The sequence below is a fragment of the Apilactobacillus micheneri genome, from assembly GCF_002993975.1.
Classification (GTDB): Bacteria; Bacillota; Bacilli; order Lactobacillales; family Lactobacillaceae; genus Apilactobacillus; species Apilactobacillus micheneri.
Map to the genome: position 1 here is coordinate 57,672 of NZ_POSO01000001.1, position 57,671 is coordinate 115,342.

56 protein-coding genes, 8 tRNA genes, 1 pseudogene and 1 riboswitch (2 of these 66 cut by a window edge) are annotated in these 57,671 nt (G+C 33.8%); of the genes and pseudogenes, 7 read left to right on the top strand and 58 right to left on the bottom strand.

Annotated features, from left to right (window positions below; all coding sequences use genetic code 11):
* The 17 genes from rplE to rpsL form a co-directional block, all read right to left on the bottom strand.
* Positions 1-15, bottom strand: partial view of a 50S ribosomal protein L5 gene (gene rplE, locus C7N41_RS00325; protein WP_105956368.1) — the 5' end (the start) only. It extends 528 nt beyond the left edge of the window; 15 of the gene's 543 nt are visible here — the first part of the coding sequence; its start codon is at positions 13-15; the stop codon falls past the left edge of the window.
* A 27-nt stretch (positions 16-42) separates the two neighbouring features.
* Positions 43-351 (bottom strand): 50S ribosomal protein L24, encoded by a 309-nt coding sequence (gene rplX, locus C7N41_RS00330; RefSeq protein ID WP_105956369.1) that lies wholly within the window; start codon positions 349-351, stop codon positions 43-45.
* 32 nt (positions 352-383) lie between these two features.
* Positions 384-752 (bottom strand): 50S ribosomal protein L14, encoded by a 369-nt coding sequence (gene rplN / locus C7N41_RS00335; protein ID WP_105963772.1) that lies wholly within the window; start codon positions 750-752, stop codon positions 384-386.
* A 60-nt stretch (positions 753-812) separates the two neighbouring features.
* Positions 813-1,079 carry a 30S ribosomal protein S17 gene (gene rpsQ, locus C7N41_RS00340; RefSeq protein WP_105963773.1) on the bottom strand — a complete coding sequence of 89 codons (267 nt, stop codon included), beginning with the start codon at positions 1,077-1,079 and terminating at the stop codon, positions 813-815.
* Between the two features lie 20 nt (positions 1,080-1,099).
* Positions 1,100-1,294: a 50S ribosomal protein L29 gene (gene rpmC / locus C7N41_RS00345; RefSeq protein ID WP_105956372.1), complete on the bottom strand. Its 195-nt coding sequence runs from the start codon at positions 1,292-1,294 to the stop codon at positions 1,100-1,102.
* The gene (rplP, locus tag C7N41_RS00350) at positions 1,284-1,718 is read right to left on the bottom strand and encodes a 50S ribosomal protein L16 (RefSeq protein WP_105963774.1); all 435 of its coding nucleotides are present in this window, start codon (positions 1,716-1,718) and stop codon (positions 1,284-1,286) included. The genes rpmC and rplP overlap by 11 nt, the downstream gene beginning before the upstream one ends.
* A gap of 2 nt (positions 1,719-1,720) precedes the next feature.
* Positions 1,721-2,392: a 30S ribosomal protein S3 gene (gene rpsC / locus C7N41_RS00355; protein WP_105963775.1), complete on the bottom strand. Its 672-nt coding sequence runs from the start codon at positions 2,390-2,392 to the stop codon at positions 1,721-1,723.
* 13 nt (positions 2,393-2,405) lie between these two features.
* Positions 2,406-2,753, bottom strand: a complete 348-nt coding sequence (gene rplV, locus C7N41_RS00360; RefSeq protein WP_105956375.1) for a 50S ribosomal protein L22 — start codon at positions 2,751-2,753, stop codon at positions 2,406-2,408.
* Positions 2,754-2,769: 16 nt separating this feature from the next.
* Positions 2,770-3,048: a 30S ribosomal protein S19 gene (gene rpsS / locus C7N41_RS00365; RefSeq protein ID WP_105963776.1), complete on the bottom strand. Its 279-nt coding sequence runs from the start codon at positions 3,046-3,048 to the stop codon at positions 2,770-2,772.
* Between the two features lie 63 nt (positions 3,049-3,111).
* Entirely contained in the window at positions 3,112-3,951 is an 840-nt protein-coding gene (rplB, locus tag C7N41_RS00370; RefSeq protein WP_105963777.1) for a 50S ribosomal protein L2, read from the bottom strand.
* Positions 3,952-3,976: 25 nt separating this feature from the next.
* A complete protein-coding gene (gene rplW, locus C7N41_RS00375; protein ID WP_105963778.1) occupies positions 3,977-4,264 on the bottom strand; it encodes a 50S ribosomal protein L23 in 288 nt (95 codons plus the stop codon).
* A complete protein-coding gene (gene rplD, locus C7N41_RS00380) occupies positions 4,264-4,887 on the bottom strand; it encodes a 50S ribosomal protein L4 (RefSeq protein WP_105963779.1) in 624 nt (207 codons plus the stop codon). Before rplD ends, rplW begins: the two co-directional genes overlap by 1 nt.
* Before the next feature lie 17 nt (positions 4,888-4,904).
* Positions 4,905-5,540, bottom strand: coding sequence for a 50S ribosomal protein L3 (gene rplC, locus C7N41_RS00385; RefSeq protein WP_105956380.1), 636 nt, complete (start codon positions 5,538-5,540; stop codon positions 4,905-4,907).
* 31 nt (positions 5,541-5,571) lie between these two features.
* A complete protein-coding gene (gene rpsJ, locus C7N41_RS00390; RefSeq protein ID WP_105956381.1) occupies positions 5,572-5,880 on the bottom strand; it encodes a 30S ribosomal protein S10 in 309 nt (102 codons plus the stop codon).
* A gap of 291 nt (positions 5,881-6,171) precedes the next feature.
* Positions 6,172-8,265: an elongation factor G gene (gene fusA, locus C7N41_RS00395; protein ID WP_105963780.1), complete on the bottom strand. Its 2,094-nt coding sequence runs from the start codon at positions 8,263-8,265 to the stop codon at positions 6,172-6,174.
* Positions 8,266-8,358: 93 nt separating this feature from the next.
* Positions 8,359-8,829 (bottom strand): 30S ribosomal protein S7, encoded by a 471-nt coding sequence (rpsG, locus tag C7N41_RS00400; protein ID WP_105956383.1) that lies wholly within the window; start codon positions 8,827-8,829, stop codon positions 8,359-8,361.
* Positions 8,830-8,866: 37 nt separating this feature from the next.
* Positions 8,867-9,280: a 30S ribosomal protein S12 gene (rpsL, locus tag C7N41_RS00405; protein WP_105956384.1), complete on the bottom strand. Its 414-nt coding sequence runs from the start codon at positions 9,278-9,280 to the stop codon at positions 8,867-8,869.
* 212 nt (positions 9,281-9,492) lie between these two features.
* Between rpsL and C7N41_RS07925 the strand changes: the two genes are divergently transcribed.
* A complete protein-coding gene (locus C7N41_RS07925) occupies positions 9,493-10,140 on the top strand; it encodes a prepilin peptidase (RefSeq protein ID WP_105963781.1) in 648 nt (215 codons plus the stop codon).
* A gap of 34 nt (positions 10,141-10,174) precedes the next feature.
* Here the strand turns inward: C7N41_RS07925 and rpoC are convergent, their stop codons facing one another.
* The 16 genes from rpoC to C7N41_RS00490 form a co-directional block, all read right to left on the bottom strand.
* On the bottom strand, positions 10,175-13,834 hold the full coding sequence (gene rpoC, locus C7N41_RS00415; protein ID WP_105963782.1) for a DNA-directed RNA polymerase subunit beta': 3,660 nt from the start codon (positions 13,832-13,834) through the stop codon (positions 10,175-10,177).
* 17 nt (positions 13,835-13,851) lie between these two features.
* On the bottom strand, positions 13,852-17,448 hold the full coding sequence (gene rpoB, locus C7N41_RS00420; protein ID WP_167390219.1) for a DNA-directed RNA polymerase subunit beta: 3,597 nt from the start codon (positions 17,446-17,448) through the stop codon (positions 13,852-13,854).
* Positions 17,449-17,711: 263 nt separating this feature from the next.
* Positions 17,712-20,228, bottom strand: a complete 2,517-nt coding sequence (locus C7N41_RS00425; protein WP_105963784.1) for an ATP-dependent Clp protease ATP-binding subunit — start codon at positions 20,226-20,228, stop codon at positions 17,712-17,714.
* Positions 20,229-20,244: 16 nt separating this feature from the next.
* The gene (locus C7N41_RS00430) at positions 20,245-20,712 is read right to left on the bottom strand and encodes a CtsR family transcriptional regulator (protein ID WP_105963785.1); all 468 of its coding nucleotides are present in this window, start codon (positions 20,710-20,712) and stop codon (positions 20,245-20,247) included.
* Positions 20,713-20,888: 176 nt separating this feature from the next.
* A tRNA-Pro gene (locus tag C7N41_RS00435) sits at positions 20,889-20,962 on the bottom strand.
* Between the two features lie 13 nt (positions 20,963-20,975).
* Positions 20,976-21,049: transfer RNA gene (locus C7N41_RS00440), tRNA-Arg, on the bottom strand.
* A 23-nt stretch (positions 21,050-21,072) separates the two neighbouring features.
* Positions 21,073-21,158 (bottom strand) — tRNA-Leu (locus tag C7N41_RS00445).
* 20 nt (positions 21,159-21,178) lie between these two features.
* Positions 21,179-21,249, bottom strand: a tRNA-OTHER gene (locus C7N41_RS00450).
* Between the two features lie 3 nt (positions 21,250-21,252).
* Positions 21,253-21,326: transfer RNA gene (locus tag C7N41_RS00455), tRNA-Thr, on the bottom strand.
* An 18-nt stretch (positions 21,327-21,344) separates the two neighbouring features.
* Positions 21,345-21,428, bottom strand: a tRNA-Leu gene (locus tag C7N41_RS00460).
* A gap of 21 nt (positions 21,429-21,449) precedes the next feature.
* Positions 21,450-21,521: transfer RNA gene (locus C7N41_RS00465), tRNA-Lys, on the bottom strand.
* 2 nt (positions 21,522-21,523) lie between these two features.
* Positions 21,524-21,596, bottom strand: a tRNA-Val gene (locus tag C7N41_RS00470).
* Positions 21,597-21,814: 218 nt separating this feature from the next.
* Positions 21,815-23,098 carry a serine--tRNA ligase gene (serS, locus tag C7N41_RS00475; protein ID WP_105963786.1) on the bottom strand — a complete coding sequence of 428 codons (1,284 nt, stop codon included), beginning with the start codon at positions 23,096-23,098 and terminating at the stop codon, positions 21,815-21,817.
* A 278-nt stretch (positions 23,099-23,376) separates the two neighbouring features.
* Positions 23,377-24,018: a deoxynucleoside kinase gene (locus C7N41_RS00480; RefSeq protein ID WP_105963787.1), complete on the bottom strand. Its 642-nt coding sequence runs from the start codon at positions 24,016-24,018 to the stop codon at positions 23,377-23,379.
* A gap of 121 nt (positions 24,019-24,139) precedes the next feature.
* Entirely contained in the window at positions 24,140-25,597 is a 1,458-nt protein-coding gene (locus C7N41_RS00485; RefSeq protein ID WP_105963788.1) for an amino acid permease, read from the bottom strand.
* Between the two features lie 110 nt (positions 25,598-25,707).
* Positions 25,708-25,884: riboswitch (Lysine riboswitch) on the bottom strand.
* A 41-nt stretch (positions 25,885-25,925) separates the two neighbouring features.
* Positions 25,926-26,417, bottom strand: coding sequence for a GNAT family N-acetyltransferase (locus tag C7N41_RS00490; protein WP_105963789.1), 492 nt, complete (start codon positions 26,415-26,417; stop codon positions 25,926-25,928).
* 62 nt (positions 26,418-26,479) lie between these two features.
* Here C7N41_RS00490 and C7N41_RS00495 point away from each other — a divergent pair, with 62 nt between their 5' ends.
* Positions 26,480-27,283 (top strand): alpha/beta hydrolase, encoded by an 804-nt coding sequence (locus tag C7N41_RS00495; RefSeq protein ID WP_105963790.1) that lies wholly within the window; start codon positions 26,480-26,482, stop codon positions 27,281-27,283.
* 36 nt (positions 27,284-27,319) lie between these two features.
* Here the strand turns inward: C7N41_RS00495 and C7N41_RS00500 are convergent, their stop codons facing one another.
* A complete protein-coding gene (locus C7N41_RS00500) occupies positions 27,320-27,988 on the bottom strand; it encodes a phosphatase PAP2 family protein (RefSeq protein ID WP_105963791.1) in 669 nt (222 codons plus the stop codon).
* 157 nt (positions 27,989-28,145) lie between these two features.
* Between C7N41_RS00500 and C7N41_RS00505 the strand changes: the two genes are divergently transcribed.
* Both C7N41_RS00505 and C7N41_RS00510 read left to right on the top strand, forming a co-directional pair.
* Positions 28,146-28,979 carry a sulfite exporter TauE/SafE family protein gene (locus C7N41_RS00505; RefSeq protein WP_105963792.1) on the top strand — a complete coding sequence of 278 codons (834 nt, stop codon included), beginning with the start codon at positions 28,146-28,148 and terminating at the stop codon, positions 28,977-28,979.
* A gap of 11 nt (positions 28,980-28,990) precedes the next feature.
* The gene (locus C7N41_RS00510) at positions 28,991-29,362 is read left to right on the top strand and encodes a DUF1634 domain-containing protein (protein WP_105963793.1); all 372 of its coding nucleotides are present in this window, start codon (positions 28,991-28,993) and stop codon (positions 29,360-29,362) included.
* A 19-nt stretch (positions 29,363-29,381) separates the two neighbouring features.
* On the opposite strand, the gene C7N41_RS00515 is transcribed toward C7N41_RS00510, so the two are convergent.
* The 3 genes from C7N41_RS00515 to C7N41_RS00525 all read right to left on the bottom strand — a co-directional run bounded on the left by C7N41_RS00515 (position 29,382) and on the right by C7N41_RS00525 (position 31,375).
* The gene (locus C7N41_RS00515) at positions 29,382-29,843 is read right to left on the bottom strand and encodes a threonine/serine exporter family protein (protein WP_105963794.1); all 462 of its coding nucleotides are present in this window, start codon (positions 29,841-29,843) and stop codon (positions 29,382-29,384) included.
* Between the two features lie 9 nt (positions 29,844-29,852).
* On the bottom strand, positions 29,853-30,617 hold the full coding sequence (locus tag C7N41_RS00520; protein WP_318530549.1) for a threonine/serine exporter family protein: 765 nt from the start codon (positions 30,615-30,617) through the stop codon (positions 29,853-29,855).
* Positions 30,618-30,715: 98 nt separating this feature from the next.
* On the bottom strand, positions 30,716-31,375 hold the full coding sequence (locus tag C7N41_RS00525) for a metal-dependent transcriptional regulator (RefSeq protein ID WP_105963796.1): 660 nt from the start codon (positions 31,373-31,375) through the stop codon (positions 30,716-30,718).
* A gap of 162 nt (positions 31,376-31,537) precedes the next feature.
* Between C7N41_RS00525 and C7N41_RS00530 the strand changes: the two genes are divergently transcribed.
* Positions 31,538-31,882 (top strand): hypothetical protein, encoded by a 345-nt coding sequence (locus C7N41_RS00530; RefSeq protein ID WP_105963797.1) that lies wholly within the window; start codon positions 31,538-31,540, stop codon positions 31,880-31,882.
* A 45-nt stretch (positions 31,883-31,927) separates the two neighbouring features.
* Here C7N41_RS00530 and C7N41_RS00535 read toward each other — a convergent pair whose 3' ends face one another.
* The 5 genes from C7N41_RS00535 to C7N41_RS00555 all read right to left on the bottom strand — a co-directional run bounded on the left by C7N41_RS00535 (position 31,928) and on the right by C7N41_RS00555 (position 35,672).
* A complete protein-coding gene (locus C7N41_RS00535; protein WP_105963798.1) occupies positions 31,928-32,839 on the bottom strand; it encodes a cation diffusion facilitator family transporter in 912 nt (303 codons plus the stop codon).
* A gap of 92 nt (positions 32,840-32,931) precedes the next feature.
* Positions 32,932-33,468, bottom strand: a complete 537-nt coding sequence (locus C7N41_RS00540; protein WP_105963799.1) for a GNAT family N-acetyltransferase — start codon at positions 33,466-33,468, stop codon at positions 32,932-32,934.
* A 135-nt stretch (positions 33,469-33,603) separates the two neighbouring features.
* Positions 33,604-34,002: a hypothetical protein gene (locus C7N41_RS00545; protein ID WP_105963800.1), complete on the bottom strand. Its 399-nt coding sequence runs from the start codon at positions 34,000-34,002 to the stop codon at positions 33,604-33,606.
* Positions 34,003-34,014: 12 nt separating this feature from the next.
* Positions 34,015-34,779, bottom strand: coding sequence for a DUF1003 domain-containing protein (locus tag C7N41_RS00550; RefSeq protein WP_105963801.1), 765 nt, complete (start codon positions 34,777-34,779; stop codon positions 34,015-34,017).
* Between the two features lie 14 nt (positions 34,780-34,793).
* Entirely contained in the window at positions 34,794-35,672 is an 879-nt protein-coding gene (locus C7N41_RS00555) for an RluA family pseudouridine synthase (protein ID WP_318530550.1), read from the bottom strand.
* A gap of 89 nt (positions 35,673-35,761) precedes the next feature.
* On the opposite strand from C7N41_RS00555, the gene C7N41_RS00560 reads away from it, so the two are divergent.
* Entirely contained in the window at positions 35,762-36,397 is a 636-nt protein-coding gene (locus tag C7N41_RS00560; RefSeq protein WP_105963802.1) for a carbonic anhydrase family protein, read from the top strand.
* A 40-nt stretch (positions 36,398-36,437) separates the two neighbouring features.
* On the opposite strand, the gene C7N41_RS00565 is transcribed toward C7N41_RS00560, so the two are convergent.
* The 10 genes and pseudogenes from C7N41_RS00565 to helD all read right to left on the bottom strand — a co-directional run bounded on the left by C7N41_RS00565 (position 36,438) and on the right by helD (position 49,761).
* The gene (locus tag C7N41_RS00565; RefSeq protein WP_404799004.1) at positions 36,438-38,966 is read right to left on the bottom strand and encodes an ATP-binding cassette domain-containing protein; all 2,529 of its coding nucleotides are present in this window, start codon (positions 38,964-38,966) and stop codon (positions 36,438-36,440) included.
* Between the two features lie 61 nt (positions 38,967-39,027).
* A complete protein-coding gene (locus tag C7N41_RS00570) occupies positions 39,028-39,417 on the bottom strand; it encodes a hypothetical protein (protein WP_140936083.1) in 390 nt (129 codons plus the stop codon).
* A 27-nt stretch (positions 39,418-39,444) separates the two neighbouring features.
* On the bottom strand, positions 39,445-39,867 hold the full coding sequence (locus C7N41_RS00575; protein WP_105963805.1) for a hypothetical protein: 423 nt from the start codon (positions 39,865-39,867) through the stop codon (positions 39,445-39,447).
* Between the two features lie 499 nt (positions 39,868-40,366).
* Entirely contained in the window at positions 40,367-41,761 is a 1,395-nt protein-coding gene (locus tag C7N41_RS00580; protein ID WP_105963806.1) for a flavocytochrome c, read from the bottom strand.
* A 72-nt stretch (positions 41,762-41,833) separates the two neighbouring features.
* Positions 41,834-42,457, bottom strand: a complete 624-nt coding sequence (locus C7N41_RS00585; RefSeq protein WP_263852000.1) for a YoaK family protein — start codon at positions 42,455-42,457, stop codon at positions 41,834-41,836.
* Positions 42,458-42,568: 111 nt separating this feature from the next.
* Positions 42,569-43,498 (bottom strand): hypothetical protein, encoded by a 930-nt coding sequence (locus C7N41_RS00590; protein ID WP_105963808.1) that lies wholly within the window; start codon positions 43,496-43,498, stop codon positions 42,569-42,571.
* Between the two features lie 335 nt (positions 43,499-43,833).
* Positions 43,834-44,673 (bottom strand): annotated as a pseudogene (locus tag C7N41_RS07755) (DNA/RNA non-specific endonuclease); the annotation flags it as partial.
* 117 nt (positions 44,674-44,790) lie between these two features.
* The gene (guaA, locus tag C7N41_RS00600) at positions 44,791-46,338 is read right to left on the bottom strand and encodes a glutamine-hydrolyzing GMP synthase (RefSeq protein WP_105964069.1); all 1,548 of its coding nucleotides are present in this window, start codon (positions 46,336-46,338) and stop codon (positions 44,791-44,793) included.
* An 80-nt stretch (positions 46,339-46,418) separates the two neighbouring features.
* The gene (coaA, locus tag C7N41_RS00605) at positions 46,419-47,342 is read right to left on the bottom strand and encodes a type I pantothenate kinase (RefSeq protein WP_105963809.1); all 924 of its coding nucleotides are present in this window, start codon (positions 47,340-47,342) and stop codon (positions 46,419-46,421) included.
* A gap of 118 nt (positions 47,343-47,460) precedes the next feature.
* Positions 47,461-49,761: an RNA polymerase recycling motor HelD gene (helD, locus tag C7N41_RS00610; RefSeq protein WP_105963810.1), complete on the bottom strand. Its 2,301-nt coding sequence runs from the start codon at positions 49,759-49,761 to the stop codon at positions 47,461-47,463.
* Positions 49,762-49,916: 155 nt separating this feature from the next.
* Between helD and C7N41_RS00615 the strand changes: the two genes are divergently transcribed.
* Complete coding sequence (locus tag C7N41_RS00615; RefSeq protein ID WP_105963811.1) at positions 49,917-50,579, top strand: histidine phosphatase family protein; 663 nt, start codon at positions 49,917-49,919, stop codon at positions 50,577-50,579.
* A 55-nt stretch (positions 50,580-50,634) separates the two neighbouring features.
* Here C7N41_RS00615 and C7N41_RS00620 read toward each other — a convergent pair whose 3' ends face one another.
* The 6 genes from C7N41_RS00620 to C7N41_RS00645 all read right to left on the bottom strand — a co-directional run.
* Positions 50,635-51,576 (bottom strand): ABC transporter ATP-binding protein, encoded by a 942-nt coding sequence (locus C7N41_RS00620; RefSeq protein ID WP_105963812.1) that lies wholly within the window; start codon positions 51,574-51,576, stop codon positions 50,635-50,637.
* Positions 51,577-51,594: 18 nt separating this feature from the next.
* Positions 51,595-52,641, bottom strand: coding sequence for an ABC transporter ATP-binding protein (locus C7N41_RS00625; protein ID WP_105963813.1), 1,047 nt, complete (start codon positions 52,639-52,641; stop codon positions 51,595-51,597).
* Between the two features lie 10 nt (positions 52,642-52,651).
* Positions 52,652-53,671, bottom strand: a complete 1,020-nt coding sequence (locus C7N41_RS00630) for an ABC transporter permease (protein WP_105963814.1) — start codon at positions 53,669-53,671, stop codon at positions 52,652-52,654.
* A 4-nt stretch (positions 53,672-53,675) separates the two neighbouring features.
* Positions 53,676-54,605 (bottom strand): oligopeptide ABC transporter permease, encoded by a 930-nt coding sequence (gene opp3b / locus C7N41_RS00635; RefSeq protein WP_105963815.1) that lies wholly within the window; start codon positions 54,603-54,605, stop codon positions 53,676-53,678.
* Between the two features lie 149 nt (positions 54,606-54,754).
* Complete coding sequence (locus tag C7N41_RS00640; RefSeq protein WP_105963816.1) at positions 54,755-56,383, bottom strand: peptide ABC transporter substrate-binding protein; 1,629 nt, start codon at positions 56,381-56,383, stop codon at positions 54,755-54,757.
* Between the two features lie 167 nt (positions 56,384-56,550).
* A protein-coding gene (locus tag C7N41_RS00645; RefSeq protein ID WP_105963817.1) for a peptide ABC transporter substrate-binding protein crosses the window boundary here: on the bottom strand, positions 56,551-57,671 show its 3' portion. 508 nt of this gene lie beyond the right edge of the window; only the last 1,121 of its 1,629 coding nucleotides appear in the window; the start codon falls outside the window, past its right edge; the stop codon is at positions 56,551-56,553.

The following is a 57,671-nucleotide window of genomic DNA, read 5'->3' on the forward strand; positions in this document are numbered from 1 at the left end:
TAAACGGTTTGACATGGAAAGGTATCCTCCTTTCAATTAAAATTAATCGATTGATTTGTTAGATTTTTTGGAAATACGAACTTTCTTACCATTTTCAATTTTGAAACCAACCTTTGTTGGTTCGTTAGTTGATGGGTCAATTAACATTACGTTAGAAACATGAATAGGTGCTTCAATATCATTGATTCCACCTTGTGGATTTGATTGAGAAGCTTTTTGATGTTTTTTAACAATGTTAATACCTTCAACAATTACGCGATCTTGTGATGAGATAGTTTTAGTAACAGTTCCTTCTTTACCTTTATCTTTACCACTAATTACGCGAACTTTGTCACCAGTTTTAATAAACATTTATTGGCACCTCCTTGGTTAACAGTAGTTAATTAAAGTACTTCAGGCGCTAAAGAAACAATCTTCATGAATTTGTTGTCACGTAGTTCACGTGCAACAGGTCCAAAAATACGTGTTCCTTTTGGACTTTTATCGTCTTGAACTAACACAGCAGCATTTTCATCGAAACGGATGTATGAACCATCTGAACGACGTGCAACAGCTTTAGTTCTAACAATAACAGCTTTAACAACGTCACCTTTTTTGACAACGCCACCTGGTGTTGCTTGTTTTACAGTAGCAACAACAATATCACCGATACCTGCATATCTTCTGCTTGATCCACCTAAAACTTTAATAGTTAAAAGTTCACGAGCACCTGAGTTATCAGCAACTTTCAAACGACTTTCTTGTTGAATCATAGCTAATACCCTCCTTCCGGTATTTACTCAGAATACGATAAATTAAAACATTCTAAAATATTAAATAGTAACATCTTTTTTAACGATATTAACTAAGCGGAAATGTTTTGTAGCTGACAATGGTCGTGTTTCCATAATTTCAACGATATCACCAGTTTTAGCTTCATTGTTTTCATCATGAGCTTTGTACTTCTTTGAGTACTTAACACGTTTTCCGTAAGTAGAATGTGTCTTATAAGTTTCAACAACAACAGCAATTGTCTTGTCCATTTTGTCTGAAACAACACGGCCTCTGTAGACCTTACGCATATTACGTTCCATTAACATTAACCTCCTTTATCGTATTCTTATTTGTTTAATTCTTGTTGACGCAATGCAGTTTTAATACGTGCAATGTTTTTACGAACCTTCTTCAATCTTGCAGTGTTTTCCAATTGACCAGTAGCTAATTGAAAACGAAGGTTGAATAGTTCTTCTTTGTAACTTTGTTCTTTTTCATGCATTTGAGCAGTGGTTAGTTCATTAATTTCTTTAGCCTTCATTTGATTCGCCACCTACTTCCTCACGTTTAATAATCTTTGTTCGAACAGGAAGTTTAGTAGAAGCTAAACGCAAAGCTTCTTTAGCAACTTCATCAGAAACTTCTCCAATTTCAAATAGGATTTTTCCACGCTTAACTGGAGCAACCCAACCAGCAGGAGAACCTTTTCCGTTACCCATACGAACCCCTACACCTTTTTCAGTGTAAGATTTATGAGGGAAAATTTTAATCCAAACTTTCCCACCACGCTTCATATATCTTGTAATAGCAATACGACAAGCTTCAATTTGACGATTGGTAATCCAATGTGAATCTAAAGCTTTTAAACCGTAACTACCAAAAGCAACAGTGTTTCCACCTTTTGAATGTCCACGTAGTTTACCACGGTGTTCACGACGGAACTTAACACGTTTTGGTACTAGCATGTTTATTTCCCTCCTTTATTATTATCTTTCTTATCATCAGCTACTTGTGGTAAAACTTCACCACGGTAGATCCAAGTTTTAACACCAATTGAACCATAAGTAGTGTGAGCTTCTTCCCATGAGTAGTCAATGTCTGCTCTTAATGTATGCAATGGAACAGTACCTTCAGCATATGATTCAACACGTGACATGTCAGCACCATTTAAACGACCAGATACTTGAGTTTTAACACCCTTAGCACCTGCTCTACTTGCACGTTGCATACCTTGGCGCATTGCACGACGGAAAGCTACACGGCCTTCTAATTGACGAGCAATGTTTTCACCAACTAATTTAGCATCTAAATCAGGTTTCTTAATTTCAATAATGTTGATATGAACTCTTTTACCTGTTAATGCATTTAATTCTTTACGAAGATTTTCGACTTCTGATCCGCCTTTACCGATAACCATTCCTGGTTTTGCAGTGTTGATTGAAATGTTAACACGCTTTGCAGCACGTTCAATTACAACTCTTGATACGGAAGCGTCAGCGAGTCTTTTGCTAATATATTCACGGATTTTCAAGTCTTCATTCAAATCGCTAGCAAAATCAGCTTTTTCAGCATACCATTTTGCGTCCCAATCACGAATAACTCCGACACGTAATCCGGTAGGATTTATCTTTTGACCCACGGCTAATCCCTCCTTATTTTTCTGAAACTACCACAGTAATGTGACTTGTACGTTTGTTAATTGGAGAAGCAGAACCTTTAGCACGAGGACGGAAACGTTTTAAAGTTGGTCCTTCGTTAACAAAAACTTCGCTTACTACCAAGTCTTCACGATCTAAATCAAAATTGTTTTCTGCATTAGCTACAGCTGACATTAAAACTTTTGAAACAACTGGTGAAGCACTTCTTGGAGTGAACTTCAAAATACCAGCAGCTTCAGAAACGCTTTTACCTCTAATAAGATCAACTACAAGGCGGACCTTACGAGCGGCAATACGAACAGTTCTAGCAGTAGCTTGTGCTGATGTAACTTGTTCAGCCATTTGTTATCCTCCTTGCTTAGACAGTTTTCTTATCGTCGCCATTTCCATGTCCATGGAAAGTACGAGTTGGTACAAATTCACCTAATTTATGTCCTACCATGTCTTCTTGTACATATACAGGAACATTCTTTCTTCCATCGTATACAGCAATAGTGTAACCAATGAAACTAGGGAAAATTGTTGAACGACGTGACCATGTTTTGATTACGTCTTTCTTATCTTGGTCTTTTTGAGCATCAATTTTCTTTAAAAGATGCTTATCGGCAAAAGGTCCCTTTTTTAAACTACGACCCATTATGAAACCTCCTCTTCAATAACGTTATAGAGAAATATATACCTAAAAGTATATATCAGTTTATTACATCTTTGATCCTTTACGACGACGTACAATAAACTTGTTGGAACGAGCTTGTCTCTTACGAGTTTTCTTACCATTAGTTTTCTTATGCCATGGTGATAATGGTGATGGGTAACCAACTGGAGCTTTACCTTCACCACCACCATGAGGGTGATCGTTAGGGTTCATTACAGAACCACGAACATGTGGACGTTGACCCTTGTAACGGTTACGACCAGCTTTACCAACATTTACTAATGAGTGTTCTTCATTACCCATACTTCCAATAGTTGCACGGTTAACTGAAAGAATCATACGAACTTCACCAGAAGCTAATCTAACTAATGCGTATTTTCCTTCTTTACCTAACAATTGAGCAGAAGCACCAGCAGAACGAACTAATTGTCCACCCTTACCTGGTTTTAATTCAATGTTGTGAATAGTTGTACCAACTGGAATGTTGTTAAGTGGTAATGAATTACCAACCTTAATATCAGCATTTTCTCCAGATTGAACTTTATCGCCAACCTTTAATCCTTTAGGTGCAAGAATATATTTCTTGATACCATCAGAATATACAACTAATGCAATATTAGCAGTACGGTTTGGATCGTATTCAATAGTTTTTACAGTACCATCAACATCATCATGATTACGTTTGAAATCAATAATACGGTATTGGTTTTTGTTACCACCACCGCGATGACGAACTGTCATATGACCATAATTATTACGACCAGCAGTATGTGACTTGGAAGCCAATAATGACTTTTCTGGTTTTGAGGTTGTAATAACATCATAATCAAGACCAGTCATATTACGACGACCATTAGTGGTTGCTTTGTATGTTTTAATAGCCACGGTATTTCCCTCCTATGTTTATATTTTATTTATCGCTAAATAATTTAATTTCTTTTGAATCGTTTGATAAAGTAGCAATAGCTTTACGACGCTTCTTAGTGTATCCTTCGTAACGTCCTTGACGCTTTAGCTTACCTTTAAGATTCATAATATTTACTTTAACAACTTTAACATCAAAGATGTCTTCAATTGCATTTTTCACTTGTGTTTTAGTTGCTCGTACGTCAACGTCAAAAGTGTATTTTTTGTTGTCCATCATTGCTGTTGATTGTTCAGTAACAACTGGGCGTAAAATAATCTCACGTGATTCCATTATGCGAGCACCTCCTCTACTTGAGAAAGAGCAGCCTTTGTGATGACAATCTTGCTACTATTAACAACAGCTAAAGTGTTTAGGCTCTTTGCGCTAATTACTTCAACATTATCAATGTTACGAGCTGATAAAGCAGCGTTCTTATTGTCTTCTTCCAAGACTACTAATGTCTTAGCTGAAGCGTTTAATTTGTTTAATGATTCTGAGAAGTCCTTAGTTTTAGGAGCATCAAAGTCTAATGAATCAACAACAACAAAGTCATCATTAGCAACTTTTTCTGATAAAACAGATTTAATAGCTAAACGACTAACTTTCTTTGGTAAATGGTAACCGTATGAACGTGTAGTAGGTCCAAAAACGATTCCACCTCCACGAAATTGTGGTGAACGGATTGAACCTTGACGAGCACGTCCAGTACCCTTTTGACGCCATGGCTTTTTACCACCACCACTAACGGCATGTCTATTTTTAACAGCATGTGTACCTTGACGTAAAGATGCTCTTTGCATAGTTACAACATCAAATACAACGCTATCGTTTTGTTCAATAGCAAAAATTTCATCGTTTAAATCAACGTTGCCGTTTTTGCTACCGTCTTGTTTATATAATGCTACGCTTGTCATTTATGGTTCCTCCTTTCTTATTTTTGTGATCCGCGAGCAGCAGATTTAATTGTTAAGAATGATTTATTAGCACCAGGAACGTTACCTTTAATTAAGATTACGTTGTTGTCAACATCAGCCTTAACAACTTCAAGATTTTGAATAGTAACTTGTTTGTTACCCATTCTACCAGGTAATTTCATACCCTTTGTAACTCGGTTAATAATAACACCAAGTGAACCAGGACGACGATGGTATCTTGAACCGTGAGTTTCAGGTCCTCTACCTTGGCCATCTTTATGAACGTTACCTTGGTAACCATGACCTTTTGTAATTCCTGTTACATCTACGATGTCACCGGCTTCAAAAATGTCTGCCTTAACTTCGTCTGCTACATTGTAATCGCTAAGCTCAACATTTCTGATTTCTTTAATGAAGCGCTTAGGATTTGTATTTGCTTTTGCTACATGACCTTTTTCTGGCTTGTTACTTAAAACATCACGCTTGTCATCGTAACCCAATTGGATAGCATTGTATCCATCGCTTTCAGTTGACTTTGTTTGTAACACAACGTTTGGTGTTACATCAACAGCAGTAACTGGAATTAATTCACCATTTTCAGTGAAAACTTGAGTCATTCCGACCTTTTTACCTAAGATTCCTTTTTTGGTCATGAGTACACCTCCGATATATTGTAATTTTTAATTATAGTTTGATTTCGATATCAACACCACTTGGTAAATCAAGTTTCATTAATGAATCAACAGTTTTTGGTGTTGGGTTTAAGATGTCAATTAAACGTTTGTGAGTTAACATTTCAAATTGTTCACGTGACTTCTTAAATTTATGTGGTGAAGCTAGAACAGTATAAACAGTTCTATCTGTTGGCAATGGAATTGGACCAGAAATGTTGGCACCAGTTCTTTGCGCAGTAGCCACAATTTTTTCAGCTGATTGGTCTAAAGTGCGGTGTTCATATGCCTTTAAACGAATACGAATTTTTTGTTTTGCCATTGTTTTCCCTCCTCGCCTTTATTTAAAAATAAGACTAGCTCCGTGGAAATTACCGCCACGCCCTATCATGCAAAGCGGCCGGGTGTGTCGCAACCTCCCACATCAAAGCCTGAATTAGATAACTGTACAGGAACATAGATGTCCCTCAAACAGGTACCTCTATATAATACAAAAAATATGCAAATAACGCAAGGGCTTTTACATAATTATTTATGAAAGATATAGAATAAATATTGTTAAATTACATAATAAAAAAAGTGTTGAATAAATTCAACACTTTTTATTATAAAATTATTCATTTCCACCATTTTTTTCAATGATTTCTTCTTGAATAGCCTTAGGAACAGCTGAGTAATGATCAAATGTCATTGTGAAAGTACCTCTACCTTGTGAAGCAGAACGTAAGGTAGTAGCATAACCAAACATTTCTGATAGTGGAACAAATGCATGGATAAGTTGAGCTTTATTTCTAACTTCCATACCTTCAACACTACCACGACGTGAAGTAACTTGTCCCATAACATCACCCATGTATTCTTCAGGAACAACAATATCAACTTTCATAATTGGTTCCAAAATAACTGGGCCAGCAGTTTTAGCAGCGTTCTTCAATGCAATTGATGCAGCAACCTTAAATGCAGCTTCAGATGAATCGACATCATGATAACTACCATCATATAACTTAGCTTTAACATCAATTAATGGGTATCCAGCAAGAACACCATTAGCCATTGATTCTTTTAGACCTTGTTCAACTGATGGAATGAATTCACGAGGAACAACACCACCAACGATAGCGTCTTCGAATTCAAAACCTTTACCAGTTTCGTTTGGAGTAAATTCAATAGAAACATCACCATATTGACCTTTACCACCAGATTGACGAATAAATTTACCTTGAGCCTTAGTTGGCTTAGTAAATGCTTCTCTATAAGCAACTTGTGGAGCACCAATTTTAGCTTCAACATTAAATTCACGTTTCAAACGATCAATAATGATGTTCAAGTGAAGTTCACCCATACCAGCAATGATAGTTTCACCAGTTTCATTGTTAGTTTCAGCCTTAAATGTTGGATCTTCTTCAGCTAATTTTTGTAAAGCAATGTCCATCTTATCTTGGTCAGCCTTAGTCTTAGGTTCAACAGAAACACTAATAACTGGATCTGGGAAGACCATTGATTCAAGATGTAGAGGATGTTTTTGATCAGTTAAAGAATCACCAGTAGTGGTATTCTTCAAACCAATAGCAGCAGCAATATCACCAGAGAATACTTCAGGAATTTCTTTTCTATGGTTTGAATGCATTTGTAGTAAACGACCAACACGTTCACGTTTGTCCTTAGTAGCATTTAAAACATATGAACCAGCTTCAAGAGTACCTTGGTATACACGAATATAAGTTAAACGACCAACATATGGATCAGTTGCAACCTTAAATGCTAATGAAGCAAATGGTTTACTGTCATCAGCTTTTAGTTCAACATCATCACCAGTTTCTGGATCAGTTGCCTTGTAAGGACGAACATCTAATGGTGATGGTAAGTATTCAAGAACAGCATCCATTAACATTTGAATACCTTTGTTCTTAAATGCTGAACCAGCTAGAACAGGGAAGAATTCAAGATTTAATGTACCCTTACGGATAGCAGCCTTGATTTCATCATTTGAAATTTCTTCACCTTCAAGATATTTATCCATAACATCATCATCAATATCAGCAACAGCTTCAATCAATGATTGACGAGCTTTTTCGGCTTCTTCTTTGTATTCTTCAGGAACATCAACAGTATCCCATTTTGCACCTAATTTATCTTCATCATAAATATCGGCTTTCATATCGATTAAATCGATAACACCTTCGAATGTATCTTCTTTACCAATAGGAATTTGAATAGCATGTGCATTAGCATCTAGACGATCATGTAATGATTGAACTGATGCAGCAAAATCAGCACCTAATTTATCCATCTTATTAGCAAAAACAATACGAGGAACATTATATTCTGAAGCTTGACGCCAAACAGTTTCTGTTTGTGGTTCAACACCAGCAGCAGCATCAAGAATAGTAATAGAACCATCTAGAACACGTAATGAACGTTCAACTTCGGCAGTAAAGTCAACGTGTCCTGGGGTATCAATAATATTGATACGGTAGTCTTTCCATTGAGCAGTAGTAGCAGCAGAAGTGATAGTAATACCACGTTCTTGTTCTTGTACCATCCAGTCCATTTGTGAAGCACCATCATGAGTTTCACCAATTTTGTGGATTCTACCAGTATAGTACAAAATACGTTCAGTAGCAGTTGTTTTACCAGCATCAATATGCGCAGTAATACCAATGTTACGTGTTTTTTCTAATGGGAATTCACGTTTGTTGTTAGCCATTAAAATGTTTCTCCTCTCAATAATTCACTTTTTAAAAAAGTGGCTAATACCATTAGCCACTAATCCAATTGCACAAAATTGTACAAGTTTATATTACCAACGGTAGTGAGCAAATGCACGGTTAGCTTCTGCCATCTTATGAGTGTCTTCACGTTTTTTAACTGAAGCACCTGTGTTGTTAGCAGCATCCATGATTTCACGTCCTAGACGTTCAACCATAGTGTGTTCACCACGTAAACGTGCATAGTTTACAATCCAACGTAAACCTAAAGTAACACGACGATCAGGACGTACTTCAATAGGAACTTGGTAGTTTGATCCACCAACACGACGAGCCTTAACTTCTAGTACAGGCATAACGTTTTTCATAGCTTCTTCGAATACATCAACTGCTTCGTTTCCAGTTTCTTTCTTAATAAGGTCAAATGCACCATATAAAATTTCTGTAGCAGTTCCCTTTTTACCATCTAACATCAAACGGTTGATTAAGCTAGCAACCATTTTTGAGTTATAAATTGGATCAGGAAGAACTTCACGTTGTTGAACATTTCCTTTTCTTGGCATTAAAAAATCCTCCTTGTTATTATAGCTTTAATTAAAATTATTCTTTAGGTTTCTTAGTACCGTATTTTGAACGACCTTGGCGACGATCAGTAACACCAGCAGTATCTAATGCACCACGAACGATATGATAACGAACACCAGGTAAATCCTTAACACGACCACCACGAATTAAAACAACACTATGTTCTTGAAGATTATGACCAATACCAGGAATGTAGGCAGTAACTTCAATTAAGTTTGATAATCTAACACGAGCGTATTTACGTAAAGCTGAGTTAGGCTTCTTTGGAGTCATAGTACCAACACGAGTAGCTACCCCACGTTTTTGAGGAGCAGGGTTGTTAGTTTGCTTCTTCTTGTAACTGTTATACCCATGGTTTAAAGCTGGGGCTTTTGATTTAGAACTTCTAGAATGACGACCTTTACGTACTAATTGGTTAATAGTAGGCATCTAAAAATTCCTCCTTCCGAAAATTTTTTATATTTTTAAGTCCACACATCCAGGTGGTTCTTTTTATAACAAAACTCACCGAATGAATAAGTACTTGATAATATTAACATGGGCACACAATCTCGTCAATGTAATTTCAAATAATTATTTATTATTTTCGTAAATATAATATAGAGGTGATGTAAATTTTAAAATATGAATTTTTTATAATAATGATAGTTAGTGGAGTTATCGGATCTTTTATTGCATTAGTAGAATACCGGATAAGCAACCATCAATCTATAGTATTCCCCCGCTCACACTGTGATAATTGTGGTTACATTTTAAAATGGTTTGATTTAATTCCCATAATAAGTTATATATTTCTTTTAGGAAAATGTATAAAATGTAAATTTAAAATAAATAGGTCATTTTTCTTAATAGAATTATTAACCATAGTTTCAACAACGATGATTTATATTTTTACGTTAAATATCAAGTATATCCCCTTTCTATTTATTCTAATATTTTTATCAGTACAAGATTTTAAAAATAAATTTGTATCTTTATCTTCAATATTATTATTGCTGTTATCAACACTATTAATTTCATTTAACATAAAAAAATTCTTTATAGTTATGGTAATATACCTTTTTATATTTTGTTTTAATAATAAATTTAACTTTATAGGAATGGCTGATATTGATGTATTAAGTATATGTGCATTAGTATTTAATATAAATCAATTAATAAATATTACGCTTTTATCATCATCAACATGTTTAATTTATTTCATTTTGATAAAAAGAAAAACTAAAACGATTCCATTCATTCCATTTATATTTATTGGCACGGTAATATCTATATGTATACAAAAATAGCAATTGCTTTTTAGCAATTGCTATTTTTTAATTATTATTTATTGTCAACGTTTTCTTCATTCATACGTTTGTCAATTTCATCAATTGAGTAAACATCTTTTGATTTATCGTTGTTTTCCTTTTCATCGGCCTTTGGTTCGATACGACCATAAGTCTTCATACCAGTACCTGCAGGAATTAATTTACCAATAATAACATTTTCTTTAAGTCCAACTAATGGATCATTCTTACCACGAATAGCAGCATCAGTTAATACACGAGTAGTTTCTTGGAATGATGCAGCTGATAAGAAACTATTTGTTTCTAGAGCAGCCTTAGTAATTCCTAAGATAACTGGACGTGCAGTTGCTGGAATCTTTCCAGAAATAATTGCATCAGCATTAGCTTTCTTGAAAGCATCAATATCCATTAATGTACCAGGAAGAACATCAGTGTCACCTGCATCCATGATTCTTACTTTACGTAACATTTGACGAACCATGATTTCAGCATGCTTATCACTAACTTCAACCCCTTGCATACGGTAAGTCTTTTGAACTTCACTTAGCAAGTAAACTTCTGTTGATAATGAATCACGAACTTTAATAAGTTCTTTAGGATCAACAGAACCTTCATTAATAGCTCCACCACGACGAATTACGTCACCTTCAGCAACGTTCATACGTGCATTGATTGGAACCTTGTAAGTTCTGGTATCAGCGTCACCTTTAATTGTAACTTCCTTAACTCTTTCAGCAGGATTTTCTTCAATTAAGTCAACGGTACCAGTAACTTCTGAAATTTCTGCTTTACCTTTAGGATTTCTAGCTTCAAAAATTTCTTGAACACGAGGAAGTCCTTGAGTAATATCAGCGTTACCAGCAACCCCACCAGTATGGAAGTTTCTCATAGTTAATTGAGTACCAGGTTCACCAATTGATTGAGCAGCAACAGTACCAACTGCTTCACCAACTTCAACAGGAGATCCAGTAGCTAAATTACGTCCATAACATTTTTCACAAACACCATGAACAGTGTTACAAGTAAATGCTGAACGAATTTCAACTTCTTTAATACCTGCATCAGTAATTGCTTGAGCCTCTGGTTCATTGATAATTTGATTATGCTTAACAATCACTTCACCAGTAGTAGGATTCTTAACTGTCTTCATAGCATAACGACCAAGAATTCTATCATAAAGTGGTTCAATCATTTCATTTCCTTGCTTCAAGGCAGTAACGATAACACCACGATCAGTACCACAATCTTCTTCACGAATAATAACATCTTGAGCAACATCAACTAAACGACGAGTTAAGTAACCAGAGTTGGCAGTCTTCAAGGCCGTATCAGTCATACCTTTACGAGCACCGTGGGTAGAAATGAACATTTCCAAAACAGATAGTCCTTCACGGAAATTAGCAGTAATAGGTAATTCCATAATTTCACCATTAGGAGCAGCCATTAATCCACGCATACCAGCAAGTTGAGTAAAGTTAGAGATATTACCACGAGCACCAGAATCACTCATCATAAAGATAGGATTTTGAGGATCAAAACTTTCCATCAATTTATTTTGAATTTCATCCTTGGCGTCACTCCAGACACCAATAACTCTTTCATAACGTTCATGATCAGTAATTAAACCACGACGGAATTGTTTAGTAATGTTTTCAACTTTCTTATGAGATTCAGTAATAATTTCAGGCTTTTCTTTTAAGTCAGTAACATCGGTAATACCAACAGTTAAACCAGACTTAGTAGATTCGTTGTAACCTAAATCTTTAATTTTATCTAATAAGTGTGAAGTTTCAGTAACTTTATATTGCTTGTAAACTTCGGCAATGATATCTGATAAGAAGCCCTTCTTAAAGGAACCAATAATTGGTGCATCCTTTAGATGTTCATGAATGTCTTCCCCAGGTTCTAAGAAGAATTTATCGGATAAATGACCATTTAAGTTAGTATCAGTTGGTTCATTCAAATATGTGAATGAATCAGGAAGAATACCATTAAAGATAATCTTACCAATTGTAGTTACTAAAATCTTATTTCTTTGTTCATCAGTAAATGGCTTTTCTGGCATTGAACTAGCAGCAATTCCAACACGACTGTGCCAATGAGTTAAACCACTTTGGTATGATAATTTAGCTTCTTCAGGATTATTGAAGATCATACCTTCACCTTCACGTCCAGCTTCTTCCATGGTTAAGTAGTAGTTACCAATAACCATATCTTGAGAAGGAGTAACGATAGGATTACCATCACGAGGTGCCAAAATATGAGTAGCAGCTAACATCAATAGTCTGGATTCAGCTTGAGCTTCATCAGATAAAGGAACGTGAATAGCCATTTGGTCACCATCAAAATCGGCATTATAAGCTTCACAAGCTAATGGATGAAGACGCATTGATTTACCAGAAACCAACACTGGTTCAAAGGCTTGAATACCCAATCTATGAAGTGTAGGTGCACGGTTCAATAGGACTGGATGTTCTTTAATAACATCTTCTAAGACATCAAAGACTTCTTCATCTTTACGTTCAATTTGACGTTTAGCTGATTTAATATTAGAAGCAATTTCACGGTTAACCAATTCTTTCATAATGAAAGGCTTGAATAGTTCAAGAGCCATTGGAACCGGTAGTCCCATTTGGTTGAATTTTAAGAATGGTCCAACATCAATAACTGAACGACCAGAATAGTCAACACGCTTACCAAGTAAGTTTTGTCTGAAACGACCTTGCTTACCTTTAAGCATATGTGAAAGTGACTTCAATGGTCTGTTACCTGGTCCAGCAACTGGACGTCCACGACGACCATTATCAATTAAAGCATCAACCGCTTCTTGTAACATACGTTTTTCATTTTGAACGATAATACCAGGAGCATGTAAATCTAATAATCTCTTCAAACGATTATTACGGTTAATAACACGACGATATAAATCATTCAAATCAGAAGTAGCAAAACGACCACCTTCAAGTTGAACCATTGGTCTTAAATCAGGTGGAACAACTGGAATAGCTTCCATAATCATCCATGTTAAGTCATTTCCAGATTTAACAAATGATTCTAGAATATCTAGTCTTCTAACAGCACGAACACGTTTTTGACCAGTAGCTTTCTTTAATTGATCCTTTAGTTCAGCAACTTCTTTTTTAACGTCAACGTTTTTAAGTAAGGTTCTGATAGCTTCAGCACCAATCTTACCTTCAAAACGATTACCATATTCTTGTTTCTTTTGACGATAGTCTTGTTCTGACATAAGTTGTTTATTTTCTAGTGGTGTATCACCAGGATCAGTAACAACATATGATGCAAAGTAAATAATTTCTTCCAATGCACGTGGACTCATATCTAAGATAAGTCCCATACGACTTGGAATACCCTTAAAGTACCAAATATGAGTAACTGGGGCAGCTAATTCAATGTGTCCCATACGTTCACGACGTACTTTTGAACGAGTAACTTCAACTCCACAGCGATCACAAACGATACCTTTGTATCTAATACGTTTATATTTACCACAAGCACATTCCCAATCCTTTGTAGGACCGAAAATTCTTTCATCGAATAAACCATCTTTTTCTGGCTTTAAAGTTCTATAGTTAATAGTTTCTGGTTTTTTAACTTCACCAAATGACCAACTACGAATCTTATCAGAAGATGCTAAACCGATTTGCATGCTTGAAAATTTATTTACATCGACCAATGGATAGTCCCCTTTCTTTATTCCTTAGTGTTGGTATTTGTTTTATCAGACTTAGTGTTTTCTTGTTCTTCTTTTTCAGCCTTTTGTTTTTCAGCCAGCTTACTTAATGCATCAACATTAACAACTTCATCATCTTCACCATCTAAGTCACGAAGTTCAATTTCTTGGTTATCTGAATCAAGAACTTTCATATCAAGACCTAATGCTTGTAGTTCTTTAACTAAAACACGGAAAGATTCAGGAACACCTGGTTTAGGAATTGGTTCACCCTTAACAATTGCTTCATATGTTTTAACACGTCCAACAACATCGTCAGATTTGTAAGTTAAAATTTCTTGCAATGTGTAGGCAGCTCCATATGCTTCAAGAGCCCAAACTTCCATTTCACCAAAACGTTGTCCACCAAATTGTGCTTTACCACCAAGTGGTTGTTGAGTAACAAGTGAGTAAGGTCCAATAGCACGAGCATGAATCTTATCATCAACCATGTGAGCAAGTTTCAAGTAGTGCATTACACCAACAGCAACACGTTTATCAAATGGTTCACCTGTACGTCCATCATAAACGATAGATTTACCATCTGATGCCATTCCAGCTTCTTTAACTGTACCCCAGATATCTTTATCACGAGCACCATCAAAGACAGGTGTACTTACATGAATACCAAGTTTTCTTGCAGCCATACCTAAATGAAGTTCAAGAACTTGACCAATATTCATACGAGAAGGAACACCCATTGGACTCAATAGAATATCAATTGGAGTACCATCTGGTAAGTAAGGCATATCTTCTTCAGGAATAACAATGGAAACAGTACCCTTGTTACCGTGACGACCAGACATTTTGTCCCCTACTTGAATCTTACGTTTTTGAGCAATATATACACGAACCATCTTGTTTACACCAGGAGATAGTTCATCACCATTTTTTCTAGTAAAGACTTTTACATCTTGGACGATACCGCCACCACCGTGAGGTACACGTAGAGATGTATCACGAACTTCACGTGATTTTTCACCAAAGATTGCATGTAGTAATCTTTCTTCAGCTGATAATTCAGTAACACCCTTAGGAGTAACTTTACCAACTAAAATATCACCATCATGAACTTCAGCACCAATACGAATAGTTCCTTCTTCATTAAGGTCTTTTAATGCATCTTCCCCAACGTTAGGAATTTCTCTAGTCATTTCTTCAGGTCCAAGTTTAGTATCTCTAGTTTCTGATTCGTATTCTTCAATATGAATAGAAGTATATACATCATCACGAACTAATCTTTCTGAAATACCAATAGCATCTTCGAAGTTATAACCTTGCCAAGTCATAAATGCTACAACTGGGTTTTGTCCCAATGCTAATTCACCGTTTTCCATTGAAGGACCATCAGCTAAAATTTCATCAGCATCAACATGGTCATTAGCACGAACAATTGGACGTTGATTATAGTTCTTACCACCATTTGAACGTTGGAATTTCATTAGCTTGTAAGTATCTAATGATCCATCGTCACGACGAACACGAACTTCGTCAGCGTCAACATATTCAACAGTTCCTGGATGTTTACAAATTAAAGCAACACCAGAATCATGAGCAGCTTTATATTCAATCCCAGTTCCAACTAATGGAGCATGTGGATTAACCAAAGGAACCGCTTGACGTTGCATATTAGCACCCATTAAAGCACGGTTAGAGTCATCGTTTTCTAAGAAAGGAATACATGCAGTTGCAACAGAAACAACTTGTTTAGGAGAAACATCCATGTAATCAACATTTTCAATCTTAGTTTCAATATTCTTAGATTTGTATCTAGCCATAACAATGTCATTAGCAAATGAACCATCTTCATTTAATGGAGAGTTAGCTTGTGCTACAACAAAGTTATCTTCTTCATCAGCTGACAAGTAATCAATCTTATCAGTAACTTTATGATTATCCCATGAAACACGACGATATGGTGTTTCAATGAATCCGTATTTATTGATTTTAGCATAACTTGAAAGTGAACTGATTAAACCAATATTAGGACCTTCAGGAGTTTCAATTGGACAAATACGACCATAGTGAGTGTAATGAACATCACGAACTTCATATCCAGCACGATCTCTAGTTAAACCACCAGGTCCCAATGCTGATAAACGACGTTTATGAGTTAATTCACCTAATGGGTTAGTTTGATCCATAAATTGTGATAGTTGTGATGAACCAAAGAATTCTTTGATTGATGCAACAACTGGACGAATGTTAATTAATTGTTGTGGAGTAACGGTACTAGTATCTTGAATTGACATACGTTCGCGAACAACACGTTCCATTCTTGCTAAACCAATTCTAAATTGGTTTTGTAATAATTCACCAACTGAACGAATACGACGATTACCCAAGTGATCAATATCATCTGGTTCACCAATTCCTTCTTGTAGATTGAAGAAGTAATTAATTGAAGAAATAATATCAGCAGGAGTAATGTGTTGGTAATCTAATGGAATATTATCGTTACCAATAACATTAACAACATGATCTGGATCATTTTCAGATTGAACTTTAATAATTTGTACAGTCATTGGTTCAGGAACAACTGATTGTTCTGAAGGATTGAATGTATAAGCCTTAAAGTCATCATGATCTAGGTATGGTGCCAATGTCTTCATAACGTTTTTATCAACAACAGTACCTTTATTAGCAATAATTTCACCAGTATCAGGATCTGCCAATGTTTCAGCAAGAGTTAATCCTAGTAAACGGGTCTTCAAGCTTAACTTGTTGTTAGTCTTGTAACGACCTACTGGTGCCATATCATAACGCTTATGATCAAAGAATCTAGTTGTTAGTAAACTACGTGAAGAATCTGCTGTCTTAGGTTCACCTGGACGTAGACGTTCATAAATATCCTTTAATGATTCTTCAACACGTGAATCTTCAGTATCTTTATGAACATCTTTTTCCAAAGTAAGTGAAAGACTATCGTTACTACCTAAAATTTGAGTAATTTCATCATCAGAACCAAAACCTAAAGCACGTACTAATTCAGTAATAGGTAACTTTCTAGTTCTGTCGATTCGTACATATGAAAGATTTTTAGCATCTGTTTCAAATTCCATCCATGCACCACGGTTAGGAATAACAGTTGTTCCATATGATAGACGACCATTTTTGGCTCTATCTTCATGGAAAAATACACCTGGTGAACGTACTAATTGTGAAACAATAACACGTTCTGCACCATTAATGATGAATGTTCCTTGATCAGTCATAAGTGGGAAATCACCAAAGAATACATCTTGGGTTTTAATTTCACCAGTTTCATGATTGGTCAATTTTAAAGTAATATGAAGCGGAGCAGAGTAATTTGCTTCGTGATCTCTCGCTTCATCAACAGTATACTTAGGTTCTAATAGTTGATAATCAACGAATTCTAATGAAAGTTTTCCTTGAAAATCATCGATTGGCATGATGCCGTTAAACATTTCACGCAAACCTTCATCTAAAAACCATTTGTATGAGTCAGTTTGAATTTCAATTAAATTAGGTAAATCAAGAACTTCCTTGATTTGAGAGTAACTTCTTCTAATACGGTGTTTACCATATTTAACTAAATGTCCTGCCAAGTTCTTCACCTCTCCAAAATATTCTACGAAGGATTATATTACATTTTTATTACAATTAACTTTTTTGCCTATTTTTACTAAAAATGAGCAAAAAAAACCAAAATAAGTAAACTAAATAAACTTATTTTTGGTTAATTATAAGCATGCTTGACGGACAATAGATCGCCAGCACACATTTAACTTCGTAGTTACATATTTAGTATAATACACGTATCAAAAAATAAAGTCAATGATTATACAAAAAAGAGGAATAAAATTCCTCTTTTTAAATTCTATAATTTTACAGTTTCTTTTTTATTATTTTCTTTTTTAACAATATTAATTTGCCCTTTTGAAGCTCCAACACTCACATTGTCACCAGGTTTAATTTCACCAGATAACATTGCTTCTGAAAGTTTATCTTCAACTTCAGTTTGAATAGTTCTTCTAATAGGACGAGCACCAAATTCAGGATTAAATCCTTTTTCAGCGATTAAATCAACAGCACTAGGAGTTACCTTAATATTGATTCCTTGTTCTTTTACACGAACAAGTAAGTCATTAGCCATTAATTTAACAATTTGTTGAACTTGTTTCTTATTAAGTTCATGGAAAATAATAGTTTCATCAATACGATTTAAGAATTCAGGTTTAAAGAATCTTCTCATTTGACTCTTAATAGTAGCTGACATTTCTTTATATTGATTTGCTTCTTGATCTTCTGACTCTGCACCAAAACCTACTGTCTTCTTATCACGTAAAGTTGTGGCACCTAAGTTTGAAGTCATAATCAAAACTGTATTTCTAAAGTCAACACGACGACCTTTAGCATCAGTCAAGTATCCATCATCTAAGACTTGTAATAATAGATTAAATACATCTGGATGTGCTTTTTCAACTTCATCAAATAAAACGACTGAGTAAGGATGTCTTCTAACTTTTTCAGTTAGTTGGCCGCCTTCATCATAGCCAACATATCCAGGTGCTGAACCAACCATACGACTAGTAGAAGTTTTTTCCATATATTCAGACATATCAATTCTGATAATATCATCTTTTGATCCAAACATTTCTTCAGCTAAGTCCTTAGCTAATTCAGTTTTACCAACACCAGTAGGTCCTAAGAAGATAAATGAACCAATTGGACGGTTTGGATTTTTCAATCCACTACGAGCTCTTCTAATAGCACGTGAAACTGCAGATACAGCCTCATCTTGTCCAATAATCTTTTTGTGTAAAATATTTTCTAGGTTAACTAAGCGGTTAGCATCTGATTGCTTCATTTTAGTAACTGGAATTCCTGTCCATTCAGAAACAATTTGAGCAACATCTTCGCCAGTATCCTTTAGATTATAGTCACGATTTTGTTTAGCTTGAGCTTTTTTATCTTCTAGCTTAGATGCTTCAGCTTCAATTTCTAAACGAAGGCTTTGTTCTTGTTCACGAATCTTAACAGCCTCTTCAAATTTTTGACTTTCAATGGCTTCTTCCATTTTGTTCTTGTATTCATCTAATTTAGCTTCTTTTTCAGATAATTTATCTGAATCATCTAAGTTATTGATTCTAACCATTGCAGCAGATTCATCAATTAAGTCAATTGCCTTATCTGGCAAGAAACGGTCACTGATATATCTAGTTGATAAGTCAACAGCTTTATCAATAGCTTCATCCGTAATCTTGACTTGATGATGATCTTCATATTTAGGACGAATACCTTGTAAAATTTGTTTGGTTTCTTCTTTAGTAGGTTCTGGAACATCAACTGTTTCAAAACGTCTTGCTAAAGCGCCATCTTTTTCAATGTGTTTTTGATATTCATTTAAGGTTGTAGCACCAATAGTTTGAATTTCACCACGAGCTAATGCTGGTTTTAGAATGTTAGATGCATCAATAGCACCTTCAGCACCACCAGCGCCCATTAGTGTATGCAATTCATCAATAAATAGAATTACATGACCATCAGCTTTAATTTCTTGAATAATCTTCATTAAACGTTTTTCAAATTCTCCACGATATTTAGTTCCAGCCACTAAAGTACCCATTTCAAGCATCATTAAACGTTTACCAGAAATATCTTCTGGAACTTCTTTTTTAACCATTTTACGAGCTAATCCTTCAACAACAGCTGTTTTACCAACTCCTGCTTCACCTAGTAAAACGGGATTATTTTTAGTACGACGACTTAGAACTTGAACTACTCGTTTAATGACACCATCACGACCAATAGTAGGATCAATTAAGCCATCACGAGCTTGTTGAGTTAAATCAGTAGCTAGCGAATCCAATGTAGGAGTTCCTGCTTTATTTTTAGATTCTCTAGAACCAGGGAATGGGATGTGTTTAGTATTGTCATTGGCAGAAACACCCATTTTACGTAATAAAACTGTTTTTACATTTGGAACTGAAGTTTCATTAGTCCCCAAGTTATTTAACAATCGATTAGATAAAATATCAGGTGTATCCAACAATGCTAATAGTAAATGTTCAGTTCCAATCTTGATAGAACCATATCTTTTAGCTAATTGTCCAGAAAGTGTAAGTACACCTTGAGACTTAGGAGAATATGGTAAATAAGTGTTCTTATCAGGATCCTTAAAGTTTCCATAACCAATTACAAGTTCAATTTCACCTTTGACGTCATCTTCAGAGACACCGCTTTGTTTTAATGCTGAATAAGCAATTCCATTTTTTTCAATTGTTAAAGCTAATAATAAATGTTCAGTTCCAACAGCTTGGTGACCAAAAATTTTCGCTTGTTCTTGTGCTAAAATTAAAACGTTTTTTGCGCTTGGAGTAAAAATATTATCCATAAAGTAGCCCCACTTTCTAGCTTTTGTATCTCAAATGATTCAATATTGAGACCATAATCTTAGCTCTAATTTCGTTTTCTAATTCTTTATTGCCAATGGATAAAGTTTGCTTATCACTTGCAGCTGATAACAAGTCAGCTTCATTAACAGTAACTAATTCATTTGCTAACAATGTTCCAATCACTGCCTTACCTTCACGTTGAGATATTGAATCACCAATTGCATTAATCAGTGTATCCAAAATATCTAAATTATCAAGCAACTTAACCTTTTCAATTCTTATATATCCACCACCGCCACGTTTACTTTCAACAGTGTAACCATTTTGAATGGTAAATCTGGTTTTTATAACATAGTTAATTTGAGATGGAACTACATCAAAAAGGTTGGCAATATCAGATCGACTAATTTCAACTTTTTCATCATTAGCCAATATTTTCTTTAAATACGCTTCAATAACATCAGACAGATTTTTACCTTGCATATAAATAACCGTCCCATCTTTGACTAATATTGACTTTTATTATACGGAGTTATTCTACAAAATAAAAGTATTTTGAATTATTTATAGACAAAAAATGAGAAAACAACTTTCCTACGCCATTACTTTCTTACAAAAGTAATTAATAGTCAAATCATTTTCTCAAAATAAAATTATTATCGGGAAGACAGGATTCGAACCTGCGACCCCCTGGTCCCAAACCAGGTGCTCTACCAAGCTGAGCTACTTCCCGAGGAAATAAAAAATGCACCCAGTAGGACTCGAACCTACAACCTTCTGATTCGTAGTCAGACACTCTATCCAGTTGCGCTATGGGTGCAAAATAAAATATATTCAGTTAAATGCCGAGGACCGGGATCGAACCGGTACGGTTATTACTAACCGCAGGATTTTAAGTCCTGTGCGTCTGCCAATTCCGCCACCCCGGCAGGCATATTACAATATAAAAAGCGGAAGACGAGATTCGAACTCGCGACCCCCACCATGCAAGGTGATGTTCTACCACTGAACTACTTCCGCATATGCCGACTAGATGATTCGAACACCCGACCTCTTCATTACTAGTGAAGCGCTCTAGCCAACTGAGCTAAGTCGGCAACATATGCTATGCATAATGCGGGCGAAGGGATTCGAACCCCCACTTCCATATAGAAACTAGAACCTAAATCTAGCGCGTCTGCCAATTCCGCCACGCCCGCAAGTTGCTTTTTTAATTGTAATGAGCCGTGGCAGGTTCGAACTGCGACCCTCTGATTAAAAGTCAGATGCTCTACCGGCTGAGCTAACGGCTCAATGGAGGATACAGGGCTCGAACCTGTGACCTCCTGCTTGTAAGGCAGATGCTCTCCCAACTGAGCTAATCCTCCATGAGGTCATTCCGATAAGTTATCTCAACAAGACAACTATTTAATAGTATCATTTGTTTTTTATAAAGTCAACAACTTTTTTAATAATTAATTAAATCGTTTATTTCAAAAAAACTCAACAAAAAATATTATATCTAACATACGATGAATTGTCTACCCTTAATTTTAAATTTTATAAAAAAAGAGCAATCAATGATTGCTCTTTAAATATTATTAAACTAGTTTTCTTTACTAATTTTCTTCATTCCATGCATATATGGTTGTAATACTTCTGGAATATCAACAGTACCATCTTCATTTTGATAATTTTCTAAAATGGCTGCAACTGTTCTTCCAACTGCAAGTCCAGAACCATTTAATGTATGAACATATTGTAATTTACCATTTTCATCACGGTATTGGATATGTGCTCTTCTAGCTTGGAAATCAGTGGTATTTGAACAACTTGAAATTTCACGATAACGACCTTGAGCAGGCATCCAAACTTCAAGATCATGAGTCATTGCAGCAGTAAAACTCATATCACTAGTAGTTAAAGTAATAACATGGTATGGAATCTTCAACAATTTAAGTAGTGATTCCGCATGTTCAGTAATACTTTCTAATGCATCCCATGAATCTTCAGGCTTAGTAAATTGTACCATTTCAACCTTGTTAAATTGGTGTAAACGAATCAAACCACGAGTATCACGACCAGCACTACCTGCTTCTGATCTAAATGCAGGTGTTAAAGCAGTAAATTTAACTGGTAATTTTTCAGTTGGAATAACATCATCACGATAATAATTAACCAGTGGAACTTCAGCAGTTGGAATCATAGTTAAATCACTATCAGCAATCTCAAAACCGGCCTTATTTTCTAAGAATTTAGGAAATTGACCTGTTCCATACATTGAAGCTGAATTTACCATGTATGGTGGTAAAACTTCAGTATAACCTGCTTTATCGTTTTGATCTAAATAAAAGTTATATACGGCACGTTCTAGTTTAGCACCTGCCCCCATGTAATATACAAAACGACTACCAGCAACTTTAGCACTAGCATCAAAGTTTAAAATTCCTAGCTTTTCGCCAATATCCCAATGATGTTTTGGTTCAAATTTAAAATTACGTGGTTTACCAATCTTACGTAATTCTACGGCACCTTCTTCAGTTAAGCTTTCAGGAACCCCATCTGCTGGAATATTTGGTAAATGCGCAGCTAAATCATGTTGATCTTTTTCAGTTTTTTCTAGATCGGCATCTAATTGTTTAATATCAGCACCGACTTGCTTCATTTCATTAATAGCATCTGTTGCATCTTCTTTATTACGTTTTGCTTCGGCAATTTTCTTAGATGCTTTGTTCTTATTAGCCTTTAAAGTTTCACTCTTAAGAATTAATTCACGGCGTTTTTCATCATATCCAATTAATTCATCAATAGTTTCAGCTTTAATCCCTCTAGTTGCTAATTTATCCTTAATAAAATCAGGATTTTGTCTAATCATTTTCATGTCTAACATAAGTAATACCTCCTAGTAATAGATAATAAAAAAGAAGGCCTCATCCAATTGGGACGAAGGCCTTCTTTTCGCGGTACCACCCAAGTTCTTAGTCATAACTAAACACTCGTATCGTGATAACGGTCACTTACCGTGTAGCATTACCTACCCGCTTTTCGTATGCCGGAAATTTCGACTTGTGATTTTCACCAACCATCACATCTCTTGATGTCTACTAATAAACATACATCGCGTTTACATCTATAAATAATAATATTACATCTATTTTAGATAATCAACTATTTTAAATTCAATTCTTTTAACTTATTATCAATCTGCTGTAAAACTTTTTTACGATCATTCTCATTTTCAATAAAATCATATTTATCGCCATCAATTTGAATTTTTGGCGATTGGTCATAATTTTTATAGAAATTATTATAACGATCATTTAAATCCTGATAATAATCATATAACCCTGGATCATTATCCACTTGTTCAAAACTACGTCCACGCTTTTTAATTCGTTTTAACATTGTATCAAATGAAATATTAATATGAATTAATAAGTCTGGGTTCTTTTGTAGTGATGAATTGGGAATTTCTTCCATCATATTTTCCAATAAAGAATCATAAATATCAGCTTCAGTTTCAGTAGCACGATTCATATCTGCATTCAATCTAAACATCAATGAATCTTCATAGATTGAACGATCCATCACGCTTAACTTTTCACTTTGTGCTTGTTCAAGGTTTTCAAATCTAGTATTCAAAAAATAAATTTGTAATAAAAAGGCATAACGTTTAGGATCTTTATAAAATAATGGCAAAATTTCATTATCATCAACCGATTCATAATAGCCAGTCGAATCCAAATGTTCAGACAATAATCTAGTTAATGAAGTCTTTCCTGCTCCAATAGTTCCTGCTAGTACCAGCATGTAATTCTCCTTAAATAAATCAATAATATTTATATTTTAATACATAATTAAAAAAGTTACATTAAATATTTTAAACCAGTAAAAAAGATGCCCTATTCAAAATAAGAGGCATCCTTTAATTTTATTCTTTATCTCTTAAATCAGTAGGTGAAACATCTACTTTATCTAATGGGATAATCTTAGTATGATTTTTGAATTTATATGCAAAATATAAAATAAATACTAATGGTACTGAAATATAAGTAATTCCAATTTGTTGCCAATTAAAGTTTACAAATGAAGAAATATCTTGACCACAAATAACTAAAATACAAATAATTAAAGTAATAATTGGACCGGTTGGGAACCATGTTGCATGGTATTTTAGTTCATCTAAACTATGACCTTGTTTGATAAATGCACGTCTAAATCTAAAGTGTGAAAGTGCAATTCCAACCCAAGCAATGAATCCAGTTAAACCAGAAGCAGCTACTAACCAAACATAAATTTGTGGTCCAGCAATACTACTAATAAATGTAGCCAATGAAACTAAAGTAGTTGCACCCAAAGCAAGATAAGGAATTCCACGCTTGTTGGTACGTCCCATAATCTTAGGTGCATACCCTTCATGTGACATGGAATATAGCATTCTAGTGGAAGCATACATCCCTGAATTAGCTGATGAAATTACTGAAGTTAAGATGACCGCATTCATAATTGAAGCCGCTGCTGCTAGCCCTGCACGTTTGAAAACAATTGTAAATGGACTAATTGCAACGTCACTAGCACTTGATCCTAATAGATCAGGACTAGTGTATGGAATAATGGCACCAATTACAAAAATAGCTAAAATATAAAATAAAATAATGCGCCAAAAAACATCTTTAATTGCACGAGGAACTGCCTTACTAGGATTATCAGCTTCACCTGCTGTAATCCCAACTAATTCCGTTCCTTGAAATGAGAACCCAGCAACCACAAAGACTGCTAAAATCATTGGAATGCCACCAACAAATGGTGCTTGTTTATAGTGGAAGTTAGATAATCCAATGGTATGGCCACCCATAATACCAAAAATAGTTAAAATTCCTACACCTAAAAAGACGAAGATAGTAATAACTTTAATCAATGACATCCAAAACTCAGTTTCACCAAAAGCTTTAACTGATAAAGCATTGATTAATAATATTAGTGCTAAAGTAATCGCACTAAATATCCAACTTGGCATATTAGGTAACCAGAACTTCATTACCAAGGCAGCCGTACTAATATCAACTGCCACGGTAATTGCCCAATTAAACCAATAATTCCATCCCATCGCAAATCCTAAAGCAGGATCTACATATTTAGCTGCATACACAGAAAATGAACCAGAAACAGGTGTGTTAGTAGCCATTTCCCCCAAACTAGTCATTAAAAAGTAAACCATTAGTCCCATTAAGAAGTAAGCAACTAATGCTCCACCTGGTCCAGCTTGACTAATAACTGAACCTGAAGCAACAAATAATCCAGTTCCAATTGAACCTCCTAAGGCAATCATCGAAACATGTCTTGTCTTAAGTCGTCTCTTTACCCCTTTATCCTGTGATTTTTCACTCATAATATGTCATCCTCTCTTATGATTCTAAGAGGTGCCATCAGAAAAATAACTAAAAAGGATCTCCCCTATATATAAGAAGAGATCCGTAATCAATCAAATTTTAATTATTGATCCTAGAAAGCACTCCGTAGAAAAACTACGACAGTCCTCAGCTTATTCAACTGAGCCCCAACTAATAGTTGATAAAGCAGCTATTAGTTTCGGCAAAATCCCCTTTCACCAATCTATATACATCACTTTATTGACAAAGATTGGTTATTAATGTCATTTGCGCCTCTTCTTAGATTTACTAAGTAATTATATAACATATAAGTTAATTAAACAATAACTATGATAATTTTAATTCGAATGTCTTATAACCATCATATTTATCAATTTGATGAAAGCCTAGTTTATTTAACACTTTCATTGAAGGCTCGTTATTTTGATTAACAGTTGCTTCAATTAAAGAAGCTTCGTCAAAATTTTCAAGAACTGCTGACAAAGCCTTTGTCATATAACCTCTTTTTTGATAGTTATTATTCATGAAATAACCTAATTCCAGATTGTCATAAACTGGTTCAAAATTTTCACCAATTTCGGGAAATAGATTAATTAAGCCAATAACTTTACCAGAATCTACTAATCGAATCACAAAAGTAACATGATCTTCATTTTCTGATTGGAAAATCATTTTAGCTTTACTTTCATCTTTAACTGGTTCAAAACCAGTCTTTTTGGCTACTTGATCATTAGCAATCATTTCCCAATAATCTTTAAAATCATTAGGATTTAAGGTATCTAATTTAATTTCACCTAAGTTAATATTTATATTCTTCAACAGACATTACCACCATTCTTGCGTTAAAATAATCACAGATATTATATATTTGAGGTGTAAATATGAAAATAATAAAAGAATCAATTCGTAAAAATTCAAACGCTTTTATTCAAGGATACCTTAGACCTGCAGATGTTGAAACTAATAATTTCAAACATCCCGCTATTATCATTCTTCCTGGAGGTTCTTATAATCACATTCCAATGGTCCAAGCGGAAAGTATTGCCTTAAATTATTCAGCTAAGGGATATCAAAGTTTCTTTGTTCGATATACCTTTGAACAAGAAGCAAGCCCATTACTACCTAACCCACTAGTAGAATTAGCAAATGCTATTAAAATGATTCGTAAAAATGCTAGAAAATGGAACATTGACCCTAATAAAATTGTTATTTCTGGATTTTCAATTGGTGGTCACATTACCAGTCTATACAATGACTTTTATGATAGTAAGTGGTTAATGGATAAAGTAGATGTATCAGATGCCAAAATATTAAAACCAAATGCAGTTATTCTAAATTATCCGGTGACCGATTTAACACTTGGTTTTCCAGGTGACAAAGAAACTATTGATAACTGGGTTAGTGATCAAAAAGAACTAGCTGCTGAAGAACATGTAACTGATACTAATGCTCCTACATTTATTTGGCATACCGCAGATGATCCATTTGTGCCAGTTAATAACTCTTTAAAATATTCAATGAGCTTAAACCAATATAATATAGATAATGAATTACACATTTTTCATCATGGGCCTCATGGAATGGCATTAGCTAATTCAGTTACTGCTTGGAATGAAGCTTCCAATAATCCACACGTTGCTAAATGGTTTAATTTATCAAATGATTGGTTAAAACAAATTCTATAAAAAAAGCTGATATCAAAATGATATCAGCTTTTTAATTTATAAATATGAACGACGAACTGGACGCCAATGCTCTTTTAGGCGCTGAGCATATCTAACATAAAATGTTTCAGAAATTTGTACCCATGTATAAGCAACAAAGGCAGCTCCTAAAGTATCAGTAGGATAATGAGCGTTCAAATAAATACGTGATGCCATCACTAACAATAAGAAAATAAAAGTTATAATTTGTATAAATAATTGCTTCTTCCAACTCTTAATCATTGGCACCAATACAATCCATATAATACTGATCACAATAAAGATTCCAAAAACATGTCCACTAGGGAAACTAAATCCAGTATCGGCTGCACTATGTAATGATGGACGTGGTCTTCTAACGATATTTTTAACAATAAAGGCAACAACATCACCACCAATAATAGTGAATATTGACCATAGCGCAACAATTTTATTTCTAAATCCCCAAAGGAAAAATGCAATAATTAATATCCACACAATATCCATTTTAGGACTAGCTAATGTAGTCGATAGGTGCATCAATTGTTCTTTAAATCCACCTTGTGACTTCTGAATTGATCCGATAATAATTGAATCAATAAATTTTAAATAACCAGAATTCATAATCACTGAAATAGAAACAAATAATGATAATATTAATCCCAAAGTGATTTTGAATATTCTTTTATTATCCTTATCAATTATCATGAAACCTTAATCCCCCTAAAAAAGTTTTAAATTTAGTATAACATAGCTAATATATATGAATTCATATTTTAAGAAAAATTATAAAAATCACTTTCAAAGGTATATAATTCAATCATTGTTATAATAAAAACAATTAAATATTTTAGGAGGCAAAATCATGATTGGAACAGTAATACTTATGATAGTCATTGGCCTATTTGCTGGAATTGCTGGTGCTATCTTAGGATTAGGTGGCGGAATTATTGTCACCCCTATTTTGACTTTAGCTTGTCATCTAGACATCAAATATGCCATTGGAGCTAGTGTCATCGTGGTAATTGCTACCAGTTCTGGATCAACAATTGCATATTTAAAAGATGAGGTCTTAAATCTTCGAGTAGCAATGTTTTTAGAAATTGCTACTACTATCGGAGCCGTTTCTGGAGCATTATTAACCGGGATTTTAGAACCAAAATATCTTTACATATTATTTGGATTGCTATTATTATTTTCATCATTTAACATGGCGCGCAAATTAATGAATAAAAATAAATCTAATCTTAGCAATAAAAATGATAGGATTGCTCAAAAAATGCGCTTAAACGGTAGCTATTATGATAAAGCTGAGCATAAACAAATTGACTATAAAGTTGAAAACATCCCTGGTGGTTTATCAGTAATGTTTGGTGCCGGATTAGCTTCTGGATTATTAGGGATTGGTTCCGGGGCATTTAAAGTTATTGCCATGGATACATTTATGAAAATGCCATTAAAGCCTTCCAGTGCTACTAGTAATTTAATGATGGGAGTTACAGCAGCTGCATCTGCTACTGTTTATTTCTTTAATGGATCAATCTTGCCATACATTGCAGTACCATTAGCATTAGGAATTTTAGTTGGTGCAACAATCGGATCAAGAATCATGCAAATTTTACCAGCAAGATGGATTCGAATCTGTTTCGTACCAATACTATTGTATATTGGTATTAGCATGGTTATTAAAGGTTTCTAGGAGGTTAACAAATGAACAATTCTAAGCAAACCACTAAAGCAGAAATGAATGAAATTGAATTAGTAATTGGTAAAATCCTAAGAATTGGGGTTATCATATCAGCTGCAATTATGATAATTGGCCTGCTAATGTTCCTTATTACTGGTAATTCTGGATATGCTGGTAATTATCATCCTTCATCATTTAAAGAAATTTTTCATGGCATTGTCCAATTAAAGCCATATGCCATTATGATGTTAGGAATATTTTGCTTAATTCTGACCCCTGTTTTACGAGTAATCGTTTCAATATATTCATTTTATAAAGAACATGATATGTTATACGTTTATATCACAACGTTTGTACTATTAGTCTTAATCTTTAGTTTCTTCTTAGGACAATAATAAAAAAGAGCAATGAAAATTATTTTTCACTGCTCTTTTTGTTTGCCATATTAACACGAAAGCGAATATATAGTTGGTTTAAGAATTCAGAAAATAAGAAACCAGAAGCAATTGCTCCTGCAATAAATACAACTTGGATTAAATTGGACTTAGCTAAAATAAAGTTACCAGTTGCTAAAGATTTCATAACTTGATATGCCTGGCCTCCAGGAACAAGTGGTACTAACGCTGGAATGTTAAAAATAATAACCGGCATTTTTTTATAACGTGAAGCGAAAATACTTAAAATTCCGACTGTAAAAGTTCCAAATAAATTGGCAAAAATATATCCACTTATATATGTATTAATGTAGAAATAAACAAGCCAACCAGAAACACTTACAATTCCACTCACGTTAAGTGCTCGCTTAGGTACATTAACTAATAATCCAAAACCAATTGTTGCTAGATAAACACAAACAATATTAATAAATAGTCCCAAATAAACACCTCATCCCATGATTTTAATTGCCATCGCCACACCAAATCCTAAAGCACAAGCACTCATAATGGCTTCAACTCCACGAGAAGGTCCTGAAATTAAATTTCCAGATAAAACATCCCGAACCGCGTTGGTAATAGGAACTCCAGGAACCAATGGCATTAATCCACCTGTAATTAAATCATCGGCACTATTGGCTAAGTGCATCCTAATCATAATTATAGAAGCAAAACCAATGGTTAATGCAGATATAAATTCATTCAAAAACTTAATAGAAGTATATTTGTCGATAACATTATAGACGAGCCAACCTAAAACTCCAATAAAAGCAGCTGCCCAAAAGTCAAAGGCGTTATGTCTAAAAACAATTTCCAGGGTGCCACTGACAACTGCAGCCCCTAGTAGTTCAATCCAAAATGGATATCTAGTTACGTGTTTATCAATATGTTTTAAAGAATGATAAAACTGCCCTAAAGTAATCCAGCCAGCCTGAAACTGCCTAGAATAATCATTCACTACTGAAACTTTTTCTAAATCGAAACTACGTTTATCAATTGAAATAACTTGTGAACCCATATTAGGGCTAACTGTCATTATAATTCCTGTTAAAGTCACATAAGAACGGCTATCAGAAAAGCCAGCATTATGACAAATGCGATCGATTGTATCGTTTACTCTAACCATTTCAGAACCATTTTCAATCATGATTTTACCTGCTAATAAACAGGTTTCCACCACTAATTTGCTTTTCCTTTTTTCATTCAAAAAATTCACCTACATTTGTGTAACAATAATATTATTTCAAATTATAACATGGATTATTTTCAGATAAATAAAAAACGAGTTTTAAGTGTTATCCACTTATCCTCGTTTTATTCGTTCGAATTCTTAATAAAAATATAATGTGATGCTTTATAACTAATTACATTTTCTTGTTTATCAGTTAAATTTTGTACAGTAACTGGGCCTTCAAATGGTGAATGCTTAATGACTTTTAACTTATCACCAATATCAAGTTGAATATCACCTAAATAAGTTAATAAATCATGATTATCGATAAAACGATCAACGATTACCGTATCACCATCTTTAGCATCATTTAGTAACAAATGGCTGTCTTCTTTATAGTGACCATCCATACTAGGAATTACTCCACCATGTGGACAATGAGTAGGATGACCAAGCTTATCATACATTGCTTTTAATAAACGATCACTTGTAACATGTTCTAATACTTCAGCTTCTTTATCTAAATCAGGAAGTGGATAATTTAATTCATTAACTAAAAAGCTTTCCCAAATACGGTGTTTTCTAACTAAAACTTCAGCTAACTTAATCCCTTTTTCTGTTAAGTAGACACCGGAATAAGGTTCATGGTAAACCAAACCTTCTTCAAGCAATTTATTTACCATTTCAGTTACAGAGGCTGCAGCTATATCTAAACTGATTGCAATTCTTTTATTGGAAACTTTATCCTTAGTTCCACCTAGTTCAAATATAATTTTTAAATAGTCCTCTTTTTTTGGGGTCATTCTTATCAGCGTCTCCTAAATTAAAATCTAAATGCATTGGGTTTTAATATTTAATACTACAGCATTTAATACAATTTTACCATTTTTATTTAACTTTTTTTAATAAAAAATATATAATTGAGTTGTAGGTTACATAAGTAATAAGAAACTGGAGATGGAAATATGAGTGAAAAGTTATTCAAGTTCGATCAACTCAGCGAACAATCTCAAGAAAATAGTGTCAAAGGTTTCAGTAAATTCTTTGTCAAAATGTATCGAGATCGCAACATGGAACTAATTAGTCAAGATATTGATAATTCCTTCTTATGGGATATCGACCGCGAAGTATATCGCAATCGTTTTGAATCAATTGAACATGCTGCAGCAGATACTGTTAAATATTGCAGTAAAAATTACCGTGAACTATTAAAAGATTTAGATATTAACTTTTTAGCTAATGGTACTTCTGAAATGCCTTGGGAAGATTGGTACCAAGCAAAATACGATAAAGTACCAGCCGGATTATAAAATAAAAAGCTCAACCTCAATTTGAGGCTGAGCTTTTTTATTAATTTATTTAATATCAGTACCACTATCATAAAACAAGTCTTCTTTTTTGCCACGTTCAACTTCGGCTTGTAAAGTGACATGTTCAACATTGTATTTATCATGTAGTAATTTAGTGATTGGATCATATATTTTTTCAGCGTCACTAATCATCATGTCTTGCATATTAATATGAGCAGAAAACATAATGCTATTTTCATCAACCGACCAAATATGAACATGGTGCACACCGGTTACTCCATCAATATTTAATAAATCCTTTTGAATTGCATAGCAATCAATATGTGGAGCCCCTTGCATCAAAATCTTAATGGTCTTGCTGATAATTGGGAATGTTTCAGAGATAATGTATAGTGCCACAATAATGGTTACTAAAGGATCAATAATATTCCAACCAAATAGTCTAATTAAAATTCCACCAACAATAATACCAATTGAGGCTAAAGTATCACTTAACAAGTGTAGATATGTAGCTCTAACATTCAAATTATTTTTCGAACCATGATTCAACATAATAGTTGAAATCAAATTAGCAACTGTTGAAACCACAGCAACAATTAACATCAAATTTCCATTAATTTGTTCTGGTTTAAACAGTTTTGGAATTGCTTCAAAAATTAATACCGCCGAAATCATTAACAAGAAAATTGAATTTAAAAATGCTGAAATAATTTGCGCACGCTTATAACCGAAAGTATTAAATTTATTTTGTGGACGTTCACTAATACGATGGGCATAATAACTACCTACCACTGAAGCTGAATCCCCTAAATTATGAAAGGCATCTGATAGTAATGACAAACTACCTGATAAAATTCCACCTAGAAATTCAACTAACGTAATTAATGAATTTAAAACGGTCACAAATAAAAAGCGACTACCAGTCATCTGGTTTTGTTCTTCATCATGTGAATGCATTTAAATTCCCTCCTATCTATACATTAATTATACAATAAATACATATAACAAAAAAAGGTCGCTTTTCTAAAAGAAAGCGACCTTTTGGTATTTTAAACTAATAATGGTTGTTTAATTAAACGTTCGTAAGCAAAATTTCTAATTTCGGTGTTGGCAGTTGCAGAAATTGGAACTACCTTACCTGTTTCTACAAAGCCAGCTTTTTTAATGACATGTTGCATCCCTAAATTACCAGGATTAGTGTCCACGCGAATACTATTAATGCCATTTACATTTTTTACGACGTCATAAATGGCTTCAAATAATTTTTGTGATAAGCCACGACCATGGTGATGACTTGAAACAGCCACCCGATGAATTGATACGTAGGGGCCATTTGATAACCATTTACCATCTAAATGTTCATAACTGTTATCTTTACCGGGAATGACGGCAGCAGTACCTAAAATTTCTCCGTCTTCTTCTAGTACAACAGTCCATTGGTTAAGAATATCATTCATTAATGAATCAGCATTAGGATAACCATCTTGCCATTGATTAACACCCTGTTTAGCCAATAGTTCCTTTCCTTCGAAAACAATTTGTTTGATTGCTGCAAAATCTTCGATGTGTGCTCTTCTCATTAACATGATCAAGCCCCCCTTTATCAATTTAATTATTTAAAACTCGATTTAAAGATAATATCACCATTTTAAATAAATGCAAAGGATTTTATACTTTTTTATAAATAAAAAAACATCCCATTAAAATGGAATGTTAATTCATTAATCTTCAAGCATGCGCCAGTTACCTTCAGCTGCTTTAGAAATTTGATTGATAAAATGAAGCACTGAACTAGCACGCTTTGTGTCATGTTCATTTAACTTATTTAATCCTTTACCTGATGACATGGGTTGACCCAATGAAAAATCATTTTCTTGTAAATGACCTTCCGCAAAAGCAATTACCGTTTCACCTGATTCAATCTTAGTAATAATAAAGAACATTGAAAAGTCATCGTTTTCCTTCATGTAAGCAGGCATTGCCCAAATATCTTCTGCAATTTGTTGCATTTCTTCATTCATGAAACGATAGTACTTGTGATTAGCTTCAGTCACAGGAGTATTTAATACAAACATCATTTTACTAAAAGCTGGAGTTCCCATTTTGATATTGTCTTCCATTATCTTTCACCTCTAATTTTGTTTTTGTTGCTTTAATTGTGCTTTTAATTTTATATTTTCATTTCTTAAGTTAGTTAGTTCAGACCGTACTTCCCCTAAAATTTGTAGTTGTAATTTTTCAATTTCTAAATCATGGGGCATTTGATTTTGAGTTAAATGATCTAACTTCGCATGCAAAATACGTAATTCATGTTCTGATTTTAAATTAACGTGGAAATCATTTTCGGCATCTAAACGATCACGTTGGGCTGAACGATTTTGACTCATCATAATGATTGGCGCTTGAATCGCTGAAAAACAACTTAAAAATAGATTCAATAGTATATATGGATAAGGATCAAAATGAATCCCAAAAATAGCTAAACCATTTATAAGCATCCATGTTAACAGAATTGCTATAAAAATGAAAATAAAAGTCCAACTACCACCAAATTTGGCCACTGCATCTGATACTTTTTGACCAAAAGTAGTGCTTTGACTAAGCGATACGTTCACATCGGTGATTTCATAATTATCATCTTTTAACGCTTTAGTTAATTTACGATTAATTTTTTGGCTTTGTCTTAAATCTGAATTGATTAATGAATCCACACGATTCATACGATATTCTAATAAGTGATTAGCACAAATGAAACTACTCATTTTAGCTTTAGGATAATCTTGCTTAATTGCATTCGAAATGGGTTGGGCTAACTCTTTTAAAATTACCCCTTCATCTCTTAGATATGTTTTCCCATCAGCTAAACATTTTACTTGTTCTTGTGAATCTTTATTCATTTTTCCATCCTCCACTATAAAATTGCTTGCATATCGGCTGGTAAATCTAATTTAAATTCACGGTCGACATTGGATAAATCATCATGGAATTTTAAATAATAAGCATGTAGTGCTTGGCGTTTGATCCCTCTATCTAAAGGTCCATTATATAATTGATCACCTAATAGTGGATGCCCCAATGCAGTCATGTGTACTCTAATTTGATGCGTTCTACCAGTATGTAGTTTAATTTTTACCATGGTGTTATTAGAACTACTGGTTTCAACCCAATATTCAGTCACTGAATTTTTACCATCAGCAATTACTTCCCGACGAAAATTATCGCCTACTCTGCCAATTGGTTGATCAATGATTGCATGTGATTTCGCTAATTTACCATCAACAATTGCATAATAGTATTTTTCAATTTGATGTTTAGCTACTTGTTGGTTCGCCAAACTATTGGCTAATCGATTTTTAGCAACTAAAACTAATCCGGAAGTAAAACGATCTAAACGCGTGATTAAATGGGGCTTTAAATCATGACTACCTTTTTTTCTTAAATAGCCTTTAATACGATTGACTAATGTATCTTCTCGATTTGAAGGCCCCGGAACACTAGTTAATCCTGCTGGTTTGTTCACCACTAACCAATTATCATCTTCATAAATAATGTCAATTGGTTGTTCACTAAAGGCAACCTCGTCATCACTTTGTTCATCAGGAAAAATGACCGTTAATTCATCCCCTGGTTTTACTTGAGCATCAAATTTAGTATGATCATGATTTAATAAGATATCACCATCATGTTTTAAGTCATTATACATACGATGACTAACACCTTTTTTTACTAAAAATTGCTTGATTCCATATTCAATTTTATCATTATTTGCCCAAGTAAATTTCAAAGTCACGTTCCTCCAGTTTATTTTATATGTATGTTATATTAACATATTAATTAGAGAGACTGCTAAATTTCATAATTATAGAAAGAAGACATAGAATGTTAAATTATAATAATCAAGGAAATTTTCCGAATGGTTTTGGCAAAATGCAATCACCAATTGATTTATCAATTGATGAACAAAATCAATATAAAGAATTCTTACCAATCAGTGTAGATGAATTCTATCAACTAAATAATGAAATTGATGATGGGACCACAATTAGATTAACTGGAATGGGTAATGCTACTGTATTCAACCGTGAATTTAACTTTAAACAAATTCATTTTCATACCCCTGCTGAACACACCGTTAATGGTGAAGCAGCTCCTTTTGAAATTCATTTAGTACATCAAAATGCGATTGGTCAAACTGTGGTTGTTGCATTATTGGTACAAATTGGTAATGCTGATGCATCACTTCAAGAAATTATTAATAACTTTGTCCCTAATGAAGAAACTGATGTCTCAATTAATCTAACAGAATGGATTCCAAACTTAGCTAATGGTTTTCATTATGCAGGATCATTAACTACCCCACCATTAACTGAAAATGTTGAGTGGATTGTTATTACTAATAGTCCAATGACAGTTAGTCAAAACCAAGTTGATTGGTTTGTTAAACAGTTTGGTAATAATAATCGTCAGTGCCAAGCAATTAATAATCGAAAAATTGAATATTATGAAAACAAATAAAAAGACATCCCTAATTTTCATAAATTTAGGGATGCTTTTTTTATAGATTAAACTTTTTAAAATGCTTAGCTAAATATTGTAATGTTAGGCTATCAGGATTTTTAATTAATGCATTGGGTTTGCCTGAAGCCATAATTTTACCACCAAAGTTACCACCTTTAGGTCCTAAATCGATCATATAATCAGCATTGGTCATTAAATCTAAATCATGCGTAATCAGAATAATGGTTGCACCTTTTTGTTTTAATTGATTAACCACACCAATTAAGGTTTGCACATCAGTTGGATGTAAGCCTACTGATGGTTCATCAAAAACGAACATCGTCGCACTTTGATTATTGCTTAAATGTTTAACTAATTTTAAACGTTGCGCTTCGCCCCCAGATAAACTAGGTGTACTTTCTCCTAGATGTAAATAATTCAAACCAATTTCATCAAGAATTTTCAATTGGCTTTCAATCGATGGGACATTTTTGAAAATTGGTAACGCATCTTTCACTGATAATTTTAATAAATCAACAATACTATAATCATGCCATTTAATTTCCTGGATAGTAGGATTAAAACGATTGCCATGACAAGTAGGACAAACTTCCTCAATATCTGGCAAATATTGCACATCCAAATGAATATTGCCTAGACCGCCACAAGTAGGACAAGCTCCCTGCTTGTTGTTATAGGAAAATGCTCCAATGCCATAATGTTTATCTTTAGCAGCTGGTAGTTTAGCAAACATATGTCTTAAGTGATCCATGATCGTAGTGTAAGTAGCTAAAGTGGAACGTTCATTTTTACCAACTGGCTTAGCATCCACACTTATAATATGTTGGATCCCTGTTGTTAAATTAGCTACCTGTTTAGGTAATTTTCCACGCTGATATTCATGAATAGCTGGAACTAAACTATTCAAGATTAAACTGGTCTTACCAGCACCTGAAAACCCAGTTACTGCAGTGATTTGACCACTAGGAATAGTGGCTTGCACATTATGCAAATTATAATAATCATTGATTCGAATATTAGTATCTGCACAATCAGCATTAGCTGGAACTTTGGCATGCATAATATCAGCTTTACCATCAATGAAGGGGCCAATTAATGATTGTTGATTATGAGTTAATTGTTTAGGTGTTCCTTGCGCAATCACATTGCCACCTTCATCACCAGAACCAGGTCCAATTTCAATGACCCAATCAGCAGCACTAATAATATTCACTTCATGGTCAACTACTACTAATGAATTACCTTGAGCAATTAAAGCATGAAAAATATGAATCAAACCTTTAATATTATCGGGATGCAAGCCTACCGAAGGCTCATCTAATACATACAAAACTCCCGTTGTTTCTGTTCGCAAAGTTTTAGCCAATTGAATTCTTTGTAATTCACCAGTTGATAAGGTGTTACCACTTCTCGATAACGTTAAATAATCTAAGCCTAGTTCTAATAAAGGATTTAAATTATCGTCTAAACTTTCAAACAAGATATCAGCCATATGTTGCATATTATCTGGTAATGACTGCTTAGTTGATTTTTCAAAAGCTGCTAATTCTCCTAATGTTAAATCAGAAACTTCAGCAATGTTTTTACCAGCAACTAGTTGATTTAATAAATCTGGATTCAAACGTGATCCGTGGCAAACTGGACAGGTTGAAAAGTGGAAAAATTTACTAATGCGGTTCACCGCACGTGAACTTTTAGCATTTTTCATTGAATCATATACTGATGCATAAGCATTTTCATACAAAGCATTATCTGAATGAAATACTCGTCCAGTAGACGTATGAAAATCAACTGGATATTGTTTCTTTTCACCATGTAAAACAATTTGCTTTTCTTTAGCAGTTAAATCTTTATATGGAACATTAGTACGTACCCCTAAGGATTGAGCAATTGATGACATAAAATTACGCCCTGGTAAATGCCAAGGTGCAATCGCACCTTCATCAATCGATTCATTTTCATCCTCAATGATAGTATCTGGATCTAACGCACTAACTTTCCCCGTTCCATCACATTTAGGACAAGCACCTCCAGCATTGAATGCAAAATCTTCAGCGGATTTAGCACTAAATTCAATTCCACAAGTAGGACATTTAATCAAACCCATCCCACTTTTACCATCATTAGGTAAATCCATTGCTTGAGCAATTTTTAAACTAGGTGCAACTCGATGTCCATTCGGACATACTGGTGACCCTAGGCGTGAAAAAATCAAACGAATAATATTAAAAATTTCACTCATTGAACCAACTGTTGAGCGTTCAGAAGGAACATTGGGACGTTGCTTTAAAGCAATTGCTGATGGAATATGACGGACTTCACGAACGTTAGTATGTGCAGTTTGTCCAATCCGACGTCTAGTATATGTAGATAATGCTTCTAAATATCTTCTGGAACCTTCTGCATATAATATCCCCATTGCAAGCGAACTTTTCCCTGAACCAGATGGTCCAGAAATGGCAACAAATTGATTCAATGGAATATCAACATTTATATTTTTTAAATTATGCACATTGCCTCCCCGAACTTCAATTTGGGTAGGTAAAATATTTTGCTTGGTCATCATAGATTTTCCTTTCGTAACCTTATGCTAAAAAAGTGCCGATTAAATATCAGCACTTTGTTAATTACTTATTATCAATTTGATCTAATAAATCATGAAGTTGTTGAATATCTTCCTTGGATAATTCACGATGATCTTTTAAGATTTCATAAATTTGTTGACCAGAATCAATAATATCTTCTAATCGAGAATCCAAATTGTTAAACAAGACATTCGTTAACATTGCACGTAAATGTTCAACGCCATCCTTATCACCTCGAATGGCTCTTTCAGTCATTTTCTTAATAACAATTTTAACATTACGACGTTTTAATTTCTTTTCTTTATGACTATTATAATATGGTAAAAGAAGTGCCACAATAACTGATAGAGATTCAGCTATAGCGGCAACCCATTCAGCTAATTCTCCACTATGCATATGTAATTCATCTCCTAAAAATATTGTAGCAGACAAAAAGCATTGTCCAAAGAACAATGCTTTTTAAAATTTTCTTAACTTAGATACAGAAGATAAATTCCAGAAAGAAAAGAATGAGGTAACGATGGGTAACACTAGAATTCCCATAAGAATTATTGGAATATATGTATCGATACTAATCATTAATAATATTCCATAAATACCAGGAATAATGTTAACAATCATTTCCCAATATGCACCCTTTAATCGATAACCATTATTTTTACCTTGCTTAAATAATAGATAGTGAATTAAAAAACCTATTAATCCAACTAGAAAAACTAAATTTCTAATTAATATGACTGACATTGGAATTGGGGCATCCATAAAAGCAAATAATACAAAATAACTTACTGGAAGAAACAATGCCATCACTAATCCATATAAAACATCCCAGATTTCACATATAATTCTTAGTGCGTTCATTTTAGCTTGAATATAAAACACCCTTTCAATAACATAACTAATATATTATTATCTCATATTTAATTTCTAAATAAAAATAAGCATGATAAAATCAATATAAAATGAAAATTGGAGGAAACAATATATCTATAAAATTAAAATTTTTACATCCTTTGCTAATATTATAATGCCAATTATCACACTGATTGGCATTCCAGCCTTTATATTTGTGGGATTAGCAGATAATAATATCTTTCAAACATTATTGTTTATATTTATAACTTTAGTAAGCATTACATTAACTACTAACATCATTAATGTATTCACACCTAAATATAAAGTTAAAAATATAAGTATTAATTTAATGGGAATATTAGGAATTACTCTAATGATTATTTCTTTATTTACAGCATTATTTAGCAGTAACATCCGAATAATCATATTATTAATATCTTGGGTATTATTATTCTCATCTGGATGGGTATTACTATTTCAAACAAATAAAAAGTCCTAAGCTATTAATTAGCTTAGGACTTTTTGATTACTTCTCATCAATATATTTAAATACTTGTTGTCCTGCTTGGCGACCAAAAATCACGGTTTCAGCAATTGAATTACCACCAATGCGATTATCACCATGTAAGCCTCCAGCAACTTCACCCCCAGCAAATAAACCTTTGACTGGTTGATTATCTGCATTTAAAACTTGAGTTTTAGCATTTACTTTAATTCCGCCCATTGTGTAATGAACCGCTGGAGCAATGTGAATTGCAAAATAAGGTCCTGCACTGATGTCACGATCCATCCCAGTGGTACGATTAAAGTCATCATCATGTTGAGTTCTAACTGCTTGGTTCCATTTATCTAATGTAGTATTTAACTCTTCAGGATTTATTTTAATATTTTTAGCTAAATCACTAAGTGAATCCCCATGAATAACTAAACCAATTGAATCATAAAAATTGATGGCACCAACATGATCACGAATCCCCTGATTTAAAATCAAATAGGCTGATTTTTCAGGTAATTGATTAATCGCATCGGTTACATTTTTACGAGTATCTAATTCATTCACGAAACGATGACCATTCTGATCCACTAAAATGGCACCTTCCCCACGAACAGCTTCTCCAATTAAGAAAGCATGATCATTATCTTGTTGAACAGTAGGATGCACTTGAATTTTATCCATATCAACTAGACCAGCTCCTGCATCAGTGGCTAATTTTAAGCCATCACCGGTTGCCCCAGGTTGATTAGTAGTTCGATAATGAGTTAAATCACTACGATATTTACCAATAATTTCTTTACTAGCACCAAAACCACCAGTCGCTAACATAACTGCTTTTGCATGAATTGATTGTTCATTACCATCTGATAATTTCACATTCACGCCGGTAACCTTATTATCTTCTTTTAAAATTTTATCTACATCAACGTTATTAAAAACTGGAATTTGGTCTTTTTCAACAATTTTCAGAAAGTTAGTAACTAAGAATGCTCCAATAGGGGCTCCCGAGCTAGGACGATGCGTCCGTTTAGTATGCATACCACCAGTAATGGTCAAATCATCCAAATCAATTCCATGATCAGCTAACCAATCCACTGATAATGCAGAATGACTGGTAAAGTAATCAAGCATTTCAGGATTATTTTGTTGATCGCCACCGATAAAAGTATCGTTATAGAAAGCTTTAAAACTATCAATAATATGATGTTTTAATTGTGTTTCGGTCTCAGCAGCGTTCATCCCAGAAGATGCACGAGTTGAATTACCACCTAATTTATCCATTTTTTCTAAAATCACTGGTTTTAAACCTAATTCATGAGCTTGAATCGCACTAACTAAACCAGTTGAACCAGAACCAACAATTACTACATCATAATTAGCTTTTAATTGATCGATGGCAGTTGGTTGAAATACATACTTCCCCATTGTTCACACTCCTTAAGATTTAATTAATACATTTATTTTATTACAAAAAAAGCATTGTCTAAAGAACAATGCTTAAACCTTAAATTTTTGATTAGTAACTAATAAAACAATTGAAATAATAATTACATTCATGAAAATAGCATATTTATCAAAGACATTTGTTAAAAGTCCCATGATTAAAGAGCCTAAGATAAAGCAAAATAGTACTAAACAAGTATCAATTGCAATGCGTCTTGCCTTTACATTTTTAAATCTCAAGAATGAATAAAAATTATCCAATAATTTTCTTAAATTACCTGTCATCATTAAGGGATTAAACGGATTCCCATTCATTAATTTAAATTCTTGAAATTGAGCGGCAGCAGCAATCGCTAATAATCCCACAATCAGAATATCAGAAATAAAATTAGCTAAAGTTCCAACAACCACTAGCAATAATAAATCAATAATTAAAATAATCCTTTTAATATTGCGCTCTCGATAACGACTAGCTTGTAAATGTTTGATAAAAACTACTCCTAGCGCAAACATTAAAATGGAAAATAGATAACGTAATGATTGCCACCATGCTAGCTTACTTAAACTAATACCAAATAAAATAAAGTTTCCTGTTTGTAAACCAACAAAGACTTCACCATGTTGTAAAAAAGTATATGCATCAATTGCTCCAGAATTCATCGCTAACAATAACCCCACAATTGGTGCTTCGTAGATATTCTTATTAATATTTACATACTCCTTCAAAAATCAATTTATATATTATATATCATAGTATATAAATATTAATAAAAATACTAAATAGTGTTTTCAGTAAGGTAAATCGGTAATTTTAACCTTGGTTTTGGAAAAGCCATTATCAGTTAAAATGTCTTTAACCTCTTGTTTACGGCCTTCTGAATTCCGACTTAAAACTACCTCACGTAAAATATTAGGATTAATTTGCGCCAATGAAATAGGTCGATCACTAACTAATGCTGATGCATCAAAATGATTACTTTTAGGTTTTACAATCACATAGCGGATTTCTTCTTCTTGCCATAAAATTTGGCGTTTAAAACATAATGATAATAAGAATAATGAACTTAAACATCTTTTACGAATATCAATGGCCACCGAATTCCAGACTCCTCTTAGGCCACGATAAGCATCGAGCCATTCTTTAATAATAGGCATGATAAAAGCTTTATGCGTCTTTTGATTATATTCAACTTTTAATGGAAATACATACCCATAACCTTCTCCCATATGTTGAAAATCAGGCGAAGTGTATTGAGCAGATAATTTTTGTTGAATCTTTTGACTATCAAAGCCTAATGCCACATCCCCATAATTACCTAAGGCTTGCGAATTACGATTAGGTGAAAAGCTCCAAACATAACTATCAAAATTGTTATGTTGATAATCATTAATGAATGCATCAATTTCTGCTTTGGTAGCATCTAACTGCTTTAAATATTCAATCGCAACTCGATAAGTATAACGAACTTCAAGCGGATCATTCATCGAATGAATATAACCAACGTAGAATAACTTGGTTTGTACAATGTTTTTTAAAGCACTAATGCTCGTGTAATGATAAATTTCACCAATATCATGGGCATTAATATAAAATCGTTTGTAAATAATATCATGTGAATGGGTTCGATAATCGGACTGCTCATCAGTGATAGAATTTAACGCTGACTTGCCATATTGATTTAATGAATCATAAATCTTGTGGAATTCTGCTGGCGTCATGCTTAAATTCATCTCCTCATACCAAAGATTTACATTAATTATATAACAACAAAAAAGCATCGTCTAAAGAGACAATGCTAATTTTAAAAATTTAATTTATCAATTAATAATATTTAAAATAAATGATGACGTCTATGATATCCATAATAATGACGATGATATGGACGATGATATGGATGATAATAATGGCGTTCATATTTTCTTTGATAGTGACGCTTAATATAGTGATGAGCTGCTCCAGCAATCATGGCATCCCTAACATAATGATGGCGATGATAGTGTTCACCATTATAGTTACGATGTTCACTAAAACTAGGTGCCCCTGCTGGCGTTGGTACATTCATATTATGGTCAATCTTAGAAGTTCCATCCGCATAGTTAAATTTAACGCCTGGTTGCACATTATATAAATATACATTGAAATTTAAAGTATTATCGGTTGATAATGCTTGCAAATGAACTCCACGTGCCATTAAGTCACTGCCTTTAAAGACGGGTGTAACTTGATAAATGACCTTCTTACCAGCACGTAAAGCATCACGCACCTTACTTTCGTAAATGGTTTGTACTTTTTGATTACTAAAAGCAGTTTGTGTAAATAAATTCTTTAAATTGTTTTGATCACCTGATTGTAAATTAGGTTCATAATTACCATTTACACTAATACCTTTAGATAAACTGTAAGCAATCTCATGACCACGATTAATGATGGCTTCACGATTGATAAACTTTTGATGCCAACCGGTTGGTTTAACATCTTGAGTAGAACGTAAACTATCATTAGCAACGTTTCGTGATTCTAAATAAGCTGTGTTGCCAGCTGAAGTTCGATTCAAATTATCTAAATTACTGTAAATAACATGGTTGTATTTCCAATCAGTTGTCTTTAAATTGGCATGGTCATTATTTACATAAGTAAAGGCTTGTTCACCAGAAGTATAATTTAAATCATCTAGTTTATTATCACTTTGAACATGTTTTTCAGTATCCTTAGCCTGCTTTTTAGCAACATGTTTATCACTATGTGATGAACTATGATCACTACTTTGTAAACTAGAGCTTGGTTCTGAGCTTGAATTACTATTCTTTTTTGAGGAATCTTTGCCACCCATACAACTACCTAATAAGGCTAGTAGTAAAAGGGTAACAATTCCTCCAGTTAATATTTTTTTCATGTTATCTCCTATGAATTATGTAATATATATTTTTATAATAGTTCTAAGTAATTTTTTTGGCAAACTAAAAAGGCGCTATCCACAAATGGATAACGCCTTTTAACTAGGAATAAATCATTATTCCCATTCAATTGTCGAAGGTGGCTTACTAGTAATGTCATACACTACTCGGTTAATACCATCAACTTCGTTTGCAATCTTAGTTGAAATTTTTGATAAAACATCCCATGGAATTTGTGCAAAGTCAGCAGTCATTCCATCGATTGAGTTCACTGCACGAATTGCAATGGTGTAGTCATAAGTTCTTTCATCACCCATGACACCCACACTTTTGAATCCAGGTAAGACCGTGAAGTATTGCCAGATTTCAGTATCAAGGCCTGCTTTAGCGATTTCTTTACGTAAAATAAAGTCACTATCACGCACGATCCGTAATTTTTCTTGAGTGATTTCACCAATGACACGAATACCTAGACCAGGACCTGGGAATGGTTGACGCCATACCAAGTTAGCTGGCATCCCCATTTCTTCACCTAAGTGTCTAGTTTCATCCTTGAATAATGAACGCACTGGTTCAATTAATTCAAAATGCATGTCTTCTGGAAGTCCACCCACATTGTGATGAGATTTAATGGTTTGAGCAGTATCAGTACCACTTTCAATCACATCAGTGTATAGAGTTCCTTGTGCTAAGAAGTCAATGTCTTTTAGCTTACGAGCTTCATCATTGAACACTTCGATAAATTCTTTACCGATAATCTTACGTTTTTGTTCAGGATCAGAAACACCCTTCAACTTACCTAAGAAACGATCACTTGCATCCACTTGGATGATATTCAAGCCAAATTTACCTTTTAGACTATCCATAACTTCTTCAACTTCGTTCTTACGTAGTAAACCATGGTCTACGAAGATACAAGTTAATTGGTCACCAATTGCCTTGTGTAATAAAACTCCGGTTACACTTGAATCGACCCCACCGGATAGACCAAGGATAACTTTCTTGTCGCCGACTTCTTCTCTAATTTGTTTAATCTTTAAGTCAACAAAATCATTCATTGACCAGTTTGCTTCTGCGCCACAAACGTTAAACACGAAGTTCTTTAAGATGTCAGTACCATATTTGGTATTTCTAACTTCAGCATGGAATTGAATTCCATAGAACTTTCTAGCGGTATCTTGCATTGCAGTAATGGGACAACCTTTTGCGGAAGCCACATTTTCAAAGCCATTTGGAACCTTTCTAACAAGGTCTCCATGACTCATCCAAACTGGTTGATTTTTAGGTAAGCCCTTAAATAAATCAGCATCGTCAGTCGTAATGTCGATATCAGCATGTCCATATTGGCCATGATCTTCTCCATCAACTTTTCCACCGCCTAGGTCATATGCCATTAATTGCATTCCATAGCAAATTCCTAGGATTGGAATATTCATTTCAAAAATTTTAGGGTCAACTTTCAAGGCGTCATCAGCATAAACACTGTTAGGTCCACCAGAGAAGATAATTCCCTTAGGGTTAAAAGCTTTAATCTCTTCGATTGACATATTGTGAGACTTCAACTCGGAATATACACCAAAATCACGAATACGACGGGTGATTAGTTGGTTGTATTGACTACCGAAATCAAGCACCAAAATTTTATCAAATGAAGATAGGTCCATTTCAGCCAAACCATCCACGCTCCTTTTCTAAATTGCTTTTAATCATACCGAGAAGATAGGAATGTGTCAAATTTTACCAGTTAGTATTTCCTTAATAAAATATTGTCAATGCGGTGTTCTTCACCTTTATGAATAATTAAATCGGCTCTAGTTTTAGTTGGTTTAATATTTTCTTCTAAGTTTGGTAAATTAATTGATTGCCAGACATCTTTCGCCATTTGCACTGCTTTATCACGATTAGAATGTGCTAATTCATAATAATGGTTAGAAGGATTTTGAAAGGCGGTATCCATTAATTTCTTAAAACGATCTAGATACCATTTTTCAATTAAGTCATCAGCCGCATCAATATAAATGGAGAAGTCAGTAAAATCACTCACATAAATTTGTTGATTACTTGGTAATTGAAGCGTATTAATTCCTTCAATAATTAAAATATCTGGACGGTCAATAATATCATAACGATTAGGAATAATATCGTAGACTTCATGTGAATAAACTGGTGCTTTCACATTTGGTTGACCGGATTTAACCTCATTTAAAAAGTTAATTAAAGCCTTCATATCATAACTTTCTGGAAAACCCTTTTGTTGCATAATTCCACGACGTTCTAGTTCTTTGGTATTATATAAAAATCCATCAGTCGTAATTAATTGCACTTTCTTTTCTGGGAAAAAGTGACTCAATAAAACTTCCAATAAACGAGCAGTCGTTGATTTACCAACGGCTACACTTCCCGAAATACCGATAATAAATGGGACTTTACGATTTTCTTTGTCTAAAAATTGTGTTTTAGTTTTTTGCCAGTCATTAAAATTTTGTGTACATAAATCCAATAAATGCACAATTGGAATATAAACATCTTTAACATCTTGCAATGAAATTTGGTCATTAAAAGCTTTGATTTGTTTTAAACTTTCTTTGGTCAATGGTACTGATTGGGTATGGTAAAAGTTTTTCCATTCATCTTTTTTAAATGTGTAATAGTTAATTGGATTTGCCAAAGCAATCCCTCCAATAAAATAAATAATTGTTTTTAATCATAACATTTCTGTATTTAGATGTAGTAAAAAAGAGCCTAACCTGCTTAGTTAAGCTCTTTTTGTTTGTTACTAATATTAATTATTGTAAATCATAAAATTTTGCAGGCACACTATCAAAAATTGGTGATAATTGTTTTTCAGCAATGATGGTTAGTTCATGCATTGCACGCGTACAGATAGTATAAACTAATTGACGATCTGCTTCGTCACCATATTGTTCAGCACTAGCATCCCACATCACTACAGAATCAAATTCTAGCCCTTTTGCAAGGTATGAAGGAATAATTAAGGTCCCAGTAGCCAAACGTTGATTTTCAGTTCTAATAAGCGTATTTTTTACATTCATTTGGTTTAATTGTTCGGATAATGATTCAGCATCAGCTAATGTTTTCACGATAATAGCGGTTGTATCATGTTTTTGCTTATCAGCATTGATTTTATCATTCAACTTATTAAGTGCTGCTTTTTGATCATCAACCACATTAATCAATGGTTTGTCCCCTTCACGAGCGAATGATTCAATTTCAACACCATCACCTAATAGATGTTTAGTAAAGTCAGTGATTTGTTCAGTTGAACGATATGATTTAGTCAATTGCACAACATTGGTCTTTTCAGGATCAAACATGGTTCCTAGTTCTTGCAATAATTTATGACTATTTTCATGGGTAAAGATAGCTTGATTCAAGTCCCCTAATAATGTGAAACGAGCACGGGGAAAGGTGAATTTCAAGAAAGCCATTTGAAAGGCCGTGTAGTCTTGCACTTCATCAATGAATAGATATCTAATATCAGTCTTGGCACGTTTACCAGAAATCTTATCAAATAGATATAGGTAAGCTGAGACATCTGAGATTGAAATATCACCCGACTTCATTTGTTCAATAGAATGATCAACACTCTTTTCCCAATCATCCTTAGTCAAATCATAATCTTTTAAGTTCACTAGATTAGGAATATTTCTTAACATGTGGACAAATTGATTATTAATTCTTAAGAAACGGGAATGAACAATTTGTTTACGAATTTTTCTAAATGCTCCAATCACAATATGTTTAGCTAAGAAATTAAATTCCTTATCAGCATTTTCAAATTCGTCTGGATGTGTTCTTTGCACGGCTTCAATTTGTTCACGAGTCAAATCTTGCACTGCTTGTTCAACCCACTGCGTTTTCATTTCTGCTTTCACACGACGATTCAACATCTTAACAAGTCGTTCTTTAGTGGCAGAAAGACGATTTCTTAAATTATAATTTTCATTAAAGCTATAGTAGATTTCAGCAATCTTTTCACGAGAAATAAAGATTTCACCATTGAACTTCAAGTTCTTAAATTTCATATCTTCAGTGTTCAAATGATTAGCATAAGCTGTAACTGCTTTAAAGTAGTCCAAACTATTCTTTAGATTATTAATCTTACGAACTTGACCATCTTCAGAATTATCTTCTTCAAAACGTTCGGATAAAGTTTCAACATTCATATGTGGAACCCGCAAACTACTATATTGATAATAAGTCATTTGCACCATATTTTGTTCCCCTAATTCAGGCAACACTTGATTAATATAATCATTAAACAATTGGTTCGGTGAAAATAAGATTACTTGACCAGAATGCAATTTCCCACGGTATTGATACAGTAAGAAAGCAATTCTTTGTAAAACAGCAGCCGTTTTACCTGAACCAGCAGCTCCCTGCACAAATAACAAGTCAGAATCAGTATCACGGATAATCTTATTTTGTTCAGCTTGAATGGTAGTAACAATACTCTTCATTTTGGTACTAGATTTACCATTTAAGTTATCTAGTAACATTTGATCCCCAACTACTTGGTCAGTATCAAAAATAGTATCAATTTCTCCATCTTTAATTTGGAATTGACGTTTTAAAGTCACATTAACTTCTTGGGATCCCATAGGAGTATTATAAGTTAATTTACCAATCTTACTATCATAGTAGATACTTGAAATAGGTGCACGCCAATCATAAATCAAATAATGATCGGGACTATCAGCAAATGAACCCAATCCAATATAGATAGTTTCCGGTTCGCCTTCGCCTGCTTCTTCAAAATCCAAACGTGCGAAGTATGGACGAGCTTCCATTTTATTTAATTTATCGTATTCTCTAGTAGCATGCTTCCAACTATTTTCACGTTCTTCAAGCATTTGTTGTTGTTGACGAATTGAAACCGAAGTTTCCATCATCCCACTATAAGTACTTGTTTTTAAACGGACATCATTATAAAAGTTTTTATTGATTGCACTTTCATCTTTTTCAGCACGGTTAATCTTCTGTGCTGCTTCAGTTTTAGCAACGCCAATTTTTCCTAAGACGTTCTTTAAATGTTTAGTTTCATATTCTCTAATTGAGTCAGCCATTTAGACATTTCCTCCATTCAAAAGTTGATTAATAATTTTAGCACAAATAATTGGCAAAATAAAATTTTTAACCTGAGGGTCATCTTTTTATTACAAAGAATTTGTATGATAAAATCAACATTGATAGAGACTTATGAAAAATAGGAGGTTTTTTTATGATTAATATTTATCTAGTACGTCATGGACAAACTTATTTAAACAAATATTTCCGTATTCAAGGATCAGCTAATGCTCCCCTAACTGTTAAAGGGGTTGCTGATGCTGTGGATGCTGGTAAAAGATTGAGTAAAATTAAATTTGACCATGCTTACTCAAGTGATATGCCACGTGCATATGATACTGGTAAATATATTTTGCAACAAAATCCTTCATCACTTGAAGAACCTATTATGGATACTGCCTTTCGTGAAGAAAACTTCGGTTACTTCGAAGGAAATGACAGTGAACAAGCTTGGCACCAAATTGGTGGCCCTAAAGGTATGGATAGCTATGGTGAAATGATTGATAAATTAGGTATGGGTGGTACTGCTGATCTAATCGCTGAAGCTGATCCTTATGGTGATGCCGAAACTGATAGTGATATCCGTGCTCGTTTCATGCCTGGATTAAAGAAAGCAATTCAAAATGCTAAAGATGGCGAAAATGTTTTAATTGCTGCTCATGGTACTATCATTAGATGGGCAATTGACCAATTTGCTGATAGCAGCATTGATGTCTCTGAATCAATTTTAAATGGTAGTGTTTCTAAGTTAACTGCTGAACCAGATGGCACAAATATTAAAGTTCAATACTACAATCGTACTGACGAAAACGTATAATAAAAGTAATAAAAAGAACCGTTATCAAATTGATAACGGTTCTTTTTGTGTCTAATTATTTTTTCAAGCGTTCTTTATACATATCAATTTCATCTTCAGATGCACGAACATAATGACGAGGTGCAATTTCAACTAGTTTGCGATTCTTCCCATCATCTTCTTTACTTGCATCATAATCAAATGTTTGACGACTACGTTCATATTCTGGATCAGGAACTGGAACTGCTGATAATAGACTTCTTGTATAATCGTGTAATGGATTAGCATACAATTCATCAGCGTCCGCAATTTCTAACATACGACCATAATGCATAACACCAATTCGATCACTAATGTACTTAACCATTGATAAATCATGAGCGATGAATAAGTAAGTTAATTTACGTTTCTTTTGTAAATCTTTTAATAAGTTAACCACTTGGGCTTGGATTGAAACATCCAATGCAGAAATAGGTTCATCAGCGATAATAAACTTAGGCTTGACCGCTAAAGCACGAGCAATTCCGATACGTTGTCTTTGTCCACCTGAGAATTCATGTGGATAACGGTTAGCGTGTTCTTTATTCAAACCAACCGTCTCAAGTAAGTCTTCAACTTGATGTTTACGATCTTCTTTATCCTTAGCTAAATGATTAATATCAATTCCTTCAGCTACAATATCTTCAACCTTCATACGAGGGTTTAAAGAAGCATATGGATCTTGGAAGATTGTTTGAATATCACTTCTAAATTGTTGCTTTTGTGCTTTATGTCTTAACTTGGAAACATCTTTGCCATCAAAGATAATTTTTCCAGCAGTTGGTTCATACAAATGACTAATGGCACGACCAGTAGTGGTTTTACCAGAACCAGATTCACCAACTAGACCAAAAGTTTCACCCTTATAAACATCGAATGAAATGTCATCAACCGCTTTTACTTCATCTCCTTTACCAACATTAAAGTATTGTTTTAATCCTTCAACTTCTAGAATTTTAGGAGCATTTTCTTCTAACATGATTTCACCACCTAATTATTAATTATTATGTGTTGCTTTAAAGTGTTCTTGACGCTTAACAATGTCAGCTGGTGGTGTGACCTTTGGTGCACGATCATCTAATAACCAGGTTGCTGCATAGTGAGTATTGGAAACTTTAAAGAATGGTGGTTGTTTTAATGTATCAATCTTAAGTGCATACTTATTCCTAGCAGCAAAGGCATCCCCAACCGGTGGATCCAACAAATCAGGAGGTGTTCCTGGAATTGATGGTAATACATCGACATCAGTATCAAGGGTAGGCATTGAACCTAATAGTCCCCAAGTATATGGATGTTTAGCATTGTAGAAAATTTCATCAACAGTTCCATATTCAACAATTTTACCAGCATACATAACTGCGACACGATCAGCCATTCCTGCAACTACACCCAAATCATGAGTGATAAAGATAATTGAAGTATTAATCTTAGTTTGTAGTTCCTTCATTAAATGAAGAATCTTAGCTTGGATTGTAACATCCAAGGCAGTGGTTGGTTCATCGGCAATCAATACTTGTGGATAGTTAACCAAGGCAATTGCGATAACAATTCTTTGTCTCATCCCACCAGAAAATTGATATGGATAATCATTGATTCTTTCTTTGGCGTTGGTAATACCAACTAATTTCATAATTTCTAAAGCTTTTTCCATGGCTTTTTCTTTACTCATTCCTTGATGAACACGTAAAGGTTCAGCAACTTGCTTACCAACTTTCATGGTTGGATCCAATGAAGTCATTGGGTCTTGGAAAATTTCAGCAATGCTTTTACCACGAAGTTTACTTAATTGTTTTTCATTTTTATCTAAAATTTCTTCATCTTTAAACTTAATGCTACCGCCGGCAATTTCAGCGTTAGGTGCATTCAAACCCATAATGCTACGAGTAGTAACTGATTTACCAGAACCGGATTCACCCACAATTGCTAAGGTTTCACCTTTCTTCAAATCAAAACTAATGTCACGAATGGCTTGAACTTTACCTGCATAAGTTTTGAAATTAATTGTTAAATTTCTAACTTCTAGGATATCATCTTTGTTTTCCATTCTATGTCACCTACTCTCTTGATTTTGGATCAAATGCATCACGCAATCCATCACCTAAAATGTTAAATGCAATCATTAATACTGATAGCACAACTGCGGGAACCCACATTTGATATGGTAAGAATTGGAATGATTTTTGACCATTACTAATTAAAGTACCTAATGAAGCAGCTGGAGCTGGAACCCCAATTCCAATAAATGATAGGAATGCTTCGAAGAAAATTGCACTTGGAATAGTAAACATAGTATTAATGATAATAACACTAGTTAAGTTAGGTAATAGATGCTTAAATGAAATCTTAATTGAACTTTCACCTAATGATCTAGCAGCTAGCACAAATTCTTGGTTCTTTAATTCCAGTGTTTGTGCACGCACTAAACGTGCCATATTAATCCAACTAGTAAAGGCAATCGCAATAATAATAGCAGGAATACCTGGTTTTAAGATTAATAATAGTAGAATCATAACAACTAAGTTAGGAATTGATAGCATAATTTCAATAATTCTTTGCATTACAGTATCAACTTTTCCGCCTTTCCAGCCGGAAATAATTCCGTAAGCAACTCCAATAGTTAAATCAAAGAAAGTTGCTACCACTGCAATAATCAATGAAATTCTAGTACCATATAATGTTCTAGCTAATAAGTCACGACCTAAGTAGTCACTACCAAACCAGAAGTAATGATTAGCAGCAGCACCGGTATAAGCATTAACTCTTTGTCCACCTTGAACTAAAGTTCCGTTAAATCCGGGAATATCAATTCCAGGAATACGTGGTGGTAAATTATTAAGATTTGGATTAGTTGAAACATTATTCATTGATGGAATTAAAGCTGAACCAAAAGCCACCACAAATAATAAAATTAAAATAACTAATGAAATCATTGCAGCTTTATTTTTCTTTAAACGACGCCAAGAATCTTTTAAGAAAGTTAACGAAGGAGCAGCAATTTTTTCATTATCTAAATGCGAACCATCTGAAAGGGGTTCAAACGCATCTTTTGGTAATTCTTGTTGTTTATCTGCCATATCTTTAACCTCTCTTTCCTGTAATTCTGATTCTTGGATCAATTAATCCATAAATAATATCAGTTATTAGTAGTACCACACATAACATAAAGCAGTACATAATAGTTAATCCCATAATAGTTGGGTAATCGTTAGTTACAACTGAGTTAACAAATTGTTCACCAATACCAGGAATAGCAAAGATGTTTTCAACAACAAGTGAACCAGTCATAATGTTAACAGCTAGTGGTCCAACAATTGTTACTAATGGAATCAAACTATTTCTTAAAGCATGATGGTAAATAATACCGAATTTACTTAAACCTTTAGCACGAGCTAATTCAATGTAATCGGCACTTAAAACATCAACCATTTCAGTTCTAACAAACCGAGCAGATTCAGCAAATGGCATTGCCGCTAACGCTAGCGTTGGCAGAATCGTATAAGCAAATCCACTCCAACCGGCAATTGGTAGCCAACCCCATTTCAATGCAACAAAATATTGTAATAAGATTGAAAGCACGAAAGAAGGAATTGAAATTCCCAAAATGGAAACAATGGTAGTTGTTGTGTCAACCCATGTTCCCTTTTTAATGGCTCCTAATGATCCAACGACAATTCCTGCCAAAACCCCTACAATAATTGCTTGTAGACCTAATAATAATGATGGTCCAACACGACTAGAAATTAAGTAAGAAACCTGTTGATCACTAAATTGAAATGATGTTCCAAAATTACCATGTACAGCATTAACAATATAACTAATATATTGTTGCCATACTGGTTTATTTAAACCATATTGTTGTAAAACCATATTTCTTTCTGAAGGCGATAACTTCGCTTCATTAGTCAATGGTGTCCCTGGCATTATCTTCATAAGGAAGAAAGTAACTGTCGTTACAATAAATAATGTCAAGATTAAATAAAATATTCGTTTTGCCAGATATCTTACCATAATGACTCCTCACAATCTTTTTTAGTTTTTATACTAAACTATGTTTAATATGTACGGAAAAAATTAAACACCTGCCATAAATACAGTAAGCATTTAACTTATCCCCTATTATAGTCTATCTATTGATAATATCTCAAATAACTTGTGTACTATTTATTTGATAAAGTTATATTTCTAAGATTATATGGTGATCCTGTTGGGAAAAATTGGATTCCTTTAACCCTTGGTTTGATAACAATTGGTTGTACTTGGTGATAGATAGGAATAATTCCTTGATCTGACATCAATAGTTTTTCAGCTTTGACAAGATCATCCCAACGTTTTCCTGCATTGTTAGAATCCTTACCTTCAGCATTTTGTAATAAGGTATCGTATTCTTTATTACTCCATTTACCATTATTGTATGCACTATCGCTTGTAAATAGTGATAGATATGAAACTGGATCTGGGAAATCAGCTCCCCAAGCACTCACTACCATGTCAAATTGACCATTTTGTGAACGGCTTAATCTTGACTTAAATGGAATATTTTGTGCAGTGACTTTTAAGTTAGGTAGTTTTTCCAAAGCTGTTTGTAGGTATTCAGTAGTACTCTTACCTGCAGCAGTATCATCAGATAGCATTGAAACATTAACTGATTTCTTACCAGTTTCTTTTAGACCTTTAGCCCATAATTTCTTAGCTTCAGCTAAATTGTAACTAACGCCTTCTTTAGTTCCTGCATCATCAGTAAAGTCTTTCCCATTACGTTTAGACATGCCTGGTGAAACATAGCCAACTGCTGGTTTTGATCCATCACCTAAAACATCTTGGGTAAATTGTTTACGGTCAACGGCTAATGAAATAGCTTTTCTAATGTTAGCATTCTTGAATACTGGATTTGTCTTTTCATTCATTTCAATATAGAAAGTTGATGCAACATTATTATTATGCAATTCTTTATTATTCTTAAATTCACCAACTTGTTGTTTTCCAGAAAGTGTATCAACGTCTAAACCACCCGTTTGATATTGATTCAAAGCGGTATTAGGATCTTTTTGCACGTTGAATTTAACACCATCAAATTTAATACTCTTAGCATTCCAATAGTCATTGTTCTTAACTAATTTCCAACTATCATTAGTACCGGTCCATCCAGTAACTTTAAATGGTCCATTGTAAATCATATTGTTACTATTAGTTCCATATGAATTACCATATTTATTAACCACAGATTCACTTTGTGGATAGAAAGGATACATTGCTACTAAGTATTTAAAGTAGGTTTGAGGTTTTGTTAAATTAACAACTAGCTTATAATCACCATCTGCTTTAACACCTAAAGAAGAAAGTGGTGCTTTGTTTTTACCAATTTCGGTCGCATTTTGAACATGATCGAATAAGTATGAATATTGAGAAGCAGTTTTTGGATTTACTGTACGTTGCCAGCCATATACAAAGTCCTTAGCAGTAACTGGTTTCCCATTACTCCATTTAGAATGTCTAAGATTAAATGTATAGGTCTTACCATCCTTAGAAACTTTATAACTTTCTGCAACTCCTGGCTTAACTGTATTGTTTTCACCAGACATTAATAATCCTTCATTACTATTATTTAATGTACCAGCAGCAGTAACGTCAGTAGCCTTTGATGCATCCAAAGTAGTTAAATTAGAACTTTGTTGCCATTGTACTAATTTACTGTTTGATTCTTTACCGCTATTATTACCGCAAGCGGCTAGCAGGAATGCTGACGCTGCTCCAACAGCACCAACTTCCAACATTGATTTTAACTTCATAATATTCTTACCCCCAATTACATATACCTATCGCGAAATAGATTAAACTTCTTTTAAAAGGATTAATGAAATATTAACATTACTTTATAATTAAAAGCAAGACATTTTCTAATTTAATTTTAATTTTAATGTAACTTTTGTAAAACAGTGTGACATAATGTCACATATTAATGTTGATTATTATTTATACGAATATTTCTAAGGTCATATGGTGAACCTGTTGGGAAGAATTGAACACCACTGATTCTTGGCTTAATGGCAATAGGTCTAACTTGGTAATAAATTGGAATAATTCCTTGCTCACTCATTAAAGTCTTTTCAGCATTAACTAAATCATTCCAACGTTTATTAGAATTATTAGCGTCAGTACCTTCTGCTTTATTAATTAATGAATCATATTTAGCATTACTCCACTTTCCATTATTATATGTACCATTACTTGTAAATAATGATAAGAAAGAAATTGGGTCTGGAAAGTCTGCTACCCAAGAGTTAATAACCATATCAAAGTCACCGCTTTGTGCACGAGTAAGTTTTGATTTAGATGGTACATTTTGTGATGAAACGTTTAATCCTGGTAATTTTTCTAATGAAGTCTGCAAAAATTCAGTAGTAGATTTACCATTATCTGTATCATCGGCAAGAAGACTAATATTAACTGAGCTTTTACCAATTTCTTTTAGTCCTTTATTCCATAACTTCTTGGCATCATTTAAATTATAAGAAACACCAGTTTTAGTACCAGCATCTTGAATAAATGTTTTACCATTATGTTTAGGCATTCCTGGTGAAACATAACCTTGAGCTGGTTTTGATCCATCACCTAAAGTACTCTTAGTAAATTGATCACGATCAATAGCCAACGAAATGGCTTTTCTAATATTTATATTTTTAAAGACAGAATTATTTTTCTGATTCATTTCGATATAAAATGGCGCCGCCATATCTACATTATGTAATTCTTTAGAATGTTTAAATTCTCCGACTTGTTGTTTACCGACAAGATTTGTTAAATCTAAAGCACCGGTGGAATATTGATTTAAATCAGTATTAGAATCTTTTTGTACATTAAACTTAACACCATTAAATTTAATATTTTTAGCATTCCAATAATTATTATTTTTAATCAATTTCCAACTGTCGTTAGTACCAGTCCAACCTGTAACCTTAAATGGACCATTGTAAAGCATGTCATCACTGTTAGTACCATATGATTGTCCATACTTATTAACGGTTTCCTTACTTTGTGGATAGAATGGTGCCATTGCTACTAAGTATTTAAAATATG

Excerpts from the sequence above, each read along its gene's own strand:
- rplX (WP_105956369.1), bottom strand. The coding sequence starts at position 351 with ATGTTTATTAAAACTGGTGACAAAGTTCGCGTAATTAGTGGTAAAGAT.
- rplN (WP_105963772.1), bottom strand. The coding sequence starts at position 752 with ATGATTCAACAAGAAAGTCGTTTGAAAGTTGCTGATAACTCAGGTGCT.
- rpsQ (WP_105963773.1), bottom strand. The coding sequence starts at position 1,079 with ATGTTAATGGAACGTAATATGCGTAAGGTCTACAGAGGCCGTGTTGTT.
- rpmC (WP_105956372.1), bottom strand. The coding sequence starts at position 1,294 with ATGAAGGCTAAAGAAATTAATGAACTAACCACTGCTCAAATGCATGAA.
- rplP (WP_105963774.1), bottom strand. The coding sequence starts at position 1,718 with ATGCTAGTACCAAAACGTGTTAAGTTCCGTCGTGAACACCGTGGTAAA.
- rplV (WP_105956375.1), bottom strand. The coding sequence starts at position 2,753 with ATGGCTGAACAAGTTACATCAGCACAAGCTACTGCTAGAACTGTTCGT.
- rpsS (WP_105963776.1), bottom strand. The coding sequence starts at position 3,048 with ATGGGTCGTAGTTTAAAAAAGGGACCTTTTGCCGATAAGCATCTTTTA.
- rplW (WP_105963778.1), bottom strand. The coding sequence starts at position 4,264 with ATGGAATCACGTGAGATTATTTTACGCCCAGTTGTTACTGAACAATCA.
- rplD (WP_105963779.1), bottom strand. The coding sequence starts at position 4,887 with ATGACAAGCGTAGCATTATATAAACAAGACGGTAGCAAAAACGGCAAC.
- rplC (WP_105956380.1), bottom strand. The coding sequence starts at position 5,540 with ATGACCAAAAAAGGAATCTTAGGTAAAAAGGTCGGAATGACTCAAGTT.
- rpsJ (WP_105956381.1), bottom strand. The coding sequence starts at position 5,880 with ATGGCAAAACAAAAAATTCGTATTCGTTTAAAGGCATATGAACACCGC.
- fusA (WP_105963780.1), bottom strand. The coding sequence starts at position 8,265 with ATGGCTAACAACAAACGTGAATTCCCATTAGAAAAAACACGTAACATT.
- rpsG (WP_105956383.1), bottom strand. The coding sequence starts at position 8,829 with ATGCCAAGAAAAGGAAATGTTCAACAACGTGAAGTTCTTCCTGATCCA.
- rpsL (WP_105956384.1), bottom strand. The coding sequence starts at position 9,280 with ATGCCTACTATTAACCAATTAGTACGTAAAGGTCGTCATTCTAGAAGT.
- C7N41_RS07925 (WP_105963781.1), top strand. The coding sequence starts at position 9,493 with ATGATAGTTAGTGGAGTTATCGGATCTTTTATTGCATTAGTAGAATAC.
- C7N41_RS00425 (WP_105963784.1), bottom strand. The coding sequence starts at position 20,228 with ATGGATAATATTTTTACTCCAAGCGCAAAAAACGTTTTAATTTTAGCA.
- C7N41_RS00430 (WP_105963785.1), bottom strand. The coding sequence starts at position 20,712 with ATGCAAGGTAAAAATCTGTCTGATGTTATTGAAGCGTATTTAAAGAAA.
- serS (WP_105963786.1), bottom strand. The coding sequence starts at position 23,098 with ATGTTAGACATGAAAATGATTAGACAAAATCCTGATTTTATTAAGGAT.
- C7N41_RS00480 (WP_105963787.1), bottom strand. The coding sequence starts at position 24,018 with ATGCTGGTACTAGCAGGAACTATTGGAGCAGGAAAGACTTCATTAACT.
- C7N41_RS00485 (WP_105963788.1), bottom strand. The coding sequence starts at position 25,597 with ATGAGTGAAAAATCACAGGATAAAGGGGTAAAGAGACGACTTAAGACA.
- C7N41_RS00495 (WP_105963790.1), top strand. The coding sequence starts at position 26,480 with ATGAAAATAATAAAAGAATCAATTCGTAAAAATTCAAACGCTTTTATT.
- C7N41_RS00500 (WP_105963791.1), bottom strand. The coding sequence starts at position 27,988 with ATGATAATTGATAAGGATAATAAAAGAATATTCAAAATCACTTTGGGA.
- C7N41_RS00505 (WP_105963792.1), top strand. The coding sequence starts at position 28,146 with ATGATTGGAACAGTAATACTTATGATAGTCATTGGCCTATTTGCTGGA.
- C7N41_RS00510 (WP_105963793.1), top strand. The coding sequence starts at position 28,991 with ATGAACAATTCTAAGCAAACCACTAAAGCAGAAATGAATGAAATTGAA.
- C7N41_RS00525 (WP_105963796.1), bottom strand. The coding sequence starts at position 31,375 with ATGACCCCAAAAAAAGAGGACTATTTAAAAATTATATTTGAACTAGGT.
- C7N41_RS00530 (WP_105963797.1), top strand. The coding sequence starts at position 31,538 with ATGAGTGAAAAGTTATTCAAGTTCGATCAACTCAGCGAACAATCTCAA.
- C7N41_RS00535 (WP_105963798.1), bottom strand. The coding sequence starts at position 32,839 with ATGCATTCACATGATGAAGAACAAAACCAGATGACTGGTAGTCGCTTT.
- C7N41_RS00540 (WP_105963799.1), bottom strand. The coding sequence starts at position 33,468 with ATGTTAATGAGAAGAGCACACATCGAAGATTTTGCAGCAATCAAACAA.
- C7N41_RS00545 (WP_105963800.1), bottom strand. The coding sequence starts at position 34,002 with ATGGAAGACAATATCAAAATGGGAACTCCAGCTTTTAGTAAAATGATG.
- C7N41_RS00550 (WP_105963801.1), bottom strand. The coding sequence starts at position 34,779 with ATGAATAAAGATTCACAAGAACAAGTAAAATGTTTAGCTGATGGGAAA.
- C7N41_RS00560 (WP_105963802.1), top strand. The coding sequence starts at position 35,762 with ATGTTAAATTATAATAATCAAGGAAATTTTCCGAATGGTTTTGGCAAA.
- C7N41_RS00565 (WP_404799004.1), bottom strand. The coding sequence starts at position 38,966 with ATGATGACCAAGCAAAATATTTTACCTACCCAAATTGAAGTTCGGGGA.
- C7N41_RS00580 (WP_105963806.1), bottom strand. The coding sequence starts at position 41,761 with ATGGGGAAGTATGTATTTCAACCAACTGCCATCGATCAATTAAAAGCT.
- C7N41_RS00590 (WP_105963808.1), bottom strand. The coding sequence starts at position 43,498 with ATGACGCCAGCAGAATTCCACAAGATTTATGATTCATTAAATCAATAT.
- guaA (WP_105964069.1), bottom strand. The coding sequence starts at position 46,338 with ATGGACCTATCTTCATTTGATAAAATTTTGGTGCTTGATTTCGGTAGT.
- helD (WP_105963810.1), bottom strand. The coding sequence starts at position 49,761 with ATGGCTGACTCAATTAGAGAATATGAAACTAAACATTTAAAGAACGTC.
- C7N41_RS00615 (WP_105963811.1), top strand. The coding sequence starts at position 49,917 with ATGATTAATATTTATCTAGTACGTCATGGACAAACTTATTTAAACAAA.
- C7N41_RS00620 (WP_105963812.1), bottom strand. The coding sequence starts at position 51,576 with ATGTTAGAAGAAAATGCTCCTAAAATTCTAGAAGTTGAAGGATTAAAA.
- C7N41_RS00625 (WP_105963813.1), bottom strand. The coding sequence starts at position 52,641 with ATGGAAAACAAAGATGATATCCTAGAAGTTAGAAATTTAACAATTAAT.
- C7N41_RS00630 (WP_105963814.1), bottom strand. The coding sequence starts at position 53,671 with ATGGCAGATAAACAACAAGAATTACCAAAAGATGCGTTTGAACCCCTT.
- opp3b (WP_105963815.1), bottom strand. The coding sequence starts at position 54,605 with ATGGTAAGATATCTGGCAAAACGAATATTTTATTTAATCTTGACATTA.
- C7N41_RS00640 (WP_105963816.1), bottom strand. The coding sequence starts at position 56,383 with ATGAAGTTAAAATCAATGTTGGAAGTTGGTGCTGTTGGAGCAGCGTCA.